The organism is Clostridium sediminicola, from assembly GCF_050402865.1.
Classification (GTDB): Bacteria; Bacillota; Clostridia; order Clostridiales; family Clostridiaceae; genus Clostridium_AF; species Clostridium_AF sediminicola.
Genome location: NZ_BAABMF010000002.1, coordinates 57672 through 115342, shown reverse-complemented (window position 1 = coordinate 115342; position 57671 = coordinate 57672). Strand labels below are relative to the sequence as shown.

At 29.5% G+C, this 57671-nt stretch carries 45 protein-coding genes (2 of these 45 cut by a window edge); 34 read left to right on the top strand and 11 right to left on the bottom strand.

The genetic code is table 11. From position 1 onward, the window contains the following. On the top strand, window positions 1-785 hold the 3' portion of the coding sequence (asnS, locus tag ACQ3F0_RS04280; protein ID WP_428863837.1) for an asparagine--tRNA ligase. The gene continues 607 nt to the left of window position 1, outside the view; the window shows 785 of its 1392 coding nt (coding positions 608-1392); the start codon falls outside the window, past its left edge; its stop codon occupies window positions 783-785. 73 nt (window positions 786-858) lie between these two features. Here the strand turns inward: asnS and ACQ3F0_RS04275 are convergent, their stop codons facing one another. From ACQ3F0_RS04275 to ACQ3F0_RS04265, 3 genes are all read right to left on the bottom strand, one after another. After that, window positions 859-1278, bottom strand: coding sequence for an acyl-CoA thioesterase (locus tag ACQ3F0_RS04275; RefSeq protein ID WP_428863836.1), 420 nt, complete (start codon window positions 1276-1278; stop codon window positions 859-861). Between the two features lie 142 nt (window positions 1279-1420). After that, window positions 1421-2029 carry a site-specific integrase gene (locus ACQ3F0_RS04270; RefSeq protein ID WP_428864368.1) on the bottom strand — a complete coding sequence of 203 codons (609 nt, stop codon included), beginning with the start codon at window positions 2027-2029 and terminating at the stop codon, window positions 1421-1423. A gap of 60 nt (window positions 2030-2089) precedes the next feature. Then, window positions 2090-2773, bottom strand: coding sequence for a galactosyltransferase-related protein (locus ACQ3F0_RS04265; RefSeq protein ID WP_428863834.1), 684 nt, complete (start codon window positions 2771-2773; stop codon window positions 2090-2092). A 101-nt stretch (window positions 2774-2874) separates the two neighbouring features. Here ACQ3F0_RS04265 and ACQ3F0_RS04260 point away from each other — a divergent pair, with 101 nt between their 5' ends. The 3 genes from ACQ3F0_RS04260 to ACQ3F0_RS04250 all read left to right on the top strand — a co-directional run bounded on the left by ACQ3F0_RS04260 (window position 2875) and on the right by ACQ3F0_RS04250 (window position 7405). Next, on the top strand, window positions 2875-3744 hold the full coding sequence (locus ACQ3F0_RS04260; RefSeq protein WP_428863832.1) for a DUF6734 family protein: 870 nt from the start codon (window positions 2875-2877) through the stop codon (window positions 3742-3744). 115 nt (window positions 3745-3859) lie between these two features. After that, window positions 3860-6088, top strand: a complete 2229-nt coding sequence (locus ACQ3F0_RS04255; RefSeq protein ID WP_428863830.1) for an RCC1-like domain-containing protein — start codon at window positions 3860-3862, stop codon at window positions 6086-6088. 180 nt (window positions 6089-6268) lie between these two features. Further along, window positions 6269-7405 carry an aminotransferase class V-fold PLP-dependent enzyme gene (locus ACQ3F0_RS04250; protein WP_428863828.1) on the top strand — a complete coding sequence of 379 codons (1137 nt, stop codon included), beginning with the start codon at window positions 6269-6271 and terminating at the stop codon, window positions 7403-7405. Between the two features lie 51 nt (window positions 7406-7456). Here ACQ3F0_RS04250 and ACQ3F0_RS04245 read toward each other — a convergent pair whose 3' ends face one another. Then, window positions 7457-8881: a hypothetical protein gene (locus tag ACQ3F0_RS04245; RefSeq protein ID WP_428863827.1), complete on the bottom strand. Its 1425-nt coding sequence runs from the start codon at window positions 8879-8881 to the stop codon at window positions 7457-7459. Window positions 8882-9057: 176 nt separating this feature from the next. Here ACQ3F0_RS04245 and ACQ3F0_RS04240 point away from each other — a divergent pair, with 176 nt between their 5' ends. From ACQ3F0_RS04240 to ACQ3F0_RS04230, 3 genes are all read left to right on the top strand, one after another. Beyond that, window positions 9058-9894: a hypothetical protein gene (locus tag ACQ3F0_RS04240; protein WP_428863825.1), complete on the top strand. Its 837-nt coding sequence runs from the start codon at window positions 9058-9060 to the stop codon at window positions 9892-9894. 48 nt (window positions 9895-9942) lie between these two features. Further along, complete coding sequence (locus tag ACQ3F0_RS04235) at window positions 9943-10455, top strand: hypothetical protein (RefSeq protein ID WP_428863824.1); 513 nt, start codon at window positions 9943-9945, stop codon at window positions 10453-10455. A 94-nt stretch (window positions 10456-10549) separates the two neighbouring features. Next, window positions 10550-10819: a putative Se/S carrier-like protein gene (locus tag ACQ3F0_RS04230; RefSeq protein ID WP_428863822.1), complete on the top strand. Its 270-nt coding sequence runs from the start codon at window positions 10550-10552 to the stop codon at window positions 10817-10819. A gap of 17 nt (window positions 10820-10836) precedes the next feature. Here the strand turns inward: ACQ3F0_RS04230 and ACQ3F0_RS04225 are convergent, their stop codons facing one another. Then, on the bottom strand, window positions 10837-11883 hold the full coding sequence (locus ACQ3F0_RS04225; protein ID WP_428863821.1) for a hypothetical protein: 1047 nt from the start codon (window positions 11881-11883) through the stop codon (window positions 10837-10839). Window positions 11884-12248: 365 nt separating this feature from the next. On the opposite strand from ACQ3F0_RS04225, the gene ACQ3F0_RS04220 reads away from it, so the two are divergent. The 6 genes from ACQ3F0_RS04220 (at window position 12249) to ACQ3F0_RS04195 (ending at window position 25488) form a co-directional block, all read left to right on the top strand. Continuing rightward, window positions 12249-13127 (top strand): radical SAM protein, encoded by an 879-nt coding sequence (locus ACQ3F0_RS04220; protein WP_428863820.1) that lies wholly within the window; start codon window positions 12249-12251, stop codon window positions 13125-13127. A gap of 155 nt (window positions 13128-13282) precedes the next feature. Continuing rightward, window positions 13283-16714 (top strand): helicase-exonuclease AddAB subunit AddB, encoded by a 3432-nt coding sequence (gene addB, locus ACQ3F0_RS04215; protein WP_428863819.1) that lies wholly within the window; start codon window positions 13283-13285, stop codon window positions 16712-16714. Further along, entirely contained in the window at window positions 16714-20502 is a 3789-nt protein-coding gene (gene addA, locus ACQ3F0_RS04210) for a helicase-exonuclease AddAB subunit AddA (protein ID WP_428863817.1), read from the top strand. Before addB ends, addA begins: the two co-directional genes overlap by 1 nt. A gap of 13 nt (window positions 20503-20515) precedes the next feature. Then, a complete protein-coding gene (locus tag ACQ3F0_RS04205) occupies window positions 20516-21487 on the top strand; it encodes a 3'-5' exoribonuclease YhaM family protein (protein ID WP_428863816.1) in 972 nt (323 codons plus the stop codon). Window positions 21488-21590: 103 nt separating this feature from the next. Beyond that, the gene (gene glgA / locus ACQ3F0_RS04200; protein WP_428863814.1) at window positions 21591-23027 is read left to right on the top strand and encodes a glycogen synthase GlgA; all 1437 of its coding nucleotides are present in this window, start codon (window positions 21591-21593) and stop codon (window positions 23025-23027) included. A gap of 25 nt (window positions 23028-23052) precedes the next feature. Continuing rightward, window positions 23053-25488, top strand: a complete 2436-nt coding sequence (locus ACQ3F0_RS04195; protein ID WP_428863813.1) for a glycogen/starch/alpha-glucan phosphorylase — start codon at window positions 23053-23055, stop codon at window positions 25486-25488. Window positions 25489-25526: 38 nt separating this feature from the next. Here the strand turns inward: ACQ3F0_RS04195 and ACQ3F0_RS04190 are convergent, their stop codons facing one another. The 3 genes from ACQ3F0_RS04190 to ACQ3F0_RS04180 all read right to left on the bottom strand — a co-directional run bounded on the left by ACQ3F0_RS04190 (window position 25527) and on the right by ACQ3F0_RS04180 (window position 26879). Next, on the bottom strand, window positions 25527-26258 hold the full coding sequence (locus tag ACQ3F0_RS04190; RefSeq protein WP_428863811.1) for a LysM peptidoglycan-binding domain-containing protein: 732 nt from the start codon (window positions 26256-26258) through the stop codon (window positions 25527-25529). 206 nt (window positions 26259-26464) lie between these two features. Continuing rightward, window positions 26465-26665, bottom strand: coding sequence for a hypothetical protein (locus tag ACQ3F0_RS04185; protein WP_428863810.1), 201 nt, complete (start codon window positions 26663-26665; stop codon window positions 26465-26467). A 1-nt stretch (window position 26666) separates the two neighbouring features. Continuing rightward, complete coding sequence (locus tag ACQ3F0_RS04180) at window positions 26667-26879, bottom strand: small, acid-soluble spore protein, H family (protein WP_428863808.1); 213 nt, start codon at window positions 26877-26879, stop codon at window positions 26667-26669. A gap of 525 nt (window positions 26880-27404) precedes the next feature. Here ACQ3F0_RS04180 and gltB point away from each other — a divergent pair. Continuing rightward, window positions 27405-31919 (top strand): glutamate synthase large subunit, encoded by a 4515-nt coding sequence (gltB, locus tag ACQ3F0_RS04175; RefSeq protein ID WP_428863807.1) that lies wholly within the window; start codon window positions 27405-27407, stop codon window positions 31917-31919. Window positions 31920-31932: 13 nt separating this feature from the next. Then, on the top strand, window positions 31933-33369 hold the full coding sequence (locus tag ACQ3F0_RS04170; protein ID WP_428863806.1) for a glutamate synthase subunit beta: 1437 nt from the start codon (window positions 31933-31935) through the stop codon (window positions 33367-33369). Between the two features lie 68 nt (window positions 33370-33437). Here the strand turns inward: ACQ3F0_RS04170 and ACQ3F0_RS04165 are convergent, their stop codons facing one another. Together ACQ3F0_RS04165 and ACQ3F0_RS04160 are read right to left on the bottom strand one after the other, a co-directional pair. Beyond that, window positions 33438-34499, bottom strand: coding sequence for a 4Fe-4S dicluster domain-containing protein (locus ACQ3F0_RS04165; RefSeq protein WP_428863804.1), 1062 nt, complete (start codon window positions 34497-34499; stop codon window positions 33438-33440). A gap of 18 nt (window positions 34500-34517) precedes the next feature. Beyond that, a complete protein-coding gene (locus ACQ3F0_RS04160) occupies window positions 34518-35327 on the bottom strand; it encodes a hypothetical protein (RefSeq protein ID WP_428863803.1) in 810 nt (269 codons plus the stop codon). A 268-nt stretch (window positions 35328-35595) separates the two neighbouring features. Between ACQ3F0_RS04160 and ACQ3F0_RS04155 the strand changes: the two genes are divergently transcribed. Then, window positions 35596-37329, top strand: a complete 1734-nt coding sequence (locus ACQ3F0_RS04155) for an ABC transporter ATP-binding protein (protein WP_428863801.1) — start codon at window positions 35596-35598, stop codon at window positions 37327-37329. A gap of 331 nt (window positions 37330-37660) precedes the next feature. Beyond that, window positions 37661-38974, top strand: a complete 1314-nt coding sequence (locus ACQ3F0_RS04150) for a sodium-dependent transporter (protein WP_428863799.1) — start codon at window positions 37661-37663, stop codon at window positions 38972-38974. Window positions 38975-39164: 190 nt separating this feature from the next. Here the strand turns inward: ACQ3F0_RS04150 and ACQ3F0_RS04145 are convergent, their stop codons facing one another. Then, window positions 39165-41471 carry a glycoside hydrolase family 65 protein gene (locus tag ACQ3F0_RS04145; RefSeq protein WP_428863798.1) on the bottom strand — a complete coding sequence of 769 codons (2307 nt, stop codon included), beginning with the start codon at window positions 41469-41471 and terminating at the stop codon, window positions 39165-39167. A gap of 536 nt (window positions 41472-42007) precedes the next feature. On the opposite strand from ACQ3F0_RS04145, the gene ACQ3F0_RS04140 reads away from it, so the two are divergent. The 17 genes from ACQ3F0_RS04140 to ACQ3F0_RS04060 all read left to right on the top strand — a co-directional run. After that, on the top strand, window positions 42008-42466 hold the full coding sequence (locus ACQ3F0_RS04140; protein ID WP_428863797.1) for a COG2426 family protein: 459 nt from the start codon (window positions 42008-42010) through the stop codon (window positions 42464-42466). A gap of 25 nt (window positions 42467-42491) precedes the next feature. Then, a complete protein-coding gene (locus ACQ3F0_RS04135; RefSeq protein WP_428863795.1) occupies window positions 42492-44168 on the top strand; it encodes a LytS/YhcK type 5TM receptor domain-containing protein in 1677 nt (558 codons plus the stop codon). 3 nt (window positions 44169-44171) lie between these two features. Further along, a complete protein-coding gene (locus ACQ3F0_RS04130; protein ID WP_428863794.1) occupies window positions 44172-44873 on the top strand; it encodes a LytR/AlgR family response regulator transcription factor in 702 nt (233 codons plus the stop codon). A 276-nt stretch (window positions 44874-45149) separates the two neighbouring features. Continuing rightward, window positions 45150-45728 carry a hypothetical protein gene (locus ACQ3F0_RS04125; RefSeq protein ID WP_428863793.1) on the top strand — a complete coding sequence of 193 codons (579 nt, stop codon included), beginning with the start codon at window positions 45150-45152 and terminating at the stop codon, window positions 45726-45728. A gap of 231 nt (window positions 45729-45959) precedes the next feature. Beyond that, a complete protein-coding gene (locus tag ACQ3F0_RS04120) occupies window positions 45960-46310 on the top strand; it encodes a DUF6514 family protein (RefSeq protein ID WP_428863792.1) in 351 nt (116 codons plus the stop codon). Window positions 46311-46852: 542 nt separating this feature from the next. After that, window positions 46853-47251 carry a holo-ACP synthase gene (gene acpS / locus ACQ3F0_RS04115; RefSeq protein ID WP_428863791.1) on the top strand — a complete coding sequence of 133 codons (399 nt, stop codon included), beginning with the start codon at window positions 46853-46855 and terminating at the stop codon, window positions 47249-47251. Then, window positions 47229-48743, top strand: a complete 1515-nt coding sequence (locus ACQ3F0_RS04110; RefSeq protein ID WP_428863790.1) for an NAD(P)H-hydrate dehydratase — start codon at window positions 47229-47231, stop codon at window positions 48741-48743. Before acpS ends, ACQ3F0_RS04110 begins: the two co-directional genes overlap by 23 nt. A gap of 161 nt (window positions 48744-48904) precedes the next feature. Further along, the gene (locus tag ACQ3F0_RS04105) at window positions 48905-49513 is read left to right on the top strand and encodes a germination lipoprotein GerS-related protein (RefSeq protein ID WP_428863789.1); all 609 of its coding nucleotides are present in this window, start codon (window positions 48905-48907) and stop codon (window positions 49511-49513) included. Between the two features lie 39 nt (window positions 49514-49552). Further along, a complete protein-coding gene (gene alr, locus ACQ3F0_RS04100; RefSeq protein WP_428863788.1) occupies window positions 49553-50713 on the top strand; it encodes an alanine racemase in 1161 nt (386 codons plus the stop codon). Between the two features lie 153 nt (window positions 50714-50866). After that, a complete protein-coding gene (locus tag ACQ3F0_RS04095) occupies window positions 50867-51178 on the top strand; it encodes a CopG family transcriptional regulator (RefSeq protein ID WP_428863787.1) in 312 nt (103 codons plus the stop codon). Beyond that, on the top strand, window positions 51135-51485 hold the full coding sequence (locus tag ACQ3F0_RS04090) for a type II toxin-antitoxin system PemK/MazF family toxin (protein ID WP_428863786.1): 351 nt from the start codon (window positions 51135-51137) through the stop codon (window positions 51483-51485). The genes ACQ3F0_RS04095 and ACQ3F0_RS04090 overlap by 44 nt, the downstream gene beginning before the upstream one ends. Before the next feature lie 324 nt (window positions 51486-51809). Continuing rightward, complete coding sequence (locus tag ACQ3F0_RS04085; protein ID WP_428863785.1) at window positions 51810-52634, top strand: transketolase; 825 nt, start codon at window positions 51810-51812, stop codon at window positions 52632-52634. After that, on the top strand, window positions 52634-53575 hold the full coding sequence (locus ACQ3F0_RS04080; protein ID WP_428863784.1) for a transketolase family protein: 942 nt from the start codon (window positions 52634-52636) through the stop codon (window positions 53573-53575). Before ACQ3F0_RS04085 ends, ACQ3F0_RS04080 begins: the two co-directional genes overlap by 1 nt. Window positions 53576-53694: 119 nt before the next feature. Further along, a complete protein-coding gene (locus ACQ3F0_RS04075; RefSeq protein WP_428863783.1) occupies window positions 53695-54549 on the top strand; it encodes a YitT family protein in 855 nt (284 codons plus the stop codon). A 213-nt stretch (window positions 54550-54762) separates the two neighbouring features. After that, window positions 54763-55449, top strand: coding sequence for a cell division ATP-binding protein FtsE (gene ftsE / locus ACQ3F0_RS04070; protein ID WP_428863782.1), 687 nt, complete (start codon window positions 54763-54765; stop codon window positions 55447-55449). Then, window positions 55439-56329 carry a permease-like cell division protein FtsX gene (ftsX, locus tag ACQ3F0_RS04065; RefSeq protein ID WP_428863781.1) on the top strand — a complete coding sequence of 297 codons (891 nt, stop codon included), beginning with the start codon at window positions 55439-55441 and terminating at the stop codon, window positions 56327-56329. The genes ftsE and ftsX overlap by 11 nt, the downstream gene beginning before the upstream one ends. Window positions 56330-56540: 211 nt before the next feature. Further along, window positions 56541-57671: the 5' portion of a S41 family peptidase gene (locus ACQ3F0_RS04060; RefSeq protein ID WP_428863780.1), read on the top strand. 117 nt of this gene lie beyond the right edge of the window; only the first 1131 of its 1248 coding nucleotides appear in the window; its start codon is at window positions 56541-56543; its stop codon lies beyond the right edge, outside the window.

Genomic DNA, 57671 nt, shown 5'->3' with positions numbered 1-57671 from the left:
CAAACTTGACTGTTAGCGGACAATTAAATGCTGAAATTTTTGCTTTATCTCATAGAAATGTATATACATTTGGACCAACTTTTAGAGCAGAAAATTCTAACACTCCAAGACATGCAGCTGAATTCTGGATGATAGAACCTGAAATGGCTTTTGCTGAGTTAACTGACTATCTTGATAATGCTGAAGCTATGATTAAATTTGTTATTCAATATGTATTAGATAATGCTCCAGAAGAAATGGAATTCTTTAATAGATTTATTGCTAAAGGATTATTTGATAGATTAAATAATGTGTTGAGTTCTGATTTTGGAAGAGTTACTTACACAGAAGCGGTAGAAATATTAGAAAAATCAGGAGAAAAGTTTGAATTCCCTGTTAAATGGGGAGTAGATCTTCAAACAGAGCATGAAAGATATTTAACTGAAAAAGTTTATGGAAAACCTGTATTTGTAACAGATTATCCAAAAGAAATAAAAGCATTCTATATGAGAATGAATGAAGATGGAAAAACTGTAGCAGCTTCTGACCTTTTAGTTCCAGGAGTAGGAGAACTTATTGGTGGAAGCCAAAGGGAAGAAAGATTAGATGTTCTAGAGCAAAAGATAATCGATAATGGTTTAAATAAGGATGACTATTGGTGGTATCTAGAGCTTAGAAAATTTGGCGAAACTAAGCATTCAGGTTATGGTCTTGGATTTGAAAGACTTATTATGTATTTAACTGGTATGAGTAATATTAGAGACGTAATACCATTCCCAAGAACACCTGGTAATTCAGAATTTTAAATATAAATTAATAAATAGTTAAGTGTAAAACCCAAAGGATTAAGTAGAAACTTGATCTTTTGGGTTTTTGATATTATTTTTCATATAAAGAATAAAGTCTTTCATATAGCTCTGGATTTTTCTTTTTCAAGTTTATTATTTTGAATTTTTCATTTACGAAAGCATGCTTAGTAGAACCTTTAGCTAAAATTTTATTGTCTGATTCTCTAACTACATTATAATTAAAAATCAATTTTGCACCGTTCATTTCTTCTATCCATGTTTCGATTATAAGTTCATCTTCGTATTTAGCACCTTCAATATGTTTACACCCAGTTTCTAAAACAGGTAGTAATACATTTTCTTTTTCCATATCCCTATAGCTCATACCACATTTTAGTATAAATTCTGTTCTTCCAACTTCATACCATGCGTAGTAATTTGAATGGTGTACGATTGCCATTTGATCCGTTTCAACGTAGCGAACCTTTATTTTAGTTTTGTTTATGTACATGTTTCTTATCCTCCCTTATATCCCTCAGAGCTAGTGTTTAAGCCGTTTATTAAATATAGACTTGAATCAACTTATCTATTTAATGGAATATTAATCGATTTTGCCACCGGTTTGCCACCGCAATTTTAATTGGGTGGCAAAACTATAATTTTGAATTTATCATCTCTAATTTTAACACACTATCTTCCTTCATGTTAGTAGTTACATGTGAATAAATATCCATAGTTGTAGAAGATTCACTATGACCTAATCGCTCTTGAATTTCTTTCATAGGCACATCCGCTTCTAATAACATAGTGGCATGAGTATGGCGTAATGCATGGAAAGTGAAATCTATATTCAGTTTTTTATTTACGATTCTACTTAGGCGATTTAAATCATTTTTGGTTATAAATTGACCGTTTTCTTTCGTGCATACAAACTCTGATGTAATATAATCAGAGCCATATTTTACTTTGTTAATACGCTGCATTTGTTTATGTTCTTTTAGAACTCTAACTAAGGTATCACCTAAATAGATTTCTCTATATGAGCTTTTGGTTTTAGGTGAACTAAAGGTCCATTTCTTATCTTTATAAATAAGAGTTTTTTCAACATAAATAATACCGTTTCTTAAGTCTACACAATCCCAAGTTAAACCGCATACCTCTGCAGAGCTAATACCAGTATGAAAAGCAATTTGCAAGGGGATATAATAACCATGACCTTTAGGAAATCTACCTAGTATCTTTTTATAATCATCTTGACTAATTGTATTACTTTGATTATGAATTTATCCTCTCTAATTTTAAAATACTATCTTCTTTCATTATTAAATACGTATATCCCAATGCATATTTGTGAAAGAGTCTTTTTCTTTATGAATTATTTCAACATTAATGCCATTTTGGTATAAAGGGTATTGAATTTTTTCATGAAATAGATTCCAAACACTACAATTTGAAACCCTACCATAAGAACCGAAATTACCACATAACCTGTTGATAAAATCCGTATCCTCTTCATACCACTCAGTTATGTTTTCATCAAATCCCCCAATCTTTTCAAAATATACCCTAGGAATCATAAAAAGAGAACCCAAGGGACTTGATTCTTTTTTGTACGCAGTAAACAAACTTTCATATAAATTTAAGTTTGGCGAAAGATTATGAAGTTTATAACTATCATGCTTACTTATATTAATAAAGTTGCTAAAAGGAATGACGAAGGGATATTTTTTTAATAATTTTAGGCCTAGATCTATACAAGTCATATTAATAGCTATGTTGGGATCAGCAATAATAAATAAATCACCGGTGGCTTTATTAGCACCTTCATTTATGCTTAATGATTTACTGTAATTATTATTGGCACAATTGCCAATGCATATTTCTGAATTGGGCATTAAAGTCTGATATCTTTTTTTTATCCAGGACCAATTCCTATCGTCATAAATATGACCAGGTTTATAGTTTATCAAAAGAGAAATGTTTTTATACTTATCTAAACTAGTCATGAAAAACCTCCGTTTTATTATTAATTTTATTATATTCTCAATTGTGGAAAAGATGAATACAATAAATAATGATATAAATATTTTGTTTATGGAGGAAGTTTATGAAGGCTTTTCATAGCAATTGGACTAAACCGTTTTTTGTGAATCACCCTAATGATGATTATTTTATAGAAGATTTTGATTTACTTGTAGGAATATTGTCCGCATTAAAATGGAAAGAAAAAAATGGTTCTATAAAGATGTATACGGATGACCTGGGTGGTGATTATTACTATAAATTAGGGCTGACAGATATATATGATTTAGGAGTAGAAATTTCATTAGAAAAAATTGTACCAAAATCATTAAACCCTTATATATTTTGGGCAGGAGGCAAATTATATGCGCTGAGAGAAGAAGATACACCAAGCCTTATGCTAGACCTTGATTTTATAATTTGGGAATCAATATCAGATGAGGTTGCAAACCAAGACGTATGTATTGCCCATAGGGAGCTTTTAGAGGGTATCACTTATCCTAATTATGAAAAATTTAAAGGTTTATATCCTTATGATTACGATGATGATTGGGATTGGAAAGAGAATCCATGTAATACGGCTTTGGCCTATTTTGCTGATAAAGAATTAAAAGACTATTTTGTAAGAGAATCTATTAAGTTTATGAATCAAGATTTTAGGCTATATAAAAATCATTGGGATAGGGTAATTGCAATGGTATTTGCTGAACAAAGACTACTTGCTATGTGTGCCAAGAAAAAAGGAATAAAGATTGGGAACTTCATATCTAATAATATGGATAAGAATAATTATTGCAAGTACACTCATATTTGGGGATATAAAAATAAACTATTACAGTCAGAGCATAAACGCGAAGAGTTTTGTAAAGATTGTGTTAATGTAATACTAAGAGATTTTCCGAGTATGTATGATATCCTTTGTAACATTAGTTCTATACAGAAATATTTAATATAAATGGTGATGTGTAACAATTATTTGTAAGGATAATATAATATAGGTGGAAGGGATTTTTTTTGTTTTTGTAAGTATAATTAAAACCTGTTTTATAAATAAATATTGAGGTGATAGAATGAAAAAAAAATGTTATCCTCTGGCTTGGGGGTATAACTATTATAGTCAGTTAGGGTATCCTACACTTAAAAGTACATTTATACAAGTAAGTAGTATAAGTGATGTTATACAGGTTGCAGGAGGTAACGAGCATAGTTTAGCACTGAAGTCAGATGGAACACCGTTGGCGTGGGGAGATAATTCTTATGGTCAAATAGGGGATGGTACAAATGAAAGTCGTAATTTACCTGTAAAAGTGCTAAATATTCAGGATATAATAGGAATCGCATGTGGACTCAATCATAGTTTAGTCGTTAGGGATGATGGAAAAGTATTTGCATGGGGTAGAAATCATAGGGGTCAACTAGGTAATAATACAACAATTAATGAAAATGAACCAATTGAAGTAACTAATATAGATGATGTAATAGAAGTAGCAGGAGGAACCGAACACAGTTTAGCTTTGAAATCAGATGGAACCGTATGGGCTTGGGGAGCGAATTATTACGGTGAATTGGGTAATGGTGGAAGTGGTGATTCCCGTGTGGCTATTCAAAGCAATATAACGGATGTGGTAGCAATTGCAGCAGGTCACCGGGTTAGTTTGGCTTTAAAATCAGATGGAACCGTATGGGCCTGGGGAGCGAATTATTACGGACAATTAGGAGATGGCAGCACAACAACTAGAAGAAATCCAGTTCAAGTAAATACAATCAATAACATTGTGGCAATTGCTGCAGGAACTTTCCACAGTATGGCTATTGATGATAATGGAAGCGTTTGGACTTGGGGATATAATACTAGTGGTCAGTTAGGAAACGGAACAACAGAATATAGGGAATTAAACCCAGTAATGGTTAGTGATATAACAAATATAGGTGCAATATCGGGTGGTGGAGACTTTAGTATGGCCTTAAGGTTAGATGGAAAAGTATTTACTTGGGGTCAAAGTAGTTATGGTCAATTAGGTAATGGTCTTACTGTAAATAGTAATTTACCTGTGGAAGTAACCAACTTAGAAGATGTTAAAGGAATTGGTAGTGGAACAAATCATAGTTTAGCTATTAAATCAGATGGAACCCTATGGGCATGGGGACGCAACAATAAAGGACAATTGGGCAATGGACAATTTGGTGACTATAGTTCCATACCTGTCAAAGTAAATGGACTATGTGAAATTAAAGCTATAGCCTGTGGAGAAAATCATAATTTAGCTCTCAAATCAGATAAAATGGTTAGAACTTGGGGCAGAAATACTCAAGGTCAACTAGGCAATGGAGCCTTTGGGGATAATTCTGAAGTACCTGTATGTGTGGATAATTTATACGATGTAGAGGCCATAGCAGGAGGAAGTCAGCACAGCATAGCTCTAAAATGCAATGGAGTAGTATGGGGTTGGGGTAACAACTCTAATGGACAGTTAGGAGATGGGACCACAATAAATAGGGCAAAAGCAAGACGTGTTATTGGATTATCCAATGTGAAAAAGATTGCAAGTGGTTCTGATCATAATTTAGCCCTAAGAGATGATGGAACTGTATGGTCTTGGGGATATAACGCATTTGGGCAGTTAGGAGACAATACCACAGTAGACAAAGTAACGCCTGTGATGGTAGATAATTTAAAAGATATAGTTGAAATTGCATGTGGAGATAATCATAGCATGGCTATTAAAAGCGATGGAACTTTGTGGACTTGGGGAGAAAACTCTCGGGGACAATTAGGGAATAATGTATTTGGAGGCATAAGTAAAATACCAACTCAAGTAGTAAATATAACAGATGTAAAGCTCATATCAGGGGGAGGACAACACAGTCTAGCAGTTACAGAAGATGGTATTGCGTGGACCTGGGGAGATAATTCAATGGGACAACTGGGTGATGGAAGCTTTGTAGATAGTAGCGTTCCCGTAGAAGTAAGCGATATTAGTAACGTAGTTCAGATAGCTGCTGGAGAAAATCATAGTTTGGCCCTTGTTGAAGATTATTGTGATGTATTTGCCTGGGGAGATAATAGATTTGGTCAGCTAGGAAATGGAACTTTAGATAATAGTAATATTCCAGTAAAAGTAAGTAGCATACCAGATATAACAGCCATATGTGCAGGGCGATTTCACAGTTTAGCCCTAAAGTGTAGTTGTTGTTCCTATACTAAACCATGTATTCCTATAAGAAAAAGAGAGGTAAAATCTTGTAGTCCTATAAGAGAAAAAGAAGAAAAACATTGTATTCCTATAATTAGAAAATAATATAAAAAGGAGATTTTGAATATCTCCTTTTTTGCATATGCAAGTTTCCTAAATAATAGATCAGATAATTCAAGTATATTTATAGAGGGGAAACAAAATAAATTTTTAACAACTGGTTATATACTTTAATATAATGAATATGATATTAGAATCTATAAATAATGTCTGGAGGCGATTAGCTTGATATATTTAGATAATGCGGCAACAACCTTTCCTAAGCCAATAAAGGTATATGATGAAATCTCAAATTGTATGAAAAATTATGCTGCTAATCCAGGGAGGAGTTCTCACGAAATGGCTCTTAAGGCTGATTCTAAAATTTTAGAAACTAGAGAAATTATAAGCCAGTTTTTCAATATTCCTAATCCCTTAAACGTTGTTTTCACAAAAAACGCAACTGAATCTTTGAACATTGCAATAAAAGGGATATTGAATAAAGGGGATCATGTTATAAGCACCAAAATAGAGCATAATTCAGTATTGAGACCATTAAACACCCTTAGTAAAAAAGGGGTAGAGTTAACTCTAGTAAATGTAGATTTGAATGGTTATGTTAATATAAAAGAAATCGAAAATAATATAAAAAAGAATACAAGACTAATTATAATAAATCACGCTTCAAATGTTTTAGGAACTATACAGAATTTAAAAAAAATCGGTGAATTAGCTAAAAAAAATGGAATATTGCTTATGGTTGATGCTTCTCAAAGTGCAGGAGTTGTTCCAATAGATGTAATTCAAGATAACGTTGATATTATGGCTTTTCCAGGACATAAAGCGTTATTTGGTCCACAGGGAATAGGTGGGTTATATATTAGGGACAAGATACCAGTTCATAGTCTAAATGAAGGTGGCACTGGAAGTATATCCGATTCAATTAATCAACCTGATTTTATGCCAGATAGATTAGAAAGTGGTACTTTGAATACCCCTGGAATTGTTGGTTTAGGTGAAGGAATAAAGTTTATAAAAAAAATAGGAATAGATAATATCAGAAATCATGAAAATAAATTAATCGATTATTTAGATATGGAATTAAGCAAATTATCTTATATAAAGATTTATGGATGTCACCTTAGTAGAAATAGAACTGCTGTATTGTCATTTAATGTAGATAATATTGATGGTTCAGATGTTGGATATCTTTTGAATTGTAATGGGATTGCAGTAAGAACAGGGTATCATTGTGCGCCTTTGATTCATGATATTATAGGTACGAAATATAAAGGAACAGTAAGAGTAAGTCCAGGATATTTCAATACTTTTAATGAAATCGAAAAATTAATTGATGTAATTAAAACTACTAGTTCGCATTAAAGAATAAACCTGTATAGTATATTAACAATCTACTATACAGGTTTATTAAAATTATTTTGGGAATAGTTTCCGAAAAATTGAAGAGTTTGCAGTAGATAATTCTATCTTTAATTCTGATAATTGTATTTCTAGATTTGATATTTCATCGTTTAATGAAATGATTTTTTCTTCATTTGCTAAAAGTTCCTTTTCTAACTCAGTTATTTTATCATTTTTTAATAAAAGTAAATCTTGAAGTTTATTGAAATTTTCGGAATAGGATTCTTTTGCAATTTTCAAACTCTCAAGTTCCTTCTTTAATTTTGAAAATCTGGTATTAAGAGATTGATATTTCTTTTTATCTTCTTTTAAAGTATATTTCAATTGTATTATCAATTGATCTTTTGAATAAAGTTGCCTTTTATAGTAGTGTATATTATTTATCATATTTAAAGCTTGATTGTTTATTTCACTTTGTATTTTTTTAGAATGCATATTAGTATTATTATTAATGAGATTAATAAAAGAATCAATCTCCATATCGCTTGAAAAATAAAGTTCATTCATTATAGTAGAACATTTCTCTTCTTGGACATTTACTTGATAATTTGTTTTTATCAAACGATTAGAGAGTATATTATTAAACTTTGGAGGGTTATAAAATGTATTGCCACTATCAATAGAATATGTTTCAAATTTGGTGTTATTTATAATCCAAGAAAGTGAAAGTTTTCTGTTTAATTGATTTAAAATACAATACTCGATGTCTTTATGTGAGTATATTTTATTATATTTATATGAATTTTTATTACCATGAGAATGAATTAAATTATTTCGGTCTTTTTTTGTTTTTATATATAAAGCATGAATTTGGTTATCTAGACTTAAAAGAGAAAAATCTCTATAGGGTGAAGAATTTTGATCTAGAATGTTAAAATCTGACCACGATTTTTTAGTCTTATCAAATGATTTATAACCAATTATATAATTTTGATTATATAATTTTTCATAGGCAATAAATAGTTCACTTTCAGTAAAATGAATCTTGAATTTGTTACTTGAAAGGCTATCTAATTGGATAGGTGCAAAAGTATTGAATTCTAAGTTAACTTCTTGGTGTAATAAATTAATAGAAATATTATTTTTGTTTGTTATACTATAGAAGATATTAAGCTTATTATTGAAATAAATTCCTTTATAATAAACTTCGAAGCTTTTTTGATTTTTGTTCTCTAGTAGCTTTACACAATTCCATTGAGAATCTTCTAGTATATTTATCATCATATCACCTGAATCGTTTTGATATAGAATATATACTTTATCATCAGGTAATAACACTACAGAGAAATTTTTTCTACAATTTTCAATAACATGAAAGAGTTTAGATTTATCTTCATCATTTGTTATTTTGCAGAGAATTTCATTATTATTATTGTAACTAAAAAATAAAATAGTATTGTTTGATAGTTTTAAAATATAATTAGATTGAATTTCCACTATTTAAATCCTTTCAAAAATATTCTTATAAAATAAATATGATACATATTACAAGATAATACATTAATAAATAAATAAGGAAATTATCGCACAAAAAAAAATATTCGACATATAATAACAGTGATAGATAGTCTATCGTAAAATATTACAATGTATAGTTGTTTGGAGGTATAAAAATGAATAATCAGTCAGTTAATTGTTTTCCAACTGATGAAGAAATAACAGATTCAACTTTATTAGCTTTTAAAGTTTTTGGACAATGCTATCAACAGGAATGTCTAAAACCTACAGAAGATTCTATGGAGCTTGATGAGAACAGCACGCCTATAGATGCACCAAAATTGGGAGAAGATTTTTCCATTGAAATACCTGGAACAGATACAACTGACGCAATCACAGTAAACCCAAATGAGTTTATTAATGTTACGGATTTAATCGATGGGTCCAATGTAATTGATGGAACTTTTAAAATATGTAGTATAGATATTCTGAGTATAAGTAAAAGTATGATAAAATTAGAAAATGGTTATTGGGACATTAAAATTAGATATATTTTCACTTATAATCTTGAATTATTAGACGAAAATGGAAATGTAGTTAATGTTATCAATTTAGATACAGGTGAAGAAATTGGAACTTTTGGAGCATATTCTGTGTATAACAAGATAGTAACACTATTTGGTGGTAGATTTGAAAGTGAAAATTGTGATGTTGTTGTAACAACCACTTTATTGCAACCACAATCTCTTTATACTAAAGAGAGTCCTCAAGCATTAATTGAAGCAAAAGCAATTAACTATCAACCATATATTGCTGAAATAGATGGATCAAGAAAGGTAACTATAGTAATAGGATTATTCACTATAAATAAATTATTTAGAATTGTTTCAATGATAGTTGAAGGTAGAGATAGTGAAGTTCCAGAATGTGAAGAAATAAGACCATATGACCCATGTACAGCATTTAAAGAGATGGATTTTCCGTTCGATTGTTTTAATCCATCAGATGTATAATAAATTATAAGAGTACTTTTTTACAAAATTAAACGAGTAGGTGAAAGAATGACACAATGTGATGAAAGATATAAATTACAATTAGTAACTCAAGTTCCGGAATTAAACAATTGTTATTTATGTAAAACTGTAAATGGAATTGAAGGTGAAAATGTAGTATTTGACGGAAATGTTATATTTAACAATAGTGATATTAAAGGTAGTGTGGTATCTTATGTTGATACTACTGGAGTTATTACTTTTAATGAAGATGGAAGATATTTGGTAGAGTATTATGTGATTTCACTTATTGAGAATGATGGAATCGTTACTAATATGTATTTCGTAGTAAAGATTAATGGTACAAGTGAGCCTAAATCTTTGTATGGCGGAGTCTTAGGAGACATTGTTAACGCGAAGGTTACTAGTGGCCAATTTATTTATACTGCTACAGCAGGGGATACAATGGAATTAGTAAACAGAACAGGTACTGAAGGGAGTTCAATAATTATTCCACAAGTTACCGATAGCAAAGATATTGGGATAAGTGCATCAATAGTAATTACTAAATTGAACAACTAGTATTTATAAAAGTGCCAAAACTTACAACTTAAGTTTTGGTGCTTGCTACTCGTGTATAATTTACTTTAGAAATTTTTTACGAAGGGATGATACATTGGATAAAGCAGAATACTATATTTTGATTTTCAATTCTTCTAGTCATAGAGAAATTTTATTCAAAATATTAGTACAGAATAATATTAAAGGAGTAAAGATGGCAACACCATGTACTATTGCAAAGGGGTGTTATAAATCTATTAAAATTGAAGAGAAAGATTTTGAACAGGTACTAAAAATTATTAATGAAAGAAAATTAAATATTAGAGAAATATATATGAGGGTGTTGATTAAAAAATCTTTTTTCTACAAAAAAGTAAAAAGATAATACGACTAGAAGGAGTATTATCTTTTTTTTAATAATTTATGAAAATCAAAAATAATCTTATCTTTTTCATTGATATCTTTTAATAATACATCAATTTTTTTATTTGCAAGAGTTATATACTCATCTTTAACTTTTTTTATATTACTTATTTTATTGTCATAAGTAAGTAAACTTGATTTATACTCTTGGGTTTTTTGAAATAGCAATTTTCTATTGCGTTTGGATTCTTTTTTAAGACTTAGTACTATTTCATCAAGATTATAAATTTTATTTTCAAGTTGAACAATTTTAGAGGATAAAATATTGTTATTATCTTTAAAATTATTATTAGTATTGTTTAGAGAAGTAAATATACTAGAGGACCATTGAGATTCTATTTTATTTAAATTCCTATAATTAATTGACAAGTGCCAAGTGTCATGAATTTTTTTGTTATAAATAATAACACCTATATTATTAGGTGCAACAAAAAAATTCAAGTGTTGTGTTTCAGGAAGAATAATAGTTTCATTTGATTTTATTAATTTATTGTTATCTTGATAATAATTGTTTAATATATATTTGCCATGTAGATAATCCTCACAATAAAACAGATACATATTTTTCTCGTAGTAATCAGTAAAATACGAATGTGTACAGTTTGAAGAATTTGTTTCAAATACTTCTTGATATACACAGGTATTATTGACAAAATTACTATAATAAAGGATTGCATTAAACTTATATAAATTTTCGGTTTTATAGAATATATGTACATTTTCCTTAATTATTTTTATGTATAAAGAATTTATGCTGTGTTTTCTTTTAAAAATACAATTCATTCCTTTATCTAAAGAATAGGTAAAGTACTTTAGCATTTTTGAAGCACTATAATATATAATGTGAAAGTTATCGTATAAATCTATATCTACAGAAAAATTAATTATTTTATCTTCTTTTATCAACTGTTTTATTTCAGAATCTGCGCCTAATTTACTTATAAATAAGTAATGGTAATTCAAATATATGATGTAATTTACTCCTTCGGATGTTTTGAAATTATAGGTTTTATTATTTTGATTCACAATGGCCTCCAAATAAATGTAATACAATATAAATTTATGATTTTATAAATTTATTTATGCAATGAAATTAGAAAACAAATAGAAACTTGAATTATATTAGCTTTTTATTAGTTTATAAAAATATAATTTCATAAATTCTTAACTTGGTGGATATGAGTCAGTCCCTGTAATGAGAACGATATTATGTTTGCTTAAGTATTTATTAGCTATTAGCATTTACTCTGGCCTGGATGGTAATATTTTTGGATAAAACTAGCTACATATTGCAATGATATCATAAGACCTGTAATATTTAAATTATTAAAAAAATTAGTAATTTAGAAATTATAACAAATTTAATTACAGTAATAGGAGTGAAAGTAAAAATGCACTATACAGGTCCCGTATATAGACATCCTCTTGAAGCAAATACTTTGTTACTTCAGGTTACATCAGGATGCTCACACAATAAATGTACATTTTGTACAATGTATAAAGATGTACCATTTAAGGTAGATTCACTTGAACAGATTGAAAGTGATCTAATTGAAGCAAGGCAAAACTTTAGACATCTTAACAGAATTTTCTTGGAAAATGCTGATCCATTTGTTTTGAGTGCAGAAAAACTTAAAAGGATTGGAAAATTAATTGTAAAATATTTTCCTGAAATGGAAACAATATCGACTTACGCATCTATAAGCAATTTGAAAAACAAATCAGTTGAAGACCTTAGAGAACTAAAAGAATTAAGATTTAATGACCTTTATGTAGGTGTTGAATCAGGATATGATGATGCACTTCGGTTTATGAATAAAGGATATTCAGCCAAAGATGCTTATGAGCAGTTAAAAAAACTAAATGTGGTAGGAATAGATTTTATGGCTTTACTGATTCTTGGAGTTGGGGGTAAGGGGAGTTCTACTATCAACACAATAGAGACTGCTAAATTGATGAATGCTACAAATCCTAAAATGATATCGGTAATTCCGATTAGTATTTTCCCTGGAAGCAAATTAGAAGAAAAATATAAAGCAGGGGAATTTGTTTTACCTACTGAACTAGAGGTTATAGAAGAAGAAAAGGTGCTTATAGAGTTACTAGATGTTAAAAATAGTTACTTTTATGGACTACATTCAAATAATTTAGTTAGAGTTAGTGGGATGCTTCCTAATGATAAAGAGAAAATGCTTGAAATAATAGATGAATCAATGCTTTTACTAGATGATGAAGAGTTGAATAGTAAAATTTATAGAATAGGGTTATAATCTAGTAAGATAAACAGTGTATAATCTAAAAGGAGCTTGCTCAAATTTGAGTAGGCTCCTTTTATAACCTAAATTATGTAAAAAATATTAGGTAAATTAAATTTAAAGTGATAAAATAGATATACAATGTAAAATATATAGGAACGGTGATAAATATGAGCTTAAGATTTATATTTGGAAGAGCTGGATTTGGTAAAAGTTCTTATGCAATGAAAGCTATAGAAAAGAACTTAAATAAAGGTAAAAACCTATATTTACTTGTTCCAGATCAATTTTCTTATACCGCGGAAAAAATTTTAGTTAGAAAAATAAAGGGAACAGGAATAGTGAATGCGGATGTTCTTACTTTTAAACGAATAGCAAGAAAGGTTTTTAGTGAAGTTGGGGGAAATTCGAAAAAATATATGGGTAGTGTTGGTAAGAACATGCTTATTTATACTATAATGAATAGTCTAAAAGATGAGTTTACTGTTTTCGAATTGGCAGCAAAGCAAAGAGGGTTTGTGGATTCAGTATCTACTATGATATCTGAATTTAAAAGCTATAATATAACTCCAGAGGAATTAGAAGTCTCCCTTACCAATTTCGGTGATGGAGATTTATTAAAGGAAAAGCTAACTGATATAGCTAAAATTTATAGAGCTTTTGAGGAAAAACTTCATACTAACTACATAGATGATGATGACGAGCTTACTATATTAAATAATAAAATTGATGAGTCAACTGTTTTTGATGGAGCAGAAATATGGATTGATGAATTTAATTCTTTTACTCCACAGCAATACCTTATTGTGGAGAAAATTATGAAGAAAGCATCTAGAGTGAATGTGTGTTTAGTAGGAGATTATTATAGAGAACTAAACAATGATATTCTTTTTGATGTAACAACTAACACTTATGATAAATTAATTAAAATTGCTATGGAAAATAATATTGCAATTGATAAACCTGTTATTCTGAAAGGGTATGATGGTAGATTCAAAGCAAATAAAGAAATTAAGTTTTTAGAAGAGAACTATTTTAGATATCCATGTGAAACTTATTGTGATATTAATGAAAATATTAGTTTACTAAGGGCTAATAATCCTTATGAAGAAGTAGAGGAAACTGCAAAGAACATTGTGAGACTATGTAGAGATAAAGGATTACGGTACAGAGATATTGTTGTAGTTTCAAGAGATTTAGGTGTTTATGAAAAAATAGTAAAGGCTATTTTTGATTCTTATGAGGTACCTACATTTATTGATAAGAAAAAAGAGATAGATGAAAATCCTCTTATAATTTTAATAACCTCAGTAATTGAGATTTTCAATAGAAACTGGTCTTATGAAACAGTTTTTAGATACCTTAAATCTGGACTTGTTGGATTAGATATAGAAGAAGTAGATATTCTCGAAAATTATGTGTTGGCATCTGGCGTAAAGGGAAAAAGGAAATGGAATGAAAACTGGGATTATATTGTTAATTATAGCTTTGTAAATGATGATATATCTGAAGATGAACTTATAAATTTACGAAATACTAATGATATTAGAAGAAAGGTAGTAGAGCCTTTAATGTCCTTACATGGAGAAATTAAAGGACGACATACAGCTTCAGAATTATGTTTTTCTCTGTTTAATTTCTTATGTGATTTAGGGATTAATGAAACAATTGAGAACTGGGTTGAAGATTTTAGGATACAGGGTAGTGAAGAATTAGCAGTTGAATATAGTGAAATTTGGAATATGGTGATGGAGTTATTTGATGAAACAGTGGAAGTATTTAAGGATGAGAAGATAAATTTAAAGGATTTTGTTAATATCCTTAATATTGGGTTCGAAAAAAAGAAAATGGGACTTATTCCACCAGCATTAGATGTAGTAACAGTTGGCAGTATTGACAGAATTAGAACCCATAATATAAAAGGTCTTTTTATTTTAGGGGTCAATGATGGTATTTTCCCAGCTGTGCTAAAAGAAGAAGGTGTATTCACTGATGGTGATAGAGGTAGACTCAGAGAAGTAGATGTTAATCTGGCAGAAGATTCGAAAACAAAAACTTTCCAAGAACAGTTTTTAATATACACAACACTATGTCTTCCTTCAGCATATTTGAAGTTAAGCTATTCTATTGCAGATTTCGAAGGAAAAGCTCAAAGAGCTTCTGTTATAATAAGCAGAATCAAAAAGCTTTTTCCTAAAATAGAGGAAAAGGGATCGATTAGTGACAATGATAAATCCAAAGATGATTTTATAGAAGATATAAGTATGCCATTGCCAACATTTAATAATTTAGTTAAACATATCTCTTGCAAAAATAAAAAAGCTATAAATAACACAGCTTGGGAACAGGTTCATAACTGGTATTGTGGTGATGAAAACTGGAAGAACAAATGTGAAATTATATTAGATGCAGAGGCATATACTAATCAAGTTGAACTTATTGACAAAGAAAAAGTGAAAAAACTTTATGGTAAGAAATTGAACTTAAGTGTATCTAGACTAGAAAAATATACAGAATGTCCTTTTGCATATTTTGTTCAATATGGGTTAGGGGCAAAGGAAAGAAAAATATTTAAATTAACTCCTCCAGATTTAGGGAGTTTTATGCATGGAGTTATTGATGAATTTTCTATTTTAGTTAAGGAATCTAATCAAGAGTGGAGTGAACTTAGCGAGGACTGGTGCGAAGAAAAGGTTGATTTAATCGTTCAAAGAAAAATGAATGAAACATCTGGAACGATTTTTAATAGTTCTGCAAGGTATAGATACTTTACTGAAAGATTGAAAAGAGTTCTAATAAAAACTGTCTTGATAATTGTTGAGCATATGAGCAGAAGTGATTTTGAACCGGTTGGCTATGAGGTTAAATTTGGGGATAAAGGAGATTATCCTGCCATAGAGGTAGAATTAGAAGATGGAGAAAAAGTATATCTAAGAGGAAGAATTGATAGAGTTGATAAACTTACTTTGGAAGACGAGGATTACTTTAGAATTATTGATTACAAATCAGGAAATAAAAATTTTAGTCTGAATGATGTTTACTATGGGCTACAGATTCAACTCCTTGTATATTTAGATGCAATTCTTTCAAGTGAAGATAAAATTAAAGAACATCAATCTAAACCAGCAGGCGTGTTTTATTTTAAAATAGATGACCCTATTATTAAAGGTAATAAAGCTATGAGTGAAGACAAAATAAAAGAAGCAATTCTTAAGGAACTAAAAATGAAGGGACTGTTATTAGAAGATCCTAAAATAGTTATGGAAATGGATAAAAAAATTCAGGGATACTCTCTGATTATTCCAGCGAGCATAAAAAAGGATGGTAACTTAGGTAAGTCGTCATCTTTAGCAACTGATGAAGGTTTTAATAATCTTCGAAGATTTGTTAAAAAGAGTTTAGCTAATACTTGTGAGAAGATGCTTAGAGGTAACATAAAAATCGAACCTTATAAAAATAATGAAACAGATGCTTGTAACTATTGTATGTATTCTGCTGTTTGTAAATTCGATACTTCTTTAGAGGAGAATAATTATAAAGTTTTAAAAAAGCGAAATAATGATGAAATCTGGAGCCTTATTAATGATGGAGGTGAGAAGTAATGGCGAAGTTATCATGGACAGAAGATCAACAAGCGGCCATTGATACACATAGTTGTAATCTATTGGTTGCAGCGGCAGCAGGTTCAGGGAAAACAGCTGTTCTAGTTGAGAGGATAATAAAAAGAGTTACAGATATTAAAAATCCTTTGGATATAGATAGGCTTCTTATCGTAACTTTTACAAAAGCAACTGCATCAGAAATGAAAGAAAGAATTACAAAAGCAATTAATGATAGGCTTGATAAGAATCCTAATTCGAAAATACTACAGAGACAACTTACATTGATAAATAGAGCTAGTATAACAACTTTGCATTCCTTTTGTTTAGAAGTTATTAGGAATAATTTTCACAACATAGATATAGATCCTAATTTTAGAATTGGTGATGGAACGGAGACACTTTTGTTGAAGACAGAAGTTATTGAAGAATTATTCGAAGAGCTTTATCAAGAGGAAAATAGAAAGAAAGAATTTGAAAAGTTATTAGATTGTTATTCGGGAAATAAGGATGATGTAAGGTTACAAGAGATGGTTATGAATTTGTATAACTTTGCTATGAGCTCTCCTTACCCAACTAAGAAATTAAATGACATGGCTGAAGCTTTTAATGTTGGAGAAAATTTTGAATTTTCAAAAACAGAGTGGGCTAAAGTTATTTTACAGCACGTTATTATAGAAATTTTCGGATTAGAAAAGATTATGTTAAAAGCCTTAAAAACTGTAGAAGATAGTGATGAACTTTTAAATTATGCTGAAAACTTTAGAGATGATTTGGCAATTTTACAGGATGTTAAGTTAGCTGCAAAAAATTCTTGGGAAGCGTTATTTGTAAGCTTGGAAGATGCAAAATTCGGAAAATTAAAAACCTGTAGAGGTGTAGAAGATAAATCAACTCAAAAGAAAGTAAAGGAGAGTAGAGATAAGGTAAAAAAACAATTAGAAAAAATAAAAGAGGATATTAGACCCTATAGTTCTCATCAAACTATGGAAGATTTGAAATCTTTGTATCCTGTAATGAGGGAATTATCAGACCTAGTAATTAGTTTCATCGAAAGATATGGTGAAAAGAAAAAAGAGAAAGGTATAATAGATTTTAATGATTTTGAACATTTTGCTCTTAAAATTTTAGCTCATTTAGATAGAAAAGGTAACGTGATACCTACTAAAGCAGCTTTAAATTTAAGAGATAAATACGATGAAATATTAGTAGATGAATATCAGGATAGTAACGATGTTCAGGAAACAATAATTAATACAATATCAAAAAAAGATAAAATCACTGGATTTGCCAACAATGTGTTTATGGTTGGAGATGTAAAGCAGAGTATATATAGATTCAGGCAGGCTAAGCCAGAGTTATTCCTTCAAAAATATCATGCTTATGTACATCAAAAGAGTGGAAACAATAATGAAGAATATGAAAATTTTCCACAGCGAAAAATCACTTTGTATAAAAATTTTAGAAGTAGAAAAGAAATTATTAATGGAGTTAATTTTATTTTTAAAGGAATAATGTCTAAAAATGTTGGGGAATTAAATTATGACGATAATGAAGCTTTAAACTTTGGTGCTCATTATGAAGAGAATAAGGATGACAAGGTAATAGTAGGTGGAAATATAGAGCTTCACTTAATAAATGGAGAAGGTAAGGATATTGAGTGTGAATTAGAAGAAGCGGATAACGTTCAACTGGATGAAGAGATTTTAACAAAAATTCAGGTAGAGGCTAGGTTTACAGCTAATAGAATCAAAGAACTCATTAATGAGAAAGATGGAAAAACCTTTAAAGTATTTGATAATAAATTAGGAGAATATAGAAAACTTCAGTTTAAAGATATAGTTATTCTCTTAAGAACAACTTCTAAGTGGTCAGAAATTTTTTCAGAGGAGTTAAAAAGAGCAGGAATTGGTAGTTATTCTGATGTTGGAACAGGATATTTCAAAACAGTTGAAATAAATACTATCCTTTCTTTACTTCAAATCATAGATAATCCTAGACAGGATATTCCACTTATTGCTGTACTAAGATCGCCTATTGCATCATTTACTGAAGAAGAATTAATAGATATTAGGAGATTTGGTAAGGATATAGATTTTTATAATGCGATGAGAATGCTAGTTGACTCTAAAGAAACTGACGAAAATGATGTAACTATTAGCATTAAGAGAAAGTGCTATAATTTTCTTGATAAGTTAAAAAAGTGGAGAAAAATATCTATTCATATGCCTATAGATGAATTTATATGGAAACTTTATATGGAGACAGGGTACTTTGGATTTGTAAGCGCTATGAGTGGTGGAGAGCAGAGACAGGCTAATTTGAAAATACTATTTCAAAGGGCAAAACAATTTCAACAAACTAGTTACAAAGGATTATTTAATTTTATTACATTTATTAATAAGTTAAAAATAAGTAGTGGAGATATGGGAAGCGCAAAAATTTTAGGCGAAAATGATAATGTTGTTAGAATTATGAGTATTCATAAAAGTAAAGGGTTAGAATTTCCAGTAGTTTTTTTGGCTGGAATGGGTAAACAGTTTAATTTACAAGATTTAAATAAAAAGATTTTATTTCATGAAAACCTTGGATATGGACCAGATTTTGTGGATTTAGATAGAAGAATATCTTATCCAACGGTATTGAAGCAGGCTATAAAAAAGGTGATAAAAGTTGAAAGTCTTTCAGAGGAAATGAGAGTATTATATGTTGCACTTACTAGGGCAAAAGAAAAGTTAATAATGTCTGGAGTAGTAAATGATATAGATAAAAAAGTTCAAAAATGGGAACTAGCAGCAGAAGCTGATGGAGAAAAATTATCAGAATATGATATGGTTAATGCAAAAACATATCTGGATTGGGTAATACCATCTATTTTAAGACATAAGGATAGACAATTATTTTGTGAAGATTTAGAAATTGGAATGACATCTAGAAATTTAATTGAGGACAAATCGAAATGGGAAATTAAACTTTGGGATAAAAATGATATAATAGTAAATAATACAGAAATACAAAATAGAATAGATGAGGAAAAATTAGAGAAAATTGCTAAAGATGAAAGAGATATTAGATTGGAAAGTGAAATAGATAGAAGACTATCATGGAAGTACAATTATAGTAAAGCAACTTCAATGTCTACTAGATTTACTGTTACAGAGTTAAAGAAGATGCAGTATGTAGATACAGAGAGTGACCATTCTACCAATATATTTACTCACTCTATGATTGAAAAGCCATCATTTATGGAGAGTTCAGATAAAATAGGAGCTTCTGAAAAAGGTACTTTAGTACACTTTGTAATGCAAAAGATAGATATAACTAGAGTATCCTCTATTGAGGAGATAAGGGAACAAATAAATGAATTGGTAAATAAAGAATTCATTAGTGATGATGAAGCGCAAATTATAAATCCATATAAGATATTAAACTTTTTCAAATCTGATGTTGGTGTTAGAATGCTAAAAGCTGACTTAGTTAAAAGTGAAGTTCCTTTTCTTATTGAGATGAAGAGTACTGAGATATACAAAGAGTTACATGAAGAAGAATATGGTGATGAGTATATCTTATTACAAGGAATTATTGATCTTTTTTTCCAAGAAGGAGAAGAATTTGTTCTTGTAGACTATAAGACGGATTTTGTTAATGACAATAATCTTAAAGAAATTAAGGAAAGATATTCTATTCAACTAGATTACTATGCTAGTGCAATTGAGAAAATTACTGGAAGAAAGGTAAAAGAAAAATATTTATACTTGTTTGGAATAGATAGAGAAGTTTTAATACAATAAATTGGAGGTTTCAATGGATATCTTAGTTAAGAAAATAAATGAATTTAATGTTAATGATAGAGTGGATGGATATTTTTTAATAAAAAGAGCAGAATGCAGGACATCTACTAATAATAAGCAATATTTAGATTTTGATTTAGGAGATAAAACAGGGGAAATCAATGCCAAATACTGGAATATTAATTCAGGGGATGAGAAAATATATACACCTAACACTCTTGTAAAAGTGAGAGGTTTAGTGACTAGTTGGCAAAATAATACACAGTTTAAAATTGAAAAAATACGATTAACAAACGATAATGATTCAATTGAAATTGAAGAGTTCGTTCCATCTGCTCCATATAAAGCAGAGGATATGTTCAACGATGTAATTAAATATACTGATATGATTAATAATGAAAATATTAAAAGTATAGTTGAATATATTATTGATGAAAATAAAATTAAGTTAATGCATTATCCAGCAGCTAAAAAAAATCACCATGCTTTAAGAGGAGGATTACTTTATCATACAACTACAATGTTAAAAGCTGCTGAAAAACTTTCGGAAGTGTATACTTTTCTAAATACAGATTTATTATATGCAGGTGTAATTCTTCATGATATGGCTAAAATAGAAGAGATGCTTTCAAGTGAATATGGAATTGTTTCTGATTATACAGTAGAAGGCCAATTACTTGGACATATTATTCAAGGGATAAAAAATATAGAAGTTGTGGCTAGTGGATTAGGGGTAGATAAAGAAATTACTATGTTATTACAGCATATGGTATTATCTCACCATTATGAGGCAGAGTATGGAAGTCCTAAGAAACCTATGATCCCTGAAGCACAAATGTTACATTATTTAGATACATTAGATGCGAGTATGTATGATATGAAAAAAGCTCTCAGCGATACCAATGAAGGTGATTTTTCAGAAGCTATATACTCACTAGATAGAAGGAAGATATACAAACCGAGATTTGGAAGTGAAGATGATTAAACATACAAATAAAGAAAAAAATTACAATATAGACAAATACAACTAAATCATTTATAATTTTTAGTAATTGATAAAAAATATGTTTATGAGAGAGGTTTTGTTTATGAAAGTTTTATTTGTGGCATCTGAAGCTTTTCCTTTTATAAAGACAGGTGGATTAGGGGATGTAGCATATGCTCTTCCAAAAGCACTTAGACGTTTAGGAGTAGATGCAAGAGTTATTATACCTAAGTATTCGTTAATAAAAGATGAGTATAAAAAAAATATGACTAGATTATGGGAATTCCAAATACCTGTGGGGTATAAGGAAAAATACTGTGGTTTATGGAAGCTTGAATATGATGAAGTACCTTTTTATTTTATTGATAATGAAGAATATTTTAAAAGAAGTGAACCTTATGGTGAATATGATGATGGAGAGAAATTTGCATATTTTTCAAAAGCAGTTTTAGAATCAATAATTCATTTTGATGATTTTGTACCAGATATACTCCACTGTAATGATTGGCATACGGCAATGTGTATCCCTATGCTTCAAGAGTTTTATCAAAATAATGGAATTTATTCTCATATGAAAACAGTTTTTACTATTCATAATTTAAGATATCAAGGTGTATTTGGTAAGGAAATTCTTTGGAATAGTCTTGGGTTAGGTTATGAATACTATCATGAAGATAAATTAAAGTTTTATGATGGAGTATCATTTATGAAAGGTGGTATTGTTTATGCAAATGCCGTTTCTACTGTGAGTCCTACATATGCTGAAGAAATAAAAAATGATTATTTTGGAGAAGGGCTTCATGGATTATTGAGAACAAAATCATTAAATTTATTTGGAATTTTGAACGGATTAGATACTGAGTTAAATGACCCTAAGACTGACAAGCATTTATTCGAAAATTATGACGAAAACAATTTAGATAAAAAAGCAAAAAACAAAGAAAAACTTCAAAAAATGTTAAATTTACCTGTGAACAAAGATATACCTATGATTGGTATGGTTACAAGATTGGCTGATCAAAAAGGATTGGACTTAGTACAGGCAGTGATAGAAGATATTCTTCAAGAGGATATTCAATTTGTTGTTCTAGGAACAGGAGATAGAAAATTTGAGGATATGTTTAAATTTTTTGCATGGAAGTACCCTGATAAAATGTCTTCCAATATCTTTTTTGATTTATCACTTGCCCAAAAAATATATGGATCATCTGATATGTTTCTTATGCCATCAAAATTTGAACCATGTGGCATAGGACAATTAATAGCACTTAAATATGGTAGTATACCAATAGTTAGAGAGACTGGAGGACTAAATGATACAGTTTCATCATATAATGATTTTACAGGAGAAGGTAATGGATTCTCTTTCGTGAATTATAATGCACATGACATGTTATATACTATTAGAAGAGCTATAGGTTGTTATTGGAACAAAAAAATTTGGAATAATCTTGTTACTAAAGGCATGGCAGGTGATTATACTTGGTGTAAATCTGCAAAGGAATATGTAGACATGTATCACTGGGCACAAGACCATTAATATTACAGGTATAGGAGTTGGTGCTATGAAGTTTAATAAAAATAATTTTAAAAATGATTTTACTAGAAAAATAGTAAATATGTATGCAGTAGAATTAAAAGATGCATCCAACATACAAAAGTATATGGCTTTGGGAAGTTTAATAAAGGATTATAGTGCTGAAAATTGGGTTAAAACTAATAAAAAATATAAAGAAGAGGGACATAAACAAGTATATTATTTTTCTATGGAATTTTTGATTGGAAGGCTTTTAAAGAGTAATCTAATCAATTTAGGAATTGAGGAACAGTGCGTAGAAGCGCTTAAAGAACTTAATATTGATTATAATAAGTTAGAAGAAGTTGAATCTGATGCTGGACTTGGAAACGGGGGATTGGGTAGGTTGGCAGCCTGTTTTCTTGATTCAATGGCATCATTAGGCATACCAGGTCATGGTTGCGGAATAAGATACAAATATGGATTGTTTCAACAAAAAATTATAGATGGATATCAAGTTGAAATTCCGGATAATTGGTTAAAAGAAGGTAATATATGGGAAACTAGAAAAGACAATAAATCTGTAATAGTTAAACTTGGAGGAACAGTAACTCCTTCAATTATAAATGGTAGACTTAATTTTGTTCATAAAAATTATACTGCTGTAAGAGCTGTTCCATATGATACTCCAATAATAGGATATAAAAACAATACAGTGAACAATTTGAGATTATGGAGCGCCGAAATGGTAGATGACGAAGCAGAATTTGATTTTTGTGAATTTAGTAGAGGTGATTATTCTAAAGCTCAAGAATATAAGTCCTCAATAGAATCTATATCCCAGATATTATATCCAGATGACTCACATTTAGAAGGGAAAATTCTAAGACTAAAACAACAATACTTTTTTGTTAGCGCTGGAATTCAAAGCATTATAAGAGCATATAAAAGTAGTGGACGAAAGATAAATGATTTAGATAAATATATTTCTGTTCATATAAATGATACCCATCCTTCTATGGCAGTTCCAGAGTTGATGAGGATTCTTATAGATGAAGAAGAATTAACATGGGAAGAAGCTTGGAGAATTACAACTAATACTATGTCATATACAAATCATACTATTTTAGTTGAAGCTTTGGAAAAATGGGATATTAAGATTTTTAAAGATTTATTGCCAAGGATTTATTTAATAATAAAAGAAATTGATAAAAGATTTAAAAATGAAGTTTTAGAAAAACATCCTAATAATTGGGAAAAAGTAAATAGTATGGCAATAATTCATGAAAGTAAAATTAGAATGGCAAACTTAGCAATAGTAGGTGGTTATTCCGTAAATGGTGTTGCTAAATTGCACACTGAGATATTAAAAAATAGAGAATTATCTAATTTTAATAGGTTTTATCCTAATAAATTTAATAATAAAACTAATGGTATAACACATCGACGCTGGTTAGTGCAAGCTAATCCGAAGCTAGCTAAAGCAATAAATGAAGCTATAGGGGACAATTGGATATATGAGCCAAAGCAATTAATAAGTCTGCTTAAGTATGCCCACAATGATTCTTTTAAAAATAATGTAGATACAATAAAAAAAGAAAACAAAGAAAAGTTTGCTAATCATGTTTTTGAAAATTATAACATTAAAATTGATCCAAATTCAATTTATGATGTACAAGTAAAAAGACTTCATGCATACAAAAGACAGGTTATGAATGTATTTAATATTGTACACTTATATAATTCATTAAAAGAAAATCCAAATATGGATATTGTACCTAGGACATTCTTTTTTGGAGCCAAAGCTTCACCAAGTTATTTTTTAGCAAAAGAAATAATTAAATTGATAAATACTGTTGCTTATAAAATAAATAATGACAAAAGTATAAATGATAAAATCAAAGTAGTATTTTTAGAAAATTATAGAGTATCTTTAGCTGAAAAAATAATACCATGTGCGGACGTAAGTGAACAGATTTCAACTGCTTCCAAAGAAGCTTCAGGAACAGGAAATATGAAATTTATGATGAATGGGGCTATTACTATTGCTACATTAGATGGCGCTAATATCGAGATAAGAGATGGTGTAGGAAATGACAATATAATTACTTTCGGTATGGGATCAAAGGAAGTTATGAATTACGAAAAATATGGTGGGTATTGTTCAAGAGATTATTACAATAATGATAATAGAATACGAAGAGTAATGGATGGAATAATGAACGGGGAATTTGGGTTAGCTAGTGGCGAGTTCAAAAAAATATATAATGCACTTATTAATTATAATGATGAATACTTTGTATTAAAAGACTTCGATTCATATGTAAATGCACAAGAAAGAATTAATAAACTTTATATGGATAGAAATAAGTGGATAGAGATGTCGATTTGTAATATTGCTCATTCAGGTAAGTTTTCTAGTGACAATACAATTAGAAAATATGCTAATGAAATTTGGAACACTCAGCCAGTTTATATTAAATAAAAAATATATAAAAGAGGAGCTTCTATTCTGTGAAGCTCCTAATTTATAGGTATTGATTTTTTATATTCATTATCAGTTGTTAATGAGTGATTAGTACTATTTTTAGTATTTGAGTTTTTGTCTTTTAAATTGCTACTATTAACTGAAACAATTCCTTCATTTGGAAGGTACATTTCTAAACCAGTAGTAATTTCTTTTGCGTTTACAATATTATTTTTATCCATAATAACATTTACTGCTGTTTCAGCGGTCATTGTTGGATAATATTTCATTGCGATACTATATAAAGTATCTCCCTCATTAACTATATAAGATGTACAATTTGTTGAATCAATATTGTTTGCAGGAATTAAGATAGTTGAACCTATTTTTAAAACATCGGTTTCACGTATATTATTAATTTCTGTAAGCATTTTAAGCCCGTTATTGTATAGACTCCAACTCATTTCAGATTTAATAATTGAGTATAAAGAATCTCCTTCTTTTATTGTGTACTTAATATACTCATCTTCTACAATAGTATTTTTCACATCAGTTTCATTATCTTTTTCTTTATTTTGTCCAGTTTTTGAATTATCAGTTGTTGGTTTATTATTAGAGCTCTTTTCATCATTTATATTTGCTTTATTATTTTTCTCTTTTACCTCAACTGCATTTTCTATATCTGTTTGATTTTTATTCATAGAAACTGTTTTGTAAATAAATACTAATCCAACAATAAGTACTGCTAAGGTGCAAAAAATTATTATTGGTTTCTTAAAGAATTTCAAACTAACACCTCCTAATTTAGAGTTTTTTATTGAGAAACTCTAATATTTATATAGTGATAACTTCGTATATTTCAATTATTGACATTAATAAAAAAAATTAAACATATAAAATTAAAAATAATTAATAATTCAAAAATAAATTTATTTGGACTTATTTTTATGTTTTAAGTCCAACATATAAAAAAACACCCTTAAATAGGATGTTTTTATTTTCTGGTATCAGTATCAATATTATTAAATAAATTAAATGCAAGACTTTGAAAATCACTATAGTTGCTTGGTACGTTTTTTTCAAACCTAATCATTCTACCGCTACTATCATATACCTCAACAGTACCTCTGGTTTGATTGGATTTAAATAGTATATTTCCGATTCTATATTCGTATACATCTCTATTAATGTGCATTTTAATGCCTCCTATTTCTTACTTTACCTATGACTTGCCCCGTATCAACCAATTCCTTAATATAGGCACCTTCGATTTTTTGATTGTCAAGAAGACGTATTTCTGCGATATTAGCATCTTTATCATATGATTCAATCCAAACAGGATGGCCGTTATACATTACTTTATGGTTGTCAGCAGAGAAAAAAATTTCTTTTAATCTTTCAATTTCCATAAAAAACTCCTTTCTAAAATAATTTATTGAAAACTAGTAACTATTCTAAAATGTTGTTAATCAAATATACTATTAATTAAGAATTTTATTATTTATATCTATACTTAAAGTGTGTCTAAATTTAGATGAAAATATGTAGTTTTTATTTTATTTTTAAAGTATTATTAAAATAACTGTAAGAATAAAATTAGCTATAGTATATTAGATTTAAAGTTTTAGCTTTAACGGAGTAATAATATAGTTAAATGTTTACATTAATATATGAAAATTAATAGTAATTAGGCAATTAACACATTGCTAAAAAAAATACCCCTATATTGAAATAATATACCAAATAACTTAAAGATTTTTATAAAATTGCAATTTTTATGTTGAAATATTGCAAAATTAATTATATAATGTTAACTAAACTTATTTGTATATTTAAATTAATTGGGGCGTTATACAAATTAATATAGATAAACAATTATAACTAATATATATTTTTTTTTATAAGGTGTTTATCTATAGTTAGGGGGAATCAACGTGAATATTAAAAATGTAATTCCTGGTAAACAGGGACTTTATGATCCACAGTTTGAAAAAGATAATTGTGGTGTTGGATTTATTGCTAACATTAAAGGAGAAAAGAAGCATGGGATTGTAAAAAAAGGACTTCAAATCCTAGCTAATCTTGACCATAGAGGAGCAGTTGGAGCTGATCCTAAAACAGGTGATGGAGCGGGGATTATGCTTCAAATACCAGATGAGTTTTTTAGAATAGTATGTGATAACATAGGCATTGAGTTGCCATCAAAAGAACAATATGCAGTAGGTATGACTTTCTTACCCAAAGAACCAGCGTTAAGATATCAGTGTGAAGGAATATTTGAAAGAGTTGTTGAAGAAGAAGGGTTAAGAACCTTGGGTTGGAGAAATGTACCCATAGATAATAGGAATATAGGGGAAACGGCTAAAGGAACTCAACCTATAATACGACAATTATTTATTGATAGAATGAATCTTAATGAAGACGTATTTGAAAGAAAATTATATATAATTCGAAAGAGAACAGAGAATGAAGTAAATAGGTTGTTGGAAAGAGGAAGTGAATATTTTTATATATGTACTCTTTCCCACAAAACAATAGTATATAAGGGTTTATTACTACCAGAACAAATTAGTAAATTTTATTCTGACCTAAATGATATTAACTTTAAAAGTGCTATAGCATTAGTTCATCAAAGATTTAGTACAAACACTTTCCCTACTTGGGATTTAGCACAACCTTTTAGATTCCTAGCTCATAATGGAGAGATAAATACCATTAGAGGGAACAGAAACTGGATGAATGCACGAGAAGGAGTACTAAAATCAGATGTATTTAAAGAAGATATAAAAAAATTATTTCCTATAATAACACCAAATTGTAGTGATTCAGCATCTTTAGATAATGCTTTTGAATTACTAGTTAGAGATGGTAGAGAACCTGTACATTCTTTAATGATGCTAATTCCAGAAGCTTGGGAAGGCAATGAAAATATGCCTTCTTATAAAAAAGCATTCTATGAATACTATAGTTCATTAATTGAACCATGGGATGGTCCAGCAGCTGTATTTTTTAATGATGGTACTAGAGTAGGAGCTACACTAGACAGAAATGGACTTAGACCAGCAAGGTATGTGATTACTAAAAGTGGACAAATAGTAGTATCATCAGAATATGGTGTTATAAAATACAGCCCCGATGAAATCATTAAAAAGGGAAGATTAAAACCAGGTAAAATGCTTATGGTTGATACTTCTAAGGGAAAAATATTCTATGATGAAGAAATAAAAAGAGAAATAGCATTGAGGAAACCTTATGAGCAGATTGTAGAAGAAAGTAGACGCTCATTGGATAACATTGAAATAGATTATGAAGAAACAACTGTGAATAAAGATACTATTAAAGAACGACAGCAAGCATTTGGATATACTGTGGAAGATTTAAATAAAATTTTAAAGAATATGGCGGAAAACTCAAAAGAGCCTATTGGTTCTATGGGTAATGATACTCCTTTAGCTGTATTATCCAATAAACCACAATTATTATTTAATTATTTTAGACAGCTATTTGCACAAGTTACAAATCCGCCTATAGATCCGATTAGAGAAGGCGTGGTAATGTCACTTAAAAACTATATAGGGTCACAAGATAATATATTGAAGAAAGATGTGGCTAATCTTCCATTTATGAGACTTGAGTCACCGGTTTTATGTGATGAAAGTATGAAAAAAATAAAATCTTTGAGAAATAAAGATTTCAAAGCATCAACTATTCCTATCACATTTAAGGCTGATAGAGGAGTTGAAGGATTTAAAACTGCTCTTGAGTTAATATGTGAAAGAGCCTCTAGAAGAGTTAAAGAGGGTTATAACATATTAATATTATCTGATAAAAAGGTTGATGGATATGAAGCAGCTATACCAAGTTTACTTGCAGTATCTGCTGTTCAACATCATCTAATAAGTGAAAAGACAAGAACAAAAGTATCAATTATTATTGAAACAGGAGAAGCTAGAGAAACAACTCATTTTGCTCAGTTAATCGGGTATGGAGCTACAGCTATTAATCCGTATCTTGCAATTGAAACAATAAAAGATATGGTAAGAGAGGGAGACATAGAAGAAAAATCTGAAGAAAAAGCTGTAAAGAATTATATTAAAGCCATTAATAAAGGATTATTAAAAATACTCTCAAAAATGGGTATTTGTACAATACAAAGTTATCATGGTGCTCAAATATTTGAAGCATTAGGACTTAGTGAGGAAGTTGTCGATAAATATTTCTGTGGAACACCAACTAGAATTGGTGGGATTGGAATAGAAACTATAGCAGAAGAAGTACTTATTCGTCATAAAAAAGCATTTGATAGATTGAGAAAGCCAAGTTCAGAATTAGAAGTTGGAGGAGTGTATTCATGGAGGAAAAAAGGTGAGTTCCATTTATTTAATCCTGAATCAATCTATAAATTGCAGGTTTCTTCAAGAAATAATGATTATAATTTATATAAAGACTATGCTAAAGGTATAAATAATCAAAGCAAGAATTTATGTACAATAAGAGGATTATTTGATTTCAAAGGATTCAAATCTATTCCTATTGAAGAAGTTGAACCTGTTAGTGAAATACTAAAGAGATTTTGTACTGGAGCTATGTCTTTAGGGTCTATTAGTAAGGAAGCACATGAAACTATTGCCATTGCAATGAACAAAATTGGTGCAAAATCTAACTCTGGTGAAGGTGGAGAAGACGAAAGAAGATTTAAACTTGATGGTAATGGAAATAACAGGCGTAGTGCCATAAAACAAATTGCATCTGCACGTTTTGGAGTAAATACAAATTATCTTGTAAATGCTGATGAACTTCAAATAAAAGTAGCTCAAGGAGCAAAACCTGGTGAAGGTGGACATCTTCCTGGAAAGAAAGTAGATGAATATATTGCGAAGATTAGACATTCTACTCCAGGTATTGATTTAATTTCTCCTCCACCGCATCATGATATCTACTCTATTGAGGATTTATCTCAGCTAATATATGATTTGAAATGTGTTAACCCTAGTAGCAGAATAAGTGTTAAGCTTGTATCAGAAGTTGGGGTTGGTACAGTAGCTGCTGGTGTGGCAAAAGCTCATGCAGATGTAATTCTAATTAGTGGACATGATGGAGGAACTGGTGCAGCACCACTTTCAGGAATAAGATATGCAGGTATTCCTTGGGAAATTGGACTATCAGAGACACATCAAGTTCTTCAATTAAATAATTTAAGAAGTAGAGTTAGAGTTCAAACTGATGGACAAATAAAGACTGGTAGAGATGTTGTTGTGGCAGCTTTATTAGGAGCAGAAGAATACGGGTTTGCAACTACTGCATTAGTAATTATGGGATGTACAATGTTAAGACATTGCCAAAACAATACATGTGAAATGGGTGTTGCAACTCAAGACCCAGATCTTAGAAAATGTTTTAAAGGTAAGCCTGAATACTTAATTAATTTCTTTACATTTATAGCTGAAGAAGTAAGGGAGTATATGGCTCAACTTGGATTCAGAACTATGAATGAAATGATTGGTAGAGTTGATAAATTAGACACTAAGAAAGCAGTTAATCATTGGAAAGCTAACGGTTTAGACTTAACAAATATATTATATAAACCAGATATGCCAAAGAGGATTAAACCATACTGTGTAATAGAACAAGATCATGGAATAGATAAATCAATGGATCATCTTTTGATTTCAGTAGCTGAACCTGCAATAAATAATAAAAAGCCTGTGACAGGGAATTTTGAGATAAATAACACAGATAGAACGGTAGGGGCTATGTTGAGTGGTAAAATTGCAAAAACTTATGGCGCGCAAGGATTGCCAGAAGATACGATTGAATATAATTTCTTTGGATCAGCTGGTCAAAGCTTTGGTGCATTTGGAATTCGCGGTTTAACAATGATTCTTGAAGGTGATGCAAATGATTATGTTGCAAAAGGACTTTCTGGAGCAAAAATTGTATTAAAAGCCCCAAAAACAGAAGGATTCAAAGCAGAAGAAAATCATATTGGAGGTAATACCATTCTTTATGGTGCTACAGAAGGAAAACTTTTTGTTAATGGAATTGTTGGGGAGCGTTTTGCAGTAAGAAATAGTGGAGCTACCGCTGTTGTTGAAGGTGTAGGAGATCATTGCTGCGAATATATGACTGGTGGAACTGTTGTGGTATTGGGCGAAATAGGAAGGAACTTTGGTGCAGGAATGAGTGGTGGTATAGCATATGTCCTTCAGGAAAAAAGCTTTGAAGGAAAATGTACTGAATCTATGCTTGAAATTCATGAAGAGTTAGGCGAGAAAGATTTATATAGAATAAAAGAACTAATAGAAGAACATTACAAGTACTCACAAAGTAGTAGAGCTAAAATGATTCTCAACAATTGGGATGAACATAGGGAAAAGTTCCTTAAAATTATACCAACTGCGTATAGAGAAATTTTAGAAAAAAATAAAACTGAAGAGAAGGCTTTATAAGGGGGTGTGAGTAATGGGAAAACTAACAGGGTTTAAAGAATATGAAAGAAAAAATTTCAAGAAGAGATCGGTAAAGGAAAGAATAGAGGACTATAAGGAAGTTTATATACCATCAACAGAAGAGGAAATTATAGAACAAAGTGCAAGATGCATGGAGTGTGGAACACCTTTTTGTAATTGGGGATGCCCACTAGGAAATGTTATATCAGATTGGAATGATTTGGTTTACCATGATAAATGGGAAAAGGCATTTAAAAGGCTTAAATTAACAAGTAATTTTCCGGAATTCACAGGTAGGGTGTGTCCCGCTCTTTGTGAAGCTTCTTGTACACTTGGTATAAATAAAAAAGCAGTATCTGTTCGAGAAATAGAAGTTACTATTATTGAAAAAGCATTTAAAGAAGGCTGGATAACTCCAAATTCTCCTAAAATAAGGACAGATAAAAAAATAGCTGTAGTTGGTTCAGGTCCTGCAGGGCTTGCAGCAGCTGCAGAATTAAATTCAGTTGGACACGAAGTTACTGTTTTTGAAAGAGCTGATGAAATTGGCGGATTATTAAGATATGGTATACCAGATTTCAAACTGGATAAGTCAGTTGTTCAAAGAAGAGTTGAACTAATGAAAGCAGAAGGAATTACCTTCAAAACCAAAACTAATGTAGGTGTTGATATAACTGCAGAAGAATTAGTTAATGATTTTGATGCTGTTGTTTTAGCAGGTGGCTCAACTATTCCAAGAGATTTAATTGTTAAAGGTAGAGAGTTAGAGGGAATATATTTTGCAATGGATATGCTAACTAAGCAAAATAAAAGAGTTGCTGGTAAGAAAATTAAAGGCAATGATATAACAGCCAAAGATAAGGTAGTACTTGTAATAGGTGGAGGAGATACTGGATCTGACTGTGTTGGAACGTCAATAAGACAGGGAGCAAAACAAGTATATCAATTTGAAATACTTCCTAAACCGCCAGAAGATAGAGATGAAACAATGCCGTGGCCTTTGTACCCTAAACTTTTAAAGACCACTACTTCCCATGAAGAAGGCTGTGAAAGACAGTGGTCTATTGCAACTAAAGAAATTTTAGGCAAAGATGGTAAGGTATCTTCAATAAAAGCTGTAGAAGTTAAATGGACAAAAGATGAAAATGGAAGATTCAAAATGGAAGAAGTAAAAGATAGTGAATTTGAAATAGAAGTAGATATGATATTATTAGCTATGGGATTTATTAATCCTCAACATGATGGTCTATTAAATGATTTAGAACTAAAATATGATGTAAGAGGTAATGTATTAACTAATGAAGAACATATGACTAGTATTAATGGAGTATTCTCAGCAGGAGATATGAAAAATGGACAATCCTTGGTAGTTAAGGCCATTTGTGACGGGAGAAAAACAGCAAAATGTGTTGATGAATATTTAATGGGTGAAAGCTATTTAAATGGATAAAAAAATTGCAGCGAGAAGCTGCAATTTTTTTATTATATTATATGAGGAATTTATAAATTCCAACCTTTTTATTTTAACCAACTTGGTATATCTCTATTAAATGGTCTAATACCATATTTAGTTTGGAATTCATTAAGGATTTTTTCTCTGATTTCTTTTGAATCCTTTATTTGGGATATAATTTCTAATGGTATACTATCAGAAAATGGACAGTTTGCTAGGCAGATACCGCAGTCGGTACCTAAAGAACGCCATCTTTTATAACACTGTTCAGGGTTTATCTTCCATCTCAAATCACCATCTATTAATGATTTCGATTCTTTTGGTATACATTTACCTGGACATGTCTTTGCACATCTACCACATTCTTCACAAAATGTATCCACTCCAAAGTTATCGATGGTATCAACTAATAAAGGAATGTTTGTTGTAACAACCCCTAATCTCACTCTAGGACCGTATTCTTTAGTAATTAGTAATCCATGACGACCTAATTGACCTATACCTGCATCTTGTGCAACTAAAGGGGCTATAACTAGATAATTACCATCCATATGATTTCTTGCATCATAGCCTAGGCTTCGAATATAGTATGATAAAACCATTCCTATATTTGCAGCTTCTAAATAACCTTTAACTACAGCAATAGATTCAGGTAATTGAGGTGCGGTGTTTATAAAGTCTTGATTCATATCAACAGCAAAAGCAATTCCATATAGATGATTAGGAATTACCTCATCACCATAAGTTTCTTTTTCTCTACCTCTATTGGTGTAGTAATGATAATCTTCCATTTTAGTTACTCCAACAATCTTTGCTCCGAAAAATTTTCCTAATTCTTTGATTTTAGTAGTTATTTCTTTTGGAGAGATATCAATTTTTTCGCTGCTCTTAGTACCTTCAGAATATTTTTTTATGTGGGATAAATATTCGAAAGTTGAATTTACAATTGGAGAATTTAATTTATTATATGTAACAGAACCTTCCTCACCAAAATTAGGTAAAGCGCGTAGTTCATTATCTATCTCAATCTTATTGCTGTTTTGTGAATAATAATAGTTGTATTGAGATGAGTTTTTGTCTAAATTCATTCTTGAAAAAATGGTATCCCTCTCATCTACTCTATTCATTAGAAGCCTCCTTTAAAACTAGCTAGCTATATTTGCTAACATATTAAATATCTTATTTACTCTAGAACCCCAACCTTGATCTGCAGCATATTTTCTGTTAATCCAAAGTATAGGATCATATGTAGAAGGTCTATTTTTACTTAAATTAATTAAAGTTCTACATACAATATCAGCGCTATCATTGATATTAGTATTATATTTTTTCCAGCTACCGTGAACATTAAAAGGGTTATTTGCAATTTTAGAATGACTTTTTGAAGTCGTAGGAACAAAACTTTGTTCTTGCCCCGTGATTGCAAATAAAAGAAGAGGGTTTAGGTCGTAGCTTGCAGCTACATCTATGATTGTAGAGAAGTATGGCTCTTCAGCTAGAATTGATTTTCTTTTCCTTAAATAGCTTCTTAAGCTACTTTCGTTTATATTCTTATACCTAAATTTTGTTGGTAAAGTATTGTATTTAACAAAAGAATTTTGTTTTACTTGGATTGTTATTTCTTTATTTTGAGGTACTAATACAGTTGATAAAAGGTTTAAGTTATTATCTGAAGCATCAGATAAGTTACTGGGCACTATACTGATTGAATCTAATTTACTAGTAGAGGGAGTAAGTTCGTTTGAACTTTCGGCAGCTATAGCAGGTTCGTTTATTTCAGATAAACTTTCCTTTAAGTTTCCTTTTGAACTTAATAAGACTATAGTTGTAAAAAATAGCATATTTAATGCAACAAATTTAACCTTATTATTTATGTTGTTTGCGTTGTTTTCTTTTTCTTTCACTTTTTCTTTATTTTTAATAGTAGTGAAATTTTGAATCTTAAAACTTTCCATTTTTAATATACCTTCCTTTCAAAGTTTATAATCATTATATAATAAATGGTAATAAATGTCATTAATTAAATTATAGTTTGTTTAATATTCCATCCTTTGTAATTATAAACATAACTCGAGATTTTAATACCTAAACATAATAACACAAAATTAATGAAAGGTTAAGAAAAAATAAAATAAAATTTGAAAAATCGATTGACTTTTTACTAAAATCGGTATATAATATGCCAATGCAACCAGGAATATCCAAAAGATTGGAGGAGAAGGAATGATAAAAAAATTTTCTAAATACTATAAATCACAAAAAAAATTGTTTATTATAGATTTTATATGTGCCTTTTTAGTTGCAGCGGCAGATTTATTTTATCCTATGATAACTAGAGAAATTATTAATAAAGTTATACCAAACAAACAATTAAAGATGTTATTTATTTTAGCTGCATTGTTATTAGTGGTTTATATAATTAAGCTTACATGTAACTATGTGATGGATTATTGGGGACATGTATTAGGCGTACGAATGCAGTATGAAATGAGAAAGGATATTTTTTCACATTTGCAAGAACTTCCTTTTAGTTACTTTGATGACAATAAGACAGGAATTATAATGTCTAGAATAGTTAATGATTTAACGGAAATTTCAGAATTGGCTCATCATGGTCCAGAAGATTTATTTATTTCTATAGTAGTGATTTTAGGGTCATTTATTGCCTTAAGCACAATAAACATACCATTAACGATAATAGTATTTGCTTTTATTCCTTTTTTGATTTGGTTTACTATCTCTAAAAGAGTAAAAATGGGAAAAGCGTTTAAAGATGTAAGAAGAAAAATTGCTGATGTAAATTCTCAATTAGAGAACAGTATATCTGGTATTAGAGTTTCAAAATCTTTTACAAATGAACAGTATGAAATGGATAAATTTGATGAAGGTAATAATAAGTTCAGAATAAGTAGAGAAGCAGCCTTTAAATATATGGCCGAATTTTTTTCAGGAATGAGGTTTTTTATAAATTTTTTAAATATAGTAGTTCTTGTAGCAGGGGGTATATTCTTCTATAAAGGAATTATAGAGTCTGGAGATTTAGTTGCATATCTATTATACATAACTATCTTTATGCAGCCAATTAGAAGATTAACAACTTTTGTTGAACAATACCAATCGGGTATGGCTGGTTTTGAAAGATTTACTGAGTTAATGGAGATTAAGTCCGATATAGTGGATAAAGAAAATGCAGTTGAGTTAGGATATGTAAAAGGTAATATAAAGTTCAATAATGTATCATTTAAATATGATGATAAAAGTTCAGTATTATCAAATATAAATTTAAGCATACCAAATGGAAAAACTATTGCAATTGTTGGACCTAGTGGTGGAGGAAAGACTACTTTATGTCATTTAATACCAAGGTTTTATGAAATAACTGAAGGTGAAATATATATTGATGGAATAGAAATAAAGGATGCTACACTAAAATCTTTAAGAAGGAATATTGGTCTAGTTCAACAAGAAGTATTTTTGTTTACAGGAACTATTAAAGAAAATATTTTATATGGAAAACCTGGTTCATCAGATGAAGAAGTTATTTATGCTGCTAAAAAAGCTAATATTCACGATTTTATAATGAAACAGAAAGATGGATATAATACTTTTGTTGGTGAAAGAGGAATTAAGCTGTCTGGTGGACAAAAACAAAGAATTTCTATAGCTAGGGTTTTCTTGAAAAATCCTCCAATATTAATTTTAGATGAAGCAACATCGGCTTTAGATAATGCCACTGAATTAATTATTCAAAGGTCGTTGGAAGAATTATCTCAAGGAAGAACAACAATTGTAGTCGCTCATAGATTATCTACAGTAAAGAATGCTAATGAAATAATAGTGTTAACGGATAAGGGAATTGAGGAAAGTGGCTCACATGATGAATTGATCAAATTAAAAGGGATTTACGAAAAGCTGTTTAACTCACAGTTTAAAGGATTTATACCTGATGACATTTAATATAATACCAAATTTAATTTAGATAAGGTTGATGATAGTTTGAATTTTAGGTAGTTTTATGTTAAAATAATACGAAATTATTCTAGGGAGGCATTATTTATGAGATTATTAAAAAGAAATAATATTGAAAACTTAATATATGCCTTTAGTAACTATTTTAGAGAGGGTTTGTAGATGTAATATTTATTATTATAGGTGCAAACCCTGCAAATACTATTCTTATTTATAGGGTTTGTGTCTATGATAGTTGCTATATATGTATTAGTAGAGGCTGCATAGATTTATGTCTATGCAGCTTTTTTAATTTCATTTTTAAGGGGGATGTTATATTATGGAAAAAAGAGAAAAATTTTCAGGAAAATTAGGTTTTGTGTTGTCTTGTATCGGTTCTGCCATAGGACTAGGAAACATATGGATGTTTTCATGGAGACTTGGTCAGTATGGTGGTGCGGCATTCCTCGTACCATATTTCCTATTTGTATTTGTTTTAGGAACTGTTGGGTTAATGGGCGAATTTGCGTTAGGTAGGTCAATGAGAAAGGGGTCATTTAGTGGTATAAAAGAAATACTTAATGAAAGAAAGTTACCTTTTAGTAATTTAATATCAAGTATTCCTACAATAGGACTCGCAGGGATTTTTATTTTTTATACAATTGTTGTAGGTTGGATTATTAGATATGTTTATGCATCAATAATGGGTTCATTTAATAATGTGGACATTCCCAATTATTTTAATACTTTTGTTGGAACTCCATATACAATAATATGGCATGCGTTAGCTATAATAGTAATTATAATTATTGTTTTATTAGGAATATCAAAAGGTATAGAAAAAGTAAATAAGATTATAATGCCTGCTCTTTTTATAATTTTTATTTTACTTATGATAAGGTCGTTGACATTGCCTGGAGCAATGAAAGGAGTAGAATATTTATTGGTACCAAAATGGTCCTATTTAGCTAAACCTATTACATGGGTTATGGCTTTGGGACAAGCATTTTTCACAGTATCGCTTACAGGAAGTTCTATGGTGGTATACGGAAGTTACATTGATAAAGATGTAGATATCCCTTCATCAGCTATAAATACTGTGATATTTGATAGTATATCAGCCTTACTTGCAGCGTTTATTATTATTCCAGCGGCATTTTCATTTGGATTAGATCCATCAGCGGGACCGGCGTTATTATTTATAACAGTTCCTTCAATTTTCAAAATGATGCCTGGAGGATATATTTTTGGAATATTATTTTTCTTAAGTGTTTTATTTGCAGCTGTTTCTTCAGCAATAAATATGCTTGAAGTACCAGTTGAAGCAATGATGCACGAATTGAAATGGTCGAGAATAAAAAGTGTGTTGATAGTTTCAATAGTAGGGTTTATTTTAGGGATACCTTTGGACTTAAGTATGGATAAATTCGGTGCTTTTTCAGACTTTATAACTATATACTTATCACCACTTGGAGTTATAATAGCGGCAATAGTATTTTATTGGATATATGGTGTAGATAAAGCAAGAAAAGAGATAAACATAGGTGCTGCCAAGTCAATTGGGAAATGGTTTGAACCATTAGCAAAGTATGTTTTTGTACTAGTTGCCATAGGAATTTTAATTCTTGGAGCTTTTTATGGAGGAATTGGGTAAAGCAACTTGTTTCAAAATGCACAGTATACAGTGCACAGTAAAGGAAAGCTTTCGTTAAAACCAAAGTTTTTATATTGAAGTGAAAGTGTCAAAAACATTTTTATCAAGCAAAAGGAATCACTCCATCATCTTAGATGATAAGGAGTGATTCCTTTTATCATTACTGTGGACTGTGCACTAGTTTAGTTTCTTATCTTTTTACAATGAGTTGAGATTTACCATTTAAAGAATATGCTTTTTCATAAATTGATAACTCTACAGAGCTTTCTTTTTCATTTGAAACAATTACATCTTTATTAGTTACTGATATATTTAATAATACATCTCTAAACATTATTTTAAATGAGTACGAATCCCAATGTGATGGTATAAATGGATTTAAAACAACTTTGCTATTTTTAACTCTAAATCCACCAAAACCTTGAACTACAGCCATCCAAGTTCCTGCCATACTAGTTGTGTGACAACCGTCTTCAGTATCATTATTATAATTATCAAGATCAAGTCTTGAAGTTCGCAAGTACATTTCATAAGCTTTTTCATATTTTCCGATTTTTGCAGCCAGGATTGTATGAATACATGGTGATAATGAAGATTCATGAACTGTTCTTGGTTCGTAGAAGCTAAAGTTATTTTCAATAGTTTCAATACTATAACTATCTTCTAAGGTATACAAGCCTTGAAGAACGTCTGCTTGCTTTATGAAACAAGATCTTAGTATTCTATCCCATGACCAATTTTGATTAATAGGTAGATTTTTTGGATCTAAATCTTTAACCATTATTTGTTCTTTATCAAGATAATTATCTTGTTGTAAAAATATACCTAGCTCTTCATCATAAGGATAATACATATTTTTGATGATATCATTCCAGTTATCAGTTTCACTTTCATTAAAATTGATTTTTTCTAACATAGAAGAGTATTTATCCTTATAATTATCTTTTACAAAGTTAATAACATCTGTAGTATATTCCAACGTCCAAGATGCCATTCTATTTGTGTACCAGTTATTATTAACATTGTTTTCGTACTCATTTGGACCGGTAACTCCTAGAATTACATATTTATTCTTAGCCTTAGAGAAGTTTACCCTTTGAGCCCAGAAGCGCGATATAGCAATTAAAACCTCTAATCCGTAATCTGCAAGGTAAGATTTATCTCCAGTATAATTTACATAATTAAAAATTGCATATGCTATAGCACCATTTCTATGAATTTCTTCAAAAGTTATTTCCCATTCATTGTGACATTCTTCACCGTTCATAGTTACCATTGGATAAAGTGCAGCTCCATTATTAAAACCTAATTTTTCGGCATTTTCAATAGCTTTTCCTAACTGGTTGTACCTATAAAGAAGTAAATTTTTAGAAACATGTTCTTCAGATGTACTTAAGTAGAATGGTAAACAATATGCTTCTGTATCCCAATAAGTACTTCCGCCATATTTTTCTCCTGTAAATCCTTTAGGACCTATATTTAATCTTGAATCTTCTCCATTATAAGTCTGATTTAATTGAAAAATATTAAATCTTATAGCTTGTTGAGCTGCTATATCACCGTTTATAACAATGTCGCTTTCTTTCCATTTTTCAGACCAAGCATTCCTTTGCTCCATTAACAAAGTTTCAAAACCAGTATTTTTAGCTTCTAAAGATTCTTTTTTTGTAATATCTACAAGATTTTCTGAATTGTAATATCTTGAAGAAGTTGTTGATACATATTTATATAGAGTTACTTCATCATTTTTTCTGATGTTTGTACAAATTTCTGTGCTAATGAACTTTTCTTTTTTGTATTTATCTGAATCGAATTTTATCATTGAACCATTTTTAAAAAGTGAAATTTGCATATATGAACAGATTTCAAAGTCTAATTTCTTTGTTTTCATCCTTACATGTCCTGATTCATTTTCAACTGATTGAGATATAACATTCCAAAATTTTTCATCATAGTTTGAATCTTTGTTCATTATATCTCCATCAAGATATGGAGTGATTTTTATTTTACCATCAAAATTTAATGCTTTGATTGAATACTTTATAGTTCCAATACTAGCTCTTTTCATACTTATAAAACGTATAGATTCTACAGAAATTTCTCGACCAGAAGGTAACTTGGCAATGAATTCTCGTTTTAAATAGCCTTCTTTCATGTTTAGAATTCTTTTAAAATTACTTACCTCACATTTTGATAGGTCAAGAGTTTCATTATCAATTAATATATTTATGCCAATCCAGTTTGTGGAATTTAATACTTTGGCAAAATATTCAGGATAACCATTTTTCCACCAACCTACTCTTGTTTTATCAGGATAATAAACTCCAGCTATATAACTACCTTGAAGCGATTTACCGGAATATACTTCTTCAAAGTTAGCACGTTGTCCCATATAACCATTGCCTATACTGAAAATACTTTCTGATATTTCATGATTTTCAGGGTTAAAACCTTCTTCTATAATATTCCATGGATCTAGTTTTAAATATTGATTCATTAAATAACCCCCTAACAAATTTATTGTACAAACGTTTGCGCAAAACTGTATTTTTTAAGGTCAGCAGAACTGACCTATTATTTATTATTACTATACTTTATATGATAAATCAAAAATAAAAAATTTGCTATTGTATTTTATTATAATTATTAAATATTTTTTATAGAAAAAACTACAAAGATTAAAAATTCATTAAAACACTTAACTATTCATCTGTAAAATGATAATATTATAGGGTATGTAGCTATATGTATTGATTATAAATTGCGAAACAAGTTCGAAATTTATAGTGACAAGTTGTGGATACCTTTCGTAAACGAAAGCTTTTAATTAGAGAAAAGACAAAAAGATTACTTTTGCGTTAGTAAAAGCACATTATTCAACCATCTAAGATGATAAAGGTTAAGTTAAAGATTTTCTGCAAGAAAATCATCATTAACTTGTCACTGATTTACTTTGTCTTTTATTTCAATTGTGAACTACATATTTAATGTAAATATTTTTTAATTAGGTAAACTTAAGAAGGAGTTGTTTTAATGGGGAATCTTCTGAAAATATTTTTTCTATCTGCAGTTCCATTAATTGAGCAGAGAGGGTCAATACCAATTGGGGTAATTGTTTATAGTATTCACCCTATGACAGTATTTTTAGTTTGTTTTGTAGGTAGTATGCTTCCTGTTCCATTTATATTGCTTTTGTTTAATAGAATATTCGAATGGATGCAAAGATATAAAGCTTTTGATAGTTTTAGTAATTTTATTCAAAAAAAATTAGATAAAAATTCTGATAAAATGGAGAAATACAAAGAAATTGGATTAATCACATTTATAGCCATACCACTACCAACTACAGGAGTCTGGACAGGTACAGCAGTAGCAGCATTTCTAGAATTAGATTTTAAGAAGTCTGTTATATGTGCAGTTATCGGTGGCCTAATTTCTGCTACAGTAATTACAGTGATTTCTATATTACTTCCATCGTTTTTTGGTTATTAAGTGCTAAAGAAATGGAGTGTCAATTATGGTTGAATTACTTAAAACTCTTATAAATAATTTAGGCTATGTTATACTTATAGTCTTTATTATTTCCAGGATTAACAGTTTCAAAAAAATTATTCAAAGGGATACTTTTAAAAAAACTGATCTAATAATTCTTTCTTTAATTTTTGGAGGTTTTGGTGTTGTAGGAACATATATTGGTACAGAGGTAAATGGAGCTATTGCTAACAACAGGATTATTGGAGTTATGTCAGGAGGAATTCTTTGCGGACCTTTTGTGGGAACTGTAGCAGGATTAATTGCAGGTATTCATAGGTTTATAATTAATCCTGCAGGTATAACTTCAGTTCCTTGTTCTATTACCACAATAACAGCGGGGATTTTTTCTGGTATAATATACAAATATGCTGATGATAGCAAAAAATGGTTTTTTGGGTTAATTGCTGGTATTCTAATGGAGAGTATGGAAATGATATTGATATTAGTAATTTCAAAACCATTTGAACAAGCAGTTTCTATTGTTAAAAGTATATATTTCCCAATGGGATTCACTAATGCTATTGGTATCTGGATTGTTATTATACTAATTCAAGGAATATTTAAAGAAAAGGAAACAATTGCAGCAAAACAAGCTCAATTGGCACTAGAAATTGCAAATAAAACTATGCCATATTTTAGAGAAATAAATTCTCAATCATATTCTATGGTATGCAAAATAATTAAAGACTCCGTAGGTGCTGATGCAGTATCAATAACCGATAAAAATTATATTTTAGCACATGTGGGTATAGGAGAAGATCATCATTTTAAAGGACAAAAGATATTGACTAGTGCTACAGCTAAAGCAATAAAAAGTGGAGAACTTTTAGTAATTACTGATTCTCGTGATGTTAATTGCCCAAATGATAAATGTCCAATTAAGTCAGGTATTATTTCTCCTTTAAAAGAGGGAAATGAAGTTATTGGTGCACTAAAATTGTACTATAGTAAAAGTGGTGTAATTTCTTTTAGAGATAGAAGTTTGGTGAACGGGCTTTCTCAAATTATTTCTACGCAGCTACAGATAAGTAAAGTGGGAAAATTAAAAGAAATGGCTAATAAGGCGGAAATTAAAGCGCTCCAAACTCAAATAAATCCTCATTTCTTGTTTAATGCATTGAATACGATTACGTCTTTTGTTAGAATTAACCCAAATAAAGCAAGAGAATTAATTATAAACTTGTCTTCTTATTTAAGATATAATCTTGATGTAGGGGATGAATTAGTTGATATTTATAAAGAAATTGATCAAGTGAATGCTTATATTGAAATAGAGAAAGCTAGATTTGGAGAAAAATTAAATTTTATATGTAAAGTAGATGAAAATATTGATATAAAGATCCCTAGCTTAATAATACAACCATTAGTGGAAAATTCAGTGAAACATGGTTTGCTACAAAGAGGCGATAAGGGTTATGTAATACTTATAATAAAAAAAATAAATAAGGATAATCTTAAAATTATTATTGAAGATGATGGAGTTGGAATTCCTGAAGAAATTATTGAAAAGGTTTATGCAGGAAAAATGAAGGAAAATAATATAGGATTAAGCAATGTTTATAATAGGTTAAAGATTTTATATGGGGATAGTTTAAATTTTGAAAAAGTTAAAAAAGGCACAAGAATAAGCTTTCATGTATGTAGAAGGGGTGATAAATAGAATATGAATTGTATAGTAGTAGATGATGAATTTCCAGCTAGAGAAGAGTTAAAGTATTTTATAAATAATTTTAGTTCTATAGAAATTCTAGATGAATTTGATGATTCTGTTAAAGCACTTACTTTTGTAGAGAAAAACAAACCGGATATAGTTTTTTTAGATATAAACATGCCTGCAATTGATGGAATGACTTTTGGAAAAATTATTAGTAGTCTCGATAAAAAAATTCATATTGTATATATAACTGCGTACAAGGAACATGCAATTGAAGCCTTTGAAGTTAAAGCGTTTGATTATATTTTAAAACCTTATTCAGAAGAAAGAATTGTAGGTACTTTAAAAAGATTAGAAGAAATGGACGACTCAAAATATAAAAGTGATAAAATTACTCTTTGGAAAGATAATAAAATGTGTGTTATAAATATAGATGATATATGCTATTGTGAAGTATATGATAGAAATACACTGATTTATACTATGGGAAATAGATATAGTATAAATTGTAACATTTCTGAATTTCATAAAAAGTTGCCTGAAAATCATTTTTTTAGAAGTCATAGATCGTTTATAATAAATTTGGATAAGATAAGAGAAATAACTCCTTGGTTTAATAATACTTATATGATAAAGCTAGAGGGTATAGATGATGAGATACCTGTTAGTAGAAGTAATATAAATAAATTTAAGCTAATAATGGGTATATAAAAGCACTCTATGCATTGATTTTGTCTTTTCAGTGTATAAATAGTTTTTTTGTGGTTTAAAATTGTATAATAAGGATGAAAATAAATAGATTATTTTCAAAAATCCCTTATCCCAAACTCAAATCAGATTGATTTGAGTTTTTTTTATTGTGAATTGAATAATTTTTAGAAAACTTGTTATATATATATTATGAGGCTTTTTGTATAAAAGGCAATTATGTTGTCTTATGTATAAAGATTTGGTAAATTTTATTAGTGCAGTAAAAGGGGTGGAAATATGAGTGAAAGCAATAAAGAAAAAATTAAAAGTTTTAGAGATTTTGTTGCTGCTGTTAGTTCAAAAGAACTTGGATTGATTATTTTAGATGCAAAATATACTAGTGATTTTAATTTTAGAATGAAAAATTTAATAAAGGAAATTGGAAATGAAGGTAATGCTGATATTGAATTGAGTATATTGTTTAACACAAATGGAGAAATTGCTGTAATAGATGAATACTTAATAGGTAATTACATTTCAAATATTTATCAAGTGGAATTATGTAAATATTATAAAATTGATAATTTAGATACTTTAGTAAAAAAAGTTTCAAGTAGTACTGCTAAAGGGAAAGAAGATTTTGTGAAAATATCTTATTTCATATTATATAAAACTATGGAAGAAATATTTGAATGGATAAAATATAAAGCCCAGACTATGAAATATTACAATGAATATTTTGGCATAGAAAAATATAAAAATGATGATAAGACAATTATAATATTAATTTTTATGATACTTTATGATATAACAAAGCATTTAAAACTTGAAGAAAGTTATTTAAAAAAGCTATCTAGCTCTGTAATAGACAATTAAAAATACTTTATTATTCTTATTTGTTCGACAAAAATTAATCGATATTTATGTTATTAAGCCCTCTATTAGACTGTAATGGAAATTAATAGAATATTAGATGGAGATTTGCAGAGATATTTGTCATAATCTTTTGTATGAAAATATAAAAGGTATATTATAATATGACAAAATTCTGAGAATCTAGATGTTATCATTTAAATATAATTGTTTTTGATATGTGGAGGGATTGATATGGTAATTGTAGATAATATGATGAAAAGAGAAAGTTTGGACAATAGGAGCTACGACTATTACTATAGAATTATTAAAGGGAAGATTTGTCTTGGTGATAATTGTATGTCAACCATTCAATCTTATGGTATCGAAGTAGAAAGGCAGGATTTTGAAAAAGATACTTTAGTGAATGTAGAGAGAGAGAGAATAGATAATATTAGTCCTCATAGACATAAAGTTCAAAATATTTTAAAATCATTATATAAGGGAAGCGCTTCACCTATACATTTAGTTGATATAGTTTCTGAGACTATTGATGATTACATAAGTGATTTTGATGAAATGGCGAATAATATTTCAGCTTATTAAGGAGGGAAACCTCCTTTTATTTTTTTCGTATTGGAAATAAAATGTGAACTAAATCAGTGACAAGTTAAAGAAAGAGATCGTTGAAGAATAACTTCAACTAAATTCTTTCAAAAAACATATAGAGTTTTCAATTCAACTAATTATTTATACAAGTCCAAAACTCATAAATACTTGAGATTTTGTACATGTATAAATAAAGTTTCGTAATAAAAACTCTTATTTGAAGATTTCATATTTTTGAAAGAAAAGTAGAACTAATCCTTAAGCCGACTCTTAGGATAATTCTCTTGCAGAAAATCTTTAACTAAGCCGTTATCATCTTTGATGATGGAGCAATGAGCTTTTGCTACGCAAAAGGAATTTTTTTATTTTTTATTTAATTAAAAACTTTCGCTTGCGAAAGGTATCCACAACTTATCACTTGTAACTTGTCACTATAAATTTGGAACTTGTTCGCAATTTATAATAATTATACAAATTTCTCTCTTAGGTGTATTATATAATTATAAAATTATAAAATATCAATCTAATAGGGGGTAACTATGATAGCGGGTATTGGAGTAGATATTATTGAAATAGATAGGATAAATAAATCTATAGAAAGAAATCCCAACTTTATTAATAAGATATTTACTGAAAATGAAATTGAGTATTTTAAACTTAGAAAAATGCGACCTGAGTATATAGCAGGAAGATTTGCGGCAAAAGAAGCTATTTCAAAAGCATTAGGAACTGGGATAAGAGGTTTTGATATAAAAGATATTGAAATAGATAGGAATGCATTAGGTAAACCTATTGCAGTTTTAAAAGGTAAGTGTAAGAAAATATTAAAAAAGTATCCAAATTATAAGATGCATATAAGTATATCTCATAGTAAAGAAAATGCAATTGCCTATGCGCTTTTGGAGGTAGATGTGGATGAAGATTCTAAAGTCTTGTAAAATAAGAGAAATAGATAAATATTGTATTGAGAAGTTGGGAATTCCAGGTATAATATTGATGGAGAATGCTGCTAATAAAGTGATTGATAATATTGATTTGAAGGTGTATAACCGTTTTGTAATAGTATGTGGAGTAGGTAATAATGGTGGAGATGGATTAGTAGTCGCAAGACATCTTTACACAAAAGGTAAAAAAGTAGAGGTCTTTATTATCGGAGATATTACAAAAATGAGTAAGGACTGCAAAATCAATTATGAAATAATTAAGAATCTTAAAATTAAAATTAATGTAGTAAACAATATGGAGGATATCTATTTATTAAGAGAAGCAATAAATAGATGTGAAGTGACTATAGATAGTATTTTTGGTACAGGGATTAAAAGAAATGTAGAAGGTATTTATAATTCAGCTATTTCAATCATAAATATTAATAGTAAATATACTATTTCAATAGATATGCCTAGTGGAATTAATAGTGATACAGGTAAAGTCATGGGAATTGCAATAAATGCTAATAAGACGGTTACTTTTCAAATGTTAAAAAGAGGATTTATAAATTATGGTACTGATTGTTATACTGGAAAAGTTATAGTTGAGGATATTGGTATACCAGAATTTGTTGTTGATAAATTTCAAGAAAATGAATACATGACTGATATAGAAGATATAAATAAAATATTGATTTACGGAACGAAGTATTTACATAAAGGAAACTTTGGGAAGGTAAATATTATTGCTGGGTCAGAAGGGTTTGTTGGAGCTGCTTATATTGCGACACAAGCAGCTGTTAGAATAGGAGCAGGATTGGTAACTCTTACTTGTCCTAAAGCGGTTCGAAATATTTTAAGTTCAAAGCTTGTAGAAGCAATGACTGTAGAATTAGAAAATAAAATTAAATTTAGAGAGAGTATGGAGAAGTATGATGCTATTGCTGCAGGACCTGGCATGGGAAATACAGAGAAGACAAAAGAGGTAATATATGATTTGATTTCTAACTCTAAAGTACCATTAGTTTTAGATGCTGATGGAATTAATGTTCTAAATAATAATGTGTCTATATTGTTTAAGAGAAAATCAGATATAGTTTTGACACCTCATCCTGGTGAATTTTCTAGAATATCTGGTAAAACAATAGAGCAAATAAATTCAGATAGAATAAATATTGCTAAAGAGTTTGCTGAAAAATATAAAATTGTTTTATTATTAAAAGGATACAATACCATTATTACAGATGGCGATAAAGTTTATGTTAATCCCACTGGAAATAGTTCTATGGCTACTGGTGGAATGGGAGATTGTTTGACTGGAATAATAGCCGCTTTAATGGCTCAAGGTATTGGAAGTCTAGAAGCAACTTATATAGGAGCGTATATTCATGGTTATTGTGGAGAGAAACTTTCAAAAAGTATGTTTAGAGTGAATGCAGAGCATGTTTTGAATGAATTGCCTTATGCTATGAAGGAACTACAATTAAATAAGAAAGATTGTTGAAATAAACTGCGATCTAGTTGACGAGTAACAGTGTTCAGAAATGGATACTTTTCATTTTTAATAAAAGTGCGTAACTCCTTACGTACTTTTATTTATTAGGAATATTATTACAAACGAAGGAATAGTATTAGTTATGTACAGTCAATAAATAGGAGGAAACTATGACTAAAAAAGGACTAATGCTATTGTTTTCATGTGTTTTTATAATCTTGATTATTACAGGGTGCGGGAAAAAAGAAATTAAAACTGAAGATATAATAAAACAGTTAAAAGAGATTGAATCATATAGTTGTAATATAGAAATACATAATAAAAATTCTAAACAGGAAATAGTATATGATTGTATGCAATATTACAATAGAAAATATGGACATAGATTAGATATTAATGATGAGAGAGTTTTAATATTTAAAGGCAACGATATTCAAATAAATGATTTGAACAGTGGTACTTTTTATTTAACTTCTAAGAATTTTGACTCGGTTTTTAAATTAAGTTTTATTGAAGAATATATTGGTTTGCTTTATACTGATGAAGAGGTTAAATGTGTATTTGAAAATGAAAATGGAAGAAATATTATGTTGATCTATTTAAATATTCCTGGAAGCAATAGAAATTTAAATAGAGCAGTTATGTATGTTGATGCTGAAAATGCTATACCAATAAAAACAGTGATATATGATTTTAATGATAGTGAGAAGATACAATTTATTTATAAGAACTTTACTACAACTGAAGAAATTGGTGAAGAAAGATTTAAAATAGAATAAATAACCTCATATTCATTTTCATTAGATGGAGGGGTAGTTATGTTTAAACATATTAGACCAGTGTGGGAAGAAATAAATTTAGATAATTTAGTGCATAATATAAAACATATTAGGAAGATTTGCAAAAGTAATGAAATAATGGCTGTAGTAAAAGCTGATGCATACGGCCATGGAGCAATAGATATAGTACCTGAGTTATTAAGAAATGGTGCTAATAGTTGTGCTGTTGCAGTTATTAGTGAAGCTATAGAGTTAAGAAAAGCAGGAGTAGAAGCACCTATTCTAATATTAGGATTTACATCACCGGCACATATAAATGAGCTTTTAAAATATGATGTTGAGCAAACTGTATTTACTTATGAATATGCTGAGTTGATTTCAAAAGAAGCTTCAAATAATTATAAAACTGCAAAAATTCATATTTGCGTAGATACAGGCATGGGAAGAATAGGTTTTTTGCCTGACAGAAAAAGTATAGAAGATGTATATAAAATAAGTAAATTACCAAATATAAAGATAGAAGGAGTATTTTCTCATTTTTCGACAGCAGACGAAAACGATAAATCTTATACATATAATCAAGCTGAAAAGTTTAATGATTTTTGTAATGAGCTTGTGAGCTTAGGAATTAAATTTGAAAAAAAGCATATAGGGAATAGTGCAGCAGCTATGGATTTGCCAGATTTTCATTATGATGCTATTAGACCTGGAATTATACTATATGGGTATTATCCTTCAAGGGAAGTGAACATAAAAAAATTAAACTTAAAACCAGTTATGCAGCTTAAAACTAATATAGTTCACATAAAGAATCTATCAAAAGGATATTCAGTAGGGTATGGAAGGGACTTTATAACTACTAGAGAAAGTGTTATTGCAACATTGCCGGTGGGTTATGCTGATGGTTATACAAGAGCTTTAAACGGTAAAGCTAAAGTTATTGTAAATGGGTGCTTTGCTCCGGTTATAGGTAAAATTTGTATGGACCAATGTATGATAGATGTTACTGATATAGAAGATGTAAAAGTGGGAAATGAAGTAATACTTATTGGAAATAATGGAGATAAAAAATTCGATGCAGATGATATTGCGGAGGCTATTGGTACAATAAATTATGAAGTGGTTTGTATGATAAGTAGGAGAGTTCCGAGGGTATACATAAAAGATGATATGGTTGTCAAAGTAAGAAATTATGTTTAATTTATGAACAAAAGGTAATATGTGCAGGTATTTCGCAATTTATAGTTTGCTTTAACCAGTGTTTATGACGTTTTCTTTGACAATTAGACAAAATTTAAGATATAATTATTTTGTATAATTTGTTTTTTACTTATTAGGAGGTATTATATTTGTATGTCAAATTCAAAGAGGTTCAAGTTAACATTGCCTGAATGCCTGGCTAAAGACTTTAATAAAAATAACAAAAAAAACTGTAAATATATTAGACATAAACTAATAGTATATATAGAAGATAAAAAAAAGACTATAGAAACTGAAGATTGGAAAAATGGATATTTAGAGATGGCAGAAATAAATCTTGATATTTGCGAAATGGGCTTCGCAGAAGAAATGTCTCAATTAAATCAATATGAAGCTGAGCTTGCGGAGAGTGATAGGCCTAATGACTACTATAATGGTAAAAAGAGGAGATATATTTTATGCTGATTTAAGTCCTGTTGTTGGCTCAGAGCAGGGAGGTATAAGACCTGTACTTATTATCCAAAATGATATTGGCAACAAATACAGTCCTACTGTTATAATTGCAGCAATTACTTCTCAGATTAATAAAGCGAAACTTCCAACTCATGTGGAAATTTCATCTGAAGAGTATGGTCTGAATAAAGATTCAGTTGTGTTGCTGGAGCAAATAAGGACTCTGGACAAAAGACGCTTAAAAGAAAAAATTGGACATATGTCTGAAAAAGATATGAGAAATGTGGATGAAGCACTTTTAATAAGTGTTGGACTATAAGAGGTTTTCGCTATGCGAAAACCTTTTTTTAGTAAATTGATATGTTTCTGAAGGGTTTTGGTAGCAAATAACTTATAACTATTATAATCCTTATAAAACAAAGTAAAATATTTTTCTTTTATATATACAAATATAAATTTTTACAAATTTTTCAGAACATTTGACTAAATTTTTGATTAAAAAGGTTTACATTGAAAGATACTATATATTAATGAAATAAACTACTGTACATTTAAATATTTGTTGGTATAATAATGTTTGAGTGTAAATTGAATTAAAACAATTAAGTATTAACTAGTTTTTATTATTTAGGAGGGGTTTTTGATGAAAAAAGATATCCTTCAAATGCAAGAAATTGCAAAAGATATCAGAACGGATATTGTAAAAATGTTAACTGAATCGGCATCTGGTCACCCAGGTGGTTCACTATCTGCTGTTGAAATAATGACTGTTTTATATTTTAATGAAATGAATGTAGACCCTGAAAATGCAAAGAATAGCAATAGAGATAGATTTGTTCTTTCAAAAGGACACGCAGCTCCAGTACTATATAGTACTTTGGCTAGAAGAGGATTTTTCCCTGTTGAAGAATTAATGGGACTTAGAAAATTTGGTTCAATGCTTCAAGGGCATCCAAACATGAATTATGTACCTGGAGTAGATATGTCTACTGGATCACTTGGTCAAGGAATATCTACAGCAGTAGGTATGGCTTTAGCTGGAAAGTTAGATAAAAAAGATTATAGAGTATATACATTACTTGGAGATGGAGAATTAGAAGAAGGTCAAGTATGGGAAGCGGCAATGTCAGCAGGACATTATAAATTAAATAACCTAACTGCTTTTGTTGATTTCAATGGATTACAAATTGATGGACCATGTGAAAAAGTTATGAATCCAAATCCTATAGATAAAAAATTCGAAGCGTTTAATTGGCATGTGATATCTATAGATGGACACGATTATGAAGCAATTCTAAGTGCTATAGAAGAAGCTAAGTCTGTTACTGATAAGCCCACTGCAGTTATATGTAAGACTGTTAAAGGTAAAGGTGTATCATTTATGGAAAATCAAGCTGGATGGCATGGTGCTGCACCTAGTAAAGAACAATGCGAGATTGCATTAAAAGAGATTAGAGGTGAAGAATAATGTCAAAAAACATCGCTACAAGAGAAGCATATGGAAAAACATTAGCTGAGTTAATTGTTGAGAATGAAAATATAGTTGTTTTAGATGCTGATTTATCTAAATCAACAAAAACTGCTGGAGCTAAAGAGGTTTGTCCTGAAAGACATATTAACATGGGTATTGCTGAAGGTAACATGATGGCAGTAGCCGGTGGATTAGCATCTTGTGGAAAAATCCCTTTTGCAAGTACTTTTGCTATGTTTGCTTCTGGAAGAGCTTTTGAACAAATTAGAAATACAATTTGTTATCCAAAATTAAATGTAAAAATATGCGCTACTCATGCAGGTATTACTGTTGGAGAAGATGGTGCTTCACATCAATCTGTTGAAGACGTATCACTTATGAGAAGCATTCCAAATATGACTGTTATTAGTCCTAGTGATGCAGTAGAAGCTTCAGCTGCTATTAGAGCAATAGTTGATTTTAATGGACCTGTATATGTAAGACTTGGTAGATCTGCTGTTCCTGTAATTAATGATAGAGATGATTATTCTTTTGAAATAGGTAAAGCTGTAACTTTAAGAGAAGGAAAAGATGCAGTAATTTTTGCTACTGGAATAATGGTAGATGCTGCACTTGAAGCATATAATTTATTAGCTGAAGAAGGAATAAAAGTTAAAGTAGTTAATATACATACTATTAAACCAATAGATGTAGATGCGATTGTTAATGCTGCAAGAGAAACAGGTTTAGCTATTACTGCTGAAGAACATAGTATTATAGGTGGATTAGGTTCTGCGGTTGCAGAGGTTTTAAGTGAAAATAATCCAACACCAGTAGTCAGAGTGGGTATCAAAGATACTTTTGGTGAAAGTGGAAAACCAAATGAACTATTAAAAGCATATGGGTTAACAGCTGAAGACATAGTTTCAGCCGTTAAAAAAGGTATGCAATTAAAATAATTGAAAAGAAGTAGTGCATAACTGCTGATTAGGAAGGGGGATTTTATACTCCTTCCTTTTTGCTATACAAAATTGGGATGTTAACTTCGACTTAGCAACCCTATAGGTAGGTGATGTTAATGAAAAATAAATTTAAAGAGTATTTTTGGATTACTATAGGATATTTAATCACAGCGTTTGGTATAAAATTCTTCATAGCTCCTAATAAAATTGCTGGTGGTGGAGTTACAGGTATAGCAATCTTAATAAATTATTTTATTCCACAGGTTTCAGTTGCAATTATTATGTTATTTTTAAATGTTATATTGTTTATAATTGCATTTATATTCATAGGAGGAAAATTTGGAGGAAAAACTATATATGCTACATTGTCTTTATCAGGAGCATTGTATGTTATGGATAGATTTTTTCCACAAAACTATGCTATAACAAACGACTTACTGTTAGCTACTATCTTTGGAACTTTTCTTTCGGGTATAGGATTAGGGTTAGTATTTAATCAAAATGCGTCAACCGGTGGAACAGACATATTGGCCAAGATATTAAATAAATTTTTTCATTTAGATATTGGTAAAGCTTTATTGATAGTTGATTTTATTGTTGCATTGTCCAGTGTGATAATTTTTAATGCAGAAATAGGTATGTATGCAATCTTAGCAGTTGTATTAAATGGTGTTATAGTAGATAAGGTTATTGAAGGGTTAAATACATGTAAATCGATTTTTATAATAAGTGGTAAACAAGATTTAGTTATTGAATATATTATCAAGGAATTAGATAGAGGGTGCACTATTTTTGAAGGTAAAGGTGCGTTTAGTGGAAAAAAAGGAGATATTTTATACACAGTTTTAGGTAGAAAAGAATTTATAAAGTTAAGAAATTTCATGAAATCTGTTGATAAAAATGCTTTTGTTATAGTTAGTGAAGCTCATGAGGTTCTTGGAGAAGGGTTTAAGAATATTATTGAAGAATAATATTTAATAGTTGTTTAGAAAATATTGGTCTTCGTCTTAAGAAAATTTGAATAATTTGAAAATTTTCTATGAAATTTGTTATAATTACTGAATTAAATCTAAAAAATAAATCTTATTATGATATAATATTACTTAAGAATGCAATAAAAATTATAGAGATAAAGTATGTTTAAATATAATAAGTTACATATTTTTAGATAAGGAGAAACCAATATGATATTATTCCAAAGGACTTCTAAGGTTTACGATAATAATGTTTTTGCATTAAAAAATGTTAGCTTGGAAATTGAAAGAGGAGAATTTGTTTTTTTAGTAGGACCTAGTGGAGCAGGAAAATCTACATTTATTAAATTGTTATTAAAAGAAATTGACCCAACTAAAGGTAAAATTATTGTTAATGGTACTGATTTGACTATGCTAAAACATAACCAAACACCTTATTATAGAAGAAGAATAGGTATGGTTTTTCAAGATTTTAGATTGATTTCTTCACTTAATGTTCAAGAAAATGTTGAATTTGCTATGAGAGTTGTTGAAGCTAATAGGAAAGATATAAAGAAAAGGGTTCCGCTAGTGTTATCTATGGTTGGACTAACAAATAAGAGCAAATGTTTTCCAAATGAGTTATCAGGAGGAGAACAACAAAGAGTAGCTATTGCAAGAGCTATAGTTAATAATCCTACAATGGTAATAGCGGATGAACCAACAGGTAATCTTGATCCTGACACTTCAATTGAAATAATGCAGGTTCTTCAAGATATTAATAGAGCGGGAACAACAATAATTATGGCTACTCATGATAAAAATATAGTAGACACTATGAAAAAAAGAGTAATTGCTATTGAAAGTGGTACAATAGTTAGAGATGAACAGAGAGGAAGATACGGTTATGAAGATTAGTTCTATAAAACATTTTTTTTCTAGTGCCTTTAAGAGTTTAGTTAGAAATAAAACTTTGAGTATTGCTTCTGTTATAACTGTTACACTAACACTATTTTTGTTTGGTGTATTGTTATTAGTTATGGTAAATGCTAGTGGTCTAGTAAAAGATATAGAATCTAAAATTGAATTACAGGTATTTCTGAATGAAGATGCTTCTGTTTCTGAAAAAATGGAAATAGAAAAAAAACTTAAATTAAATGAACATGTAAAAGAGGTAGCTTTTGTTACTAAAGAGGAAGCTTTAGAAGAATTTAAAGAGCAACTTGGTGAAGAAAACAAAGAATTAGTTCAAGGATTTGATGAAAGTAATCCTTTGCCAGAATCTTATGTTATTAAGGTTGATAAGCCAGAATCTATTGAATTAATTGCTGGAGATATAAAAGATATGGCAGGAATAAAGCAAATAGAAGATGATGTGGATTTAGTAAACCAAATTACTTCCTTTACAAATGGAATTAAATGGGTTGGAATTTTAATAATAATAATATTAGTTCCCGTTTCATTATTTTTAATAATGAACACCATTAAATTAGCTGTATTTTCTAGAAGAAAAGAAATTGGTATTATGAAATATGTTGGAGCAACAGATGCTTTTATTAGATGGCCTTTTGTTATTGAAGGACTAATAATAGGATTACTTGGATCATTAATATCAGTTTTATTGTTAAATAATATTTATTTTGCTGTGTTTAATAAATTGTCAGGTGTAGTTAGAGGTGGAAATATTATTGCTCCTAACACTATTTTATTTCAACTTACCATAGGGTTTGTTCTAGGTGGTTGTGTTATAGGAATATTAGGAAGTATGCTTTCTTTGAGAAAATTTTTAAAAGTATAAAAAATATTAGGTTGGAAATTGATTACAATTTCCAACCTTTACTCTTTATTATTTGGTATAAAAGCTTTATAATAAACGTAATATTTAAAGAATGATAATATAGGGAATTAATGGCAAACCTGATTTGTATTTCTTTAACTTTTGATTCATTAAAGAGGTTAGGCATATAAATATAGGATTGAATAGGAATCTCTATTACCGAGGTGAAAAAATGAATATTAATAAAAATGAAAATCATAACAATAAGAAAATTAATAGGATTAGTTGGATTGCGATTGTTGTTTTAATAATTATATTAAGTAATATGATTACATATTTGGTTGCATCTAAGTTTCCATTAGGAGATTCTGTGGTAATTAGCAAAAGTACATATGATGAAATTTCACAATTTAAGAAATTGTTTATTGTAAAGCAAAATATAGAAAGGTTTTATGATGGTGAAATTATTAAAGATGACTTAGTAAATGGCGCAATCAAAGGTATGACATCTTCTTTGAATGATCCTTATACTGTTTATATGGATGAAAAAGATTACCAATCATTTGCAGAAAGCACTGAAGGCAAATATCAAGGTATCGGTATTCAAGTAGGTGTAAAAGATGAAAAAATTGTAATTATAACAGTATTTGAAGATTCTCCAGCAAGTAAAGCTGGATTGTTGGCTGGAGATACTATTGAAAAAGTTGCAGGAACTTCAGTCACTGGAAATGAACTGGATAAAGCAGTTTCTTTAATGCGAGGAGAGCAAGGAACTAGTGTAGAGGTTACTTTAGAAAGAAAATCTACTGGATTATATACAGCTAATATTGTAAGAGATTCAATAAAAATTAAGACTGTATCGGGTGAAATGCTAGAGGATAGTATTGGGTTGATAAGAATTAGCGTTTTTGAGAATGAAACATCTAAGGAATTTGAAGCAAAGTTAAAAGAACTGATGAGCCAAGGTATGAAAGGTTTGATTTTAGATATAAGAGGAAATCCAGGTGGATGGTTGACTGAATGTGTTAAGGTAGCATCTAACTTTATTAATAAAGGAGATTTAATTGTATCTACTATTGATAAATATAATAATAAAGAGGTAGAGAATTCAGAAGGTGGAGTAGCAATAGGATTACCATTGGTGCTTCTAATTGATGGAGGTAGTGCTAGTGCATCAGAAATTTTATCTGGAGCTATAAGAGACTATAAATTGGGAACACTAATAGGTGAAAAATCTTTTGGTAAGGGTATAGTTCAGACTGTATTGGATAGATCTATGTATGGATTTGGTGATGGAACAGCATTAAAAGTTACTACATCTAAATATTATACACCAGATGGAGAAAACATACATAAAGTAGGT

What these genes read in the sequence shown, in the direction of transcription:
- ACQ3F0_RS04275 (WP_428863836.1), bottom strand. Translation starts at nt 1,278, where the DNA reads ATGTACATAAACAAAACTAAAATAAAGGTTCGCTACGTTGAAACGGAT.
- ACQ3F0_RS04265 (WP_428863834.1), bottom strand. Translation starts at nt 2,773, where the DNA reads ATGACTAGTTTAGATAAGTATAAAAACATTTCTCTTTTGATAAACTAT.
- ACQ3F0_RS04260 (WP_428863832.1), top strand. Translation starts at nt 2,875, where the DNA reads ATGAAGGCTTTTCATAGCAATTGGACTAAACCGTTTTTTGTGAATCAC.
- ACQ3F0_RS04255 (WP_428863830.1), top strand. Translation starts at nt 3,860, where the DNA reads ATGAAAAAAAAATGTTATCCTCTGGCTTGGGGGTATAACTATTATAGT.
- ACQ3F0_RS04240 (WP_428863825.1), top strand. Translation starts at nt 9,058, where the DNA reads ATGAATAATCAGTCAGTTAATTGTTTTCCAACTGATGAAGAAATAACA.
- ACQ3F0_RS04235 (WP_428863824.1), top strand. Translation starts at nt 9,943, where the DNA reads ATGACACAATGTGATGAAAGATATAAATTACAATTAGTAACTCAAGTT.
- ACQ3F0_RS04220 (WP_428863820.1), top strand. Translation starts at nt 12,249, where the DNA reads ATGCACTATACAGGTCCCGTATATAGACATCCTCTTGAAGCAAATACT.
- addB (WP_428863819.1), top strand. Translation starts at nt 13,283, where the DNA reads ATGAGCTTAAGATTTATATTTGGAAGAGCTGGATTTGGTAAAAGTTCT.
- addA (WP_428863817.1), top strand. Translation starts at nt 16,714, where the DNA reads ATGGCGAAGTTATCATGGACAGAAGATCAACAAGCGGCCATTGATACA.
- ACQ3F0_RS04205 (WP_428863816.1), top strand. Translation starts at nt 20,516, where the DNA reads ATGGATATCTTAGTTAAGAAAATAAATGAATTTAATGTTAATGATAGA.
- glgA (WP_428863814.1), top strand. Translation starts at nt 21,591, where the DNA reads ATGAAAGTTTTATTTGTGGCATCTGAAGCTTTTCCTTTTATAAAGACA.
- ACQ3F0_RS04195 (WP_428863813.1), top strand. Translation starts at nt 23,053, where the DNA reads ATGAAGTTTAATAAAAATAATTTTAAAAATGATTTTACTAGAAAAATA.
- ACQ3F0_RS04185 (WP_428863810.1), bottom strand. Translation starts at nt 26,665, where the DNA reads ATGCACATTAATAGAGATGTATACGAATATAGAATCGGAAATATACTA.
- ACQ3F0_RS04180 (WP_428863808.1), bottom strand. Translation starts at nt 26,879, where the DNA reads ATGGAAATTGAAAGATTAAAAGAAATTTTTTTCTCTGCTGACAACCAT.
- ACQ3F0_RS04170 (WP_428863806.1), top strand. Translation starts at nt 31,933, where the DNA reads ATGGGAAAACTAACAGGGTTTAAAGAATATGAAAGAAAAAATTTCAAG.
- ACQ3F0_RS04165 (WP_428863804.1), bottom strand. Translation starts at nt 34,499, where the DNA reads ATGAATAGAGTAGATGAGAGGGATACCATTTTTTCAAGAATGAATTTA.
- ACQ3F0_RS04160 (WP_428863803.1), bottom strand. Translation starts at nt 35,327, where the DNA reads ATGGAAAGTTTTAAGATTCAAAATTTCACTACTATTAAAAATAAAGAA.
- ACQ3F0_RS04155 (WP_428863801.1), top strand. Translation starts at nt 35,596, where the DNA reads ATGATAAAAAAATTTTCTAAATACTATAAATCACAAAAAAAATTGTTT.
- ACQ3F0_RS04150 (WP_428863799.1), top strand. Translation starts at nt 37,661, where the DNA reads ATGGAAAAAAGAGAAAAATTTTCAGGAAAATTAGGTTTTGTGTTGTCT.
- ACQ3F0_RS04145 (WP_428863798.1), bottom strand. Translation starts at nt 41,471, where the DNA reads ATGAATCAATATTTAAAACTAGATCCATGGAATATTATAGAAGAAGGT.
- ACQ3F0_RS04140 (WP_428863797.1), top strand. Translation starts at nt 42,008, where the DNA reads ATGGGGAATCTTCTGAAAATATTTTTTCTATCTGCAGTTCCATTAATT.
- ACQ3F0_RS04135 (WP_428863795.1), top strand. Translation starts at nt 42,492, where the DNA reads ATGGTTGAATTACTTAAAACTCTTATAAATAATTTAGGCTATGTTATA.
- ACQ3F0_RS04130 (WP_428863794.1), top strand. Translation starts at nt 44,172, where the DNA reads ATGAATTGTATAGTAGTAGATGATGAATTTCCAGCTAGAGAAGAGTTA.
- ACQ3F0_RS04125 (WP_428863793.1), top strand. Translation starts at nt 45,150, where the DNA reads ATGAGTGAAAGCAATAAAGAAAAAATTAAAAGTTTTAGAGATTTTGTT.
- ACQ3F0_RS04120 (WP_428863792.1), top strand. Translation starts at nt 45,960, where the DNA reads ATGGTAATTGTAGATAATATGATGAAAAGAGAAAGTTTGGACAATAGG.
- acpS (WP_428863791.1), top strand. Translation starts at nt 46,853, where the DNA reads ATGATAGCGGGTATTGGAGTAGATATTATTGAAATAGATAGGATAAAT.
- ACQ3F0_RS04110 (WP_428863790.1), top strand. Translation starts at nt 47,229, where the DNA reads ATGAAGATTCTAAAGTCTTGTAAAATAAGAGAAATAGATAAATATTGT.
- ACQ3F0_RS04105 (WP_428863789.1), top strand. Translation starts at nt 48,905, where the DNA reads ATGACTAAAAAAGGACTAATGCTATTGTTTTCATGTGTTTTTATAATC.
- alr (WP_428863788.1), top strand. Translation starts at nt 49,553, where the DNA reads ATGTTTAAACATATTAGACCAGTGTGGGAAGAAATAAATTTAGATAAT.
- ACQ3F0_RS04095 (WP_428863787.1), top strand. Translation starts at nt 50,867, where the DNA reads ATGTCAAATTCAAAGAGGTTCAAGTTAACATTGCCTGAATGCCTGGCT.
- ACQ3F0_RS04090 (WP_428863786.1), top strand. Translation starts at nt 51,135, where the DNA reads ATGACTACTATAATGGTAAAAAGAGGAGATATATTTTATGCTGATTTA.
- ACQ3F0_RS04085 (WP_428863785.1), top strand. Translation starts at nt 51,810, where the DNA reads ATGAAAAAAGATATCCTTCAAATGCAAGAAATTGCAAAAGATATCAGA.
- ACQ3F0_RS04080 (WP_428863784.1), top strand. Translation starts at nt 52,634, where the DNA reads ATGTCAAAAAACATCGCTACAAGAGAAGCATATGGAAAAACATTAGCT.
- ACQ3F0_RS04075 (WP_428863783.1), top strand. Translation starts at nt 53,695, where the DNA reads ATGAAAAATAAATTTAAAGAGTATTTTTGGATTACTATAGGATATTTA.
- ftsE (WP_428863782.1), top strand. Translation starts at nt 54,763, where the DNA reads ATGATATTATTCCAAAGGACTTCTAAGGTTTACGATAATAATGTTTTT.
- ftsX (WP_428863781.1), top strand. Translation starts at nt 55,439, where the DNA reads ATGAAGATTAGTTCTATAAAACATTTTTTTTCTAGTGCCTTTAAGAGT.